General features: G+C 41.8%; 41 protein-coding genes and 1 pseudogene (1 of these 42 only partly in view). 22 read left to right on the forward strand and 20 right to left on the reverse strand.

Features of this window, described 5'->3' with window-relative positions; all coding sequences use genetic code 11:
- From EP57_RS16060 to EP57_RS16070, 3 genes are all read right to left on the reverse strand, one after another.
- A protein-coding gene (locus EP57_RS16060; protein WP_036088394.1) for a carbohydrate ABC transporter permease crosses the window boundary here: on the reverse strand, window positions 1–275 show its 5' portion. 556 nt of this gene lie to the left of the window's left edge; the window shows 275 of its 831 coding nt (coding positions 1–275); the start codon lies at window positions 273–275; the stop codon falls past the left edge of the window.
- A gap of 14 nt (window positions 276–289) precedes the next feature.
- Window positions 290–1,183: a carbohydrate ABC transporter permease gene (locus EP57_RS16065; protein WP_036088395.1), complete on the reverse strand. Its 894-nt coding sequence runs from the start codon at window positions 1,181–1,183 to the stop codon at window positions 290–292.
- 67 nt (window positions 1,184–1,250) lie between these two features.
- On the reverse strand, window positions 1,251–2,489 hold the full coding sequence (locus EP57_RS16070; RefSeq protein WP_036088396.1) for a sugar ABC transporter substrate-binding protein: 1,239 nt from the start codon (window positions 2,487–2,489) through the stop codon (window positions 1,251–1,253).
- Between the two features lie 329 nt (window positions 2,490–2,818).
- On the opposite strand from EP57_RS16070, the gene EP57_RS16075 reads away from it, so the two are divergent.
- The 4 genes from EP57_RS16075 (at window position 2,819) to EP57_RS16085 (ending at window position 8,030) form a co-directional block, all read left to right on the forward strand.
- The gene (locus EP57_RS16075) at window positions 2,819–4,975 is read left to right on the forward strand and encodes a glycoside hydrolase family 3 N-terminal domain-containing protein (protein WP_036088397.1); all 2,157 of its coding nucleotides are present in this window, start codon (window positions 2,819–2,821) and stop codon (window positions 4,973–4,975) included.
- Window positions 4,976–5,048: 73 nt separating this feature from the next.
- Window positions 5,049–6,002 carry a LacI family DNA-binding transcriptional regulator gene (locus EP57_RS16080; RefSeq protein ID WP_036088399.1) on the forward strand — a complete coding sequence of 318 codons (954 nt, stop codon included), beginning with the start codon at window positions 5,049–5,051 and terminating at the stop codon, window positions 6,000–6,002.
- 130 nt (window positions 6,003–6,132) lie between these two features.
- Window positions 6,133–6,291 carry a hypothetical protein gene (locus EP57_RS17040; RefSeq protein WP_159106444.1) on the forward strand — a complete coding sequence of 53 codons (159 nt, stop codon included), beginning with the start codon at window positions 6,133–6,135 and terminating at the stop codon, window positions 6,289–6,291.
- 194 nt (window positions 6,292–6,485) lie between these two features.
- Window positions 6,486–8,030, forward strand: a complete 1,545-nt coding sequence (locus tag EP57_RS16085; protein WP_036088401.1) for a right-handed parallel beta-helix repeat-containing protein — start codon at window positions 6,486–6,488, stop codon at window positions 8,028–8,030.
- Window positions 8,031–8,081: 51 nt separating this feature from the next.
- Here the strand turns inward: EP57_RS16085 and EP57_RS16090 are convergent, their stop codons facing one another.
- The 5 genes from EP57_RS16090 to EP57_RS16110 all read right to left on the reverse strand — a co-directional run bounded on the left by EP57_RS16090 (window position 8,082) and on the right by EP57_RS16110 (window position 15,087).
- Window positions 8,082–9,095 carry a WxLIP family cell surface protein gene (locus EP57_RS16090; RefSeq protein ID WP_036088402.1) on the reverse strand — a complete coding sequence of 338 codons (1,014 nt, stop codon included), beginning with the start codon at window positions 9,093–9,095 and terminating at the stop codon, window positions 8,082–8,084.
- Window positions 9,096–9,274: 179 nt separating this feature from the next.
- A complete protein-coding gene (locus tag EP57_RS16095) occupies window positions 9,275–10,345 on the reverse strand; it encodes an SIS domain-containing protein (protein WP_036088403.1) in 1,071 nt (356 codons plus the stop codon).
- 1 nt (window position 10,346) lies between these two features.
- Entirely contained in the window at window positions 10,347–11,708 is a 1,362-nt protein-coding gene (locus tag EP57_RS16100) for a PTS sugar transporter subunit IIC (protein ID WP_036088404.1), read from the reverse strand.
- A 24-nt stretch (window positions 11,709–11,732) separates the two neighbouring features.
- Window positions 11,733–14,108, reverse strand: coding sequence for a glycoside hydrolase family 9 protein (locus EP57_RS16105; RefSeq protein ID WP_036088405.1), 2,376 nt, complete (start codon window positions 14,106–14,108; stop codon window positions 11,733–11,735).
- A 13-nt stretch (window positions 14,109–14,121) separates the two neighbouring features.
- Entirely contained in the window at window positions 14,122–15,087 is a 966-nt protein-coding gene (locus tag EP57_RS16110; protein ID WP_036088406.1) for an ROK family protein, read from the reverse strand.
- Between the two features lie 188 nt (window positions 15,088–15,275).
- Here EP57_RS16110 and EP57_RS16115 point away from each other — a divergent pair, with 188 nt between their 5' ends.
- The 3 genes from EP57_RS16115 to EP57_RS16770 all read left to right on the forward strand — a co-directional run bounded on the left by EP57_RS16115 (window position 15,276) and on the right by EP57_RS16770 (window position 19,777).
- The gene (locus EP57_RS16115) at window positions 15,276–16,337 is read left to right on the forward strand and encodes a LacI family DNA-binding transcriptional regulator (protein ID WP_036088407.1); all 1,062 of its coding nucleotides are present in this window, start codon (window positions 15,276–15,278) and stop codon (window positions 16,335–16,337) included.
- A 17-nt stretch (window positions 16,338–16,354) separates the two neighbouring features.
- The gene (locus EP57_RS16120; RefSeq protein ID WP_036088408.1) at window positions 16,355–17,161 is read left to right on the forward strand and encodes a Cof-type HAD-IIB family hydrolase; all 807 of its coding nucleotides are present in this window, start codon (window positions 16,355–16,357) and stop codon (window positions 17,159–17,161) included.
- 336 nt (window positions 17,162–17,497) lie between these two features.
- The gene (locus tag EP57_RS16770) at window positions 17,498–19,777 is read left to right on the forward strand and encodes an LPXTG cell wall anchor domain-containing protein (protein ID WP_077916890.1); all 2,280 of its coding nucleotides are present in this window, start codon (window positions 17,498–17,500) and stop codon (window positions 19,775–19,777) included.
- A gap of 474 nt (window positions 19,778–20,251) precedes the next feature.
- On the opposite strand, the gene EP57_RS16130 is transcribed toward EP57_RS16770, so the two are convergent.
- Window positions 20,252–21,742, reverse strand: coding sequence for an SdrD B-like domain-containing protein (locus EP57_RS16130; RefSeq protein WP_036088409.1), 1,491 nt, complete (start codon window positions 21,740–21,742; stop codon window positions 20,252–20,254).
- 518 nt (window positions 21,743–22,260) lie between these two features.
- Between EP57_RS16130 and EP57_RS16135 the strand changes: the two genes are divergently transcribed.
- From EP57_RS16135 to EP57_RS16155, 5 genes are read left to right on the forward strand one after another with little or no spacing between them, the layout of a single operon-like run.
- Window positions 22,261–22,704: a PTS fructose transporter subunit IIA gene (locus EP57_RS16135; protein WP_036088410.1), complete on the forward strand. Its 444-nt coding sequence runs from the start codon at window positions 22,261–22,263 to the stop codon at window positions 22,702–22,704.
- 17 nt (window positions 22,705–22,721) lie between these two features.
- Window positions 22,722–24,194, forward strand: a complete 1,473-nt coding sequence (locus EP57_RS16140; RefSeq protein WP_036088411.1) for a PTS fructose-like transporter subunit IIBC — start codon at window positions 22,722–22,724, stop codon at window positions 24,192–24,194.
- Window positions 24,148–25,206, forward strand: coding sequence for a zinc-binding metallopeptidase family protein (locus EP57_RS16145; RefSeq protein ID WP_036088413.1), 1,059 nt, complete (start codon window positions 24,148–24,150; stop codon window positions 25,204–25,206). The genes EP57_RS16140 and EP57_RS16145 overlap by 47 nt, the downstream gene beginning before the upstream one ends.
- 50 nt (window positions 25,207–25,256) lie before the next feature.
- Complete coding sequence (locus EP57_RS16150; RefSeq protein ID WP_036088415.1) at window positions 25,257–26,432, forward strand: MalY/PatB family protein; 1,176 nt, start codon at window positions 25,257–25,259, stop codon at window positions 26,430–26,432.
- Between the two features lie 5 nt (window positions 26,433–26,437).
- Window positions 26,438–28,165 (forward strand): PTS sugar transporter subunit IIA, encoded by a 1,728-nt coding sequence (locus EP57_RS16155; RefSeq protein WP_036088416.1) that lies wholly within the window; start codon window positions 26,438–26,440, stop codon window positions 28,163–28,165.
- A 62-nt stretch (window positions 28,166–28,227) separates the two neighbouring features.
- On the opposite strand, the gene EP57_RS16160 is transcribed toward EP57_RS16155, so the two are convergent.
- The 4 genes from EP57_RS16160 to EP57_RS16175 form a co-directional block, all read right to left on the reverse strand.
- A complete protein-coding gene (locus EP57_RS16160; protein ID WP_052167731.1) occupies window positions 28,228–30,582 on the reverse strand; it encodes a polysaccharide lyase 8 family protein in 2,355 nt (784 codons plus the stop codon).
- Window positions 30,583–30,810: 228 nt separating this feature from the next.
- The gene (locus tag EP57_RS16165) at window positions 30,811–31,236 is read right to left on the reverse strand and encodes a hypothetical protein (RefSeq protein WP_036088417.1); all 426 of its coding nucleotides are present in this window, start codon (window positions 31,234–31,236) and stop codon (window positions 30,811–30,813) included.
- 52 nt (window positions 31,237–31,288) lie between these two features.
- Window positions 31,289–31,927, reverse strand: coding sequence for a hypothetical protein (locus EP57_RS16170; RefSeq protein WP_036088419.1), 639 nt, complete (start codon window positions 31,925–31,927; stop codon window positions 31,289–31,291).
- Window positions 31,924–32,343: a permease prefix domain 1-containing protein gene (locus EP57_RS16175; protein WP_036088421.1), complete on the reverse strand. Its 420-nt coding sequence runs from the start codon at window positions 32,341–32,343 to the stop codon at window positions 31,924–31,926. The genes EP57_RS16170 and EP57_RS16175 overlap by 4 nt, the downstream gene beginning before the upstream one ends.
- Before the next feature lie 447 nt (window positions 32,344–32,790).
- Here EP57_RS16175 and EP57_RS16180 point away from each other — a divergent pair, with 447 nt between their 5' ends.
- The 3 genes from EP57_RS16180 (at window position 32,791) to EP57_RS16190 (ending at window position 35,870) form a co-directional block, all read left to right on the forward strand.
- Complete coding sequence (locus EP57_RS16180; RefSeq protein ID WP_052167732.1) at window positions 32,791–33,612, forward strand: alpha/beta hydrolase; 822 nt, start codon at window positions 32,791–32,793, stop codon at window positions 33,610–33,612.
- Window positions 33,613–33,733: 121 nt separating this feature from the next.
- Complete coding sequence (gene rlmN, locus EP57_RS16185) at window positions 33,734–34,852, forward strand: dual-specificity RNA methyltransferase RlmN (protein ID WP_036088422.1); 1,119 nt, start codon at window positions 33,734–33,736, stop codon at window positions 34,850–34,852.
- Window positions 34,853–34,919: 67 nt separating this feature from the next.
- Window positions 34,920–35,870 (forward strand): quinone oxidoreductase family protein, encoded by a 951-nt coding sequence (locus EP57_RS16190; protein WP_036088423.1) that lies wholly within the window; start codon window positions 34,920–34,922, stop codon window positions 35,868–35,870.
- Window positions 35,871–35,916: 46 nt separating this feature from the next.
- Here EP57_RS16190 and EP57_RS16195 read toward each other — a convergent pair whose 3' ends face one another.
- The 5 genes from EP57_RS16195 to EP57_RS16215 form a co-directional block, all read right to left on the reverse strand.
- Window positions 35,917–37,374 carry an AcpB/EbpR/MafR family transcriptional regulator gene (locus EP57_RS16195; protein ID WP_036088424.1) on the reverse strand — a complete coding sequence of 486 codons (1,458 nt, stop codon included), beginning with the start codon at window positions 37,372–37,374 and terminating at the stop codon, window positions 35,917–35,919.
- 185 nt (window positions 37,375–37,559) lie between these two features.
- The gene (locus EP57_RS16200) at window positions 37,560–38,462 is read right to left on the reverse strand and encodes an AEC family transporter (RefSeq protein ID WP_036088427.1); all 903 of its coding nucleotides are present in this window, start codon (window positions 38,460–38,462) and stop codon (window positions 37,560–37,562) included.
- Window positions 38,463–38,572: 110 nt separating this feature from the next.
- Window positions 38,573–40,054, reverse strand: coding sequence for a DHA2 family efflux MFS transporter permease subunit (locus EP57_RS16205; protein ID WP_036088430.1), 1,482 nt, complete (start codon window positions 40,052–40,054; stop codon window positions 38,573–38,575).
- Window positions 40,055–40,230: 176 nt separating this feature from the next.
- Window positions 40,231–41,196: a cation diffusion facilitator family transporter gene (locus EP57_RS16210; protein ID WP_036088432.1), complete on the reverse strand. Its 966-nt coding sequence runs from the start codon at window positions 41,194–41,196 to the stop codon at window positions 40,231–40,233.
- Window positions 41,197–41,218: 22 nt separating this feature from the next.
- Complete coding sequence (locus EP57_RS16215) at window positions 41,219–42,643, reverse strand: CapA family protein (protein WP_036088433.1); 1,425 nt, start codon at window positions 42,641–42,643, stop codon at window positions 41,219–41,221.
- Window positions 42,644–43,821: 1,178 nt separating this feature from the next.
- On the opposite strand from EP57_RS16215, the gene EP57_RS16220 reads away from it, so the two are divergent.
- Window positions 43,822–45,252 carry a DEAD/DEAH box helicase gene (locus EP57_RS16220; protein WP_036088434.1) on the forward strand — a complete coding sequence of 477 codons (1,431 nt, stop codon included), beginning with the start codon at window positions 43,822–43,824 and terminating at the stop codon, window positions 45,250–45,252.
- A 24-nt stretch (window positions 45,253–45,276) separates the two neighbouring features.
- Here the strand turns inward: EP57_RS16220 and EP57_RS16225 are convergent, their stop codons facing one another.
- On the reverse strand, window positions 45,277–45,672 hold the full coding sequence (locus EP57_RS16225; protein WP_036088435.1) for a (deoxy)nucleoside triphosphate pyrophosphohydrolase: 396 nt from the start codon (window positions 45,670–45,672) through the stop codon (window positions 45,277–45,279).
- A 148-nt stretch (window positions 45,673–45,820) separates the two neighbouring features.
- Between EP57_RS16225 and EP57_RS16230 the strand changes: the two genes are divergently transcribed.
- On the forward strand, window positions 45,821–48,820 hold the full coding sequence (locus EP57_RS16230) for a DUF3427 domain-containing protein (RefSeq protein ID WP_052167733.1): 3,000 nt from the start codon (window positions 45,821–45,823) through the stop codon (window positions 48,818–48,820).
- 59 nt (window positions 48,821–48,879) lie between these two features.
- On the opposite strand, the gene EP57_RS16235 is transcribed toward EP57_RS16230, so the two are convergent.
- A complete protein-coding gene (locus tag EP57_RS16235; RefSeq protein WP_036088437.1) occupies window positions 48,880–49,284 on the reverse strand; it encodes a (deoxy)nucleoside triphosphate pyrophosphohydrolase in 405 nt (134 codons plus the stop codon).
- A gap of 443 nt (window positions 49,285–49,727) precedes the next feature.
- Here EP57_RS16235 and EP57_RS16240 point away from each other — a divergent pair, with 443 nt between their 5' ends.
- From EP57_RS16240 to EP57_RS17400, 5 genes and pseudogenes are all read left to right on the forward strand, one after another.
- Entirely contained in the window at window positions 49,728–50,015 is a 288-nt protein-coding gene (locus tag EP57_RS16240; protein WP_036088438.1) for a TIGR04197 family type VII secretion effector, read from the forward strand.
- 26 nt (window positions 50,016–50,041) lie between these two features.
- Window positions 50,042–50,344: a hypothetical protein gene (locus tag EP57_RS16245; RefSeq protein ID WP_036088439.1), complete on the forward strand. Its 303-nt coding sequence runs from the start codon at window positions 50,042–50,044 to the stop codon at window positions 50,342–50,344.
- On the forward strand, window positions 50,331–51,800 hold the full coding sequence (locus tag EP57_RS17300) for a T7SS effector LXG polymorphic toxin (protein ID WP_036088440.1): 1,470 nt from the start codon (window positions 50,331–50,333) through the stop codon (window positions 51,798–51,800). Before EP57_RS16245 ends, EP57_RS17300 begins: the two co-directional genes overlap by 14 nt.
- On the forward strand, window positions 51,800–52,228 hold the full coding sequence (locus EP57_RS16255; RefSeq protein ID WP_036088442.1) for an SMI1/KNR4 family protein: 429 nt from the start codon (window positions 51,800–51,802) through the stop codon (window positions 52,226–52,228). The genes EP57_RS17300 and EP57_RS16255 overlap by 1 nt, the downstream gene beginning before the upstream one ends.
- 116 nt (window positions 52,229–52,344) lie before the next feature.
- Window positions 52,345–52,454 (forward strand): annotated as a pseudogene (locus tag EP57_RS17400) (hypothetical protein); the annotation flags it as partial.

Genomic DNA, 52,454 nt, shown 5'->3' on the forward strand with positions numbered 1-52,454 from the left:
GCGTTTAGGAATAAACCGATAAAAGAGAATAACACGATGACTAACGTATTGCGTAAATATACACCGAAATTCATTTCTATAAATAGGTTTTTAAAGTTATCCCAGGTAAACGTTTCGGGCCAGATAGTTGGCGGGATTTGCAAGATTTCAGCATCCGTTTTGACAGAGGAGAGGACCATCCAGATGAACGGTAGAATCATGAAGAATCCGCCGACTGCCAAGATGATGCCGACAAGCCATTTTGCGCCACGCGATTTGTTTGCATATTGGTTCATATTTTTCACTCCTCCTACATTTGGGTATCGTCGTGACGATTTTGAATTTTAAACTGAATAATGGTGATAATGATAATCGCGATGAACAGGATAAACGAGCCGGCAGCGGCGTAACCGAACTTGCTAAGTTGAAAACCGTTTCGATAGATGAAAAGTGCGACCGAAGTTGTGCTATCAAGTGGGCCACCCTGCGTCATGACAAACGGTTCTTCGAAGAATTGTAACCAGCCAATCATCGTTGTAACTGTTACAAAGAAAATCGCAAAACGAAGCAGAGGTACGGTCACATTCGTCAGCTGCTTCCAACGATTCGCGCCATCGAGTTGAGCGGCTTCGTAATATTCACGGGGAATACCTTGAAGCGCTGCTAGGAAAATAATCATATTAACCCCAATCGCGCGCCATAAAGCAAGCAAAATCAAGGACAGTTTCGCAATTGTTGGGTCTTGCAACCAAGGAACGGGCGGCAAGTCAAGTAGCGATAACAGGTAGTTAAACAGACCGAATTGCGGATTGTATAAATAGCTCCAAACAACAGCAACCGCAACGACATTCGTAATCGAAGGTGTATAAAATATCAATCGGAAAAACTGGAAAATCTTCGCTTGGCTAAAATTAATCATAAGCGCGATTCCAAGCGAACAAATAATAACTAGCGGCACACCGATAATAACGTAAAATAGCGTATTGCCTATCGATTTTAGAAATATAGGGTCTGCTAATACGTTTTTATAGTTCTCAAAGCCGACAAAATTGATTTTTGACCAGTCAGCTAGTCCAACTAAGTTAATATCGGTGAAACTAATGACAAATGCAATCACAATGGGGAAAAGTGAAAATAGCAAAAGTAATAATAATGCAGGTGAAATGAATATATACGGTGTTCGTTGATCAAAAAAGCGACGCAATGTTTCAACCTCCTTAGACTATGTAGTTGGGGCAATGACAGCTATGCCATCGTTGCCCCAATCTCAGTTATTGTTTTAGAATCGTTTTTACTTCGTCGTTGAATGTATTCATCTGATCTTGAACATCCGCACCGCCACGGTAAATTTGTTCGAAGTTTTTCAAGTAAGACTGGGCGATTTCTTCAAATTCTGGGATGAGTGGCATTGGTTCTGCGTTATTCATTTGTTCGCCGAAGACTTTGTAGAACTGATCGTCTTTTAATGTTGGGTCGTTCCATGCTTCTTTACCAGTTGGCAAGGAATTCGTCAGCTTCATCCATTTCAGTTGTGTTTCTGGTTTACTCATATATTGCAGGAATTTCCCTGCGTCACCTTTATTTTTACTATGTTTGAAGATGGTAAGGTTTGCGCCTCCGAGGCTTGATAAGTTATTATCTTTAGCAGGAAGTACAGCAGTTGCCCACTTGCCATCGATGTCTTGCACGGTATCTTTCACGGATTTAACCATCCAAGGTCCGCTGATGAACATTGGAATCATGGCGTCCCCACCGAATGTTTGAGAAACATCAAGACCAAGATCGTCTTTAGGCGCAGAACCGTTTTGGAAAAAACTATTTAAGTAAGAAACTGCGTCAACGAATGGCTTTTTATTGAAAACAGGTTTATTAGCATCGTCGAAAAGTGGTGAATCGTTTTGACGACCGAACATGAAACCGAGACTTTGTTCTTTGCCGTCGATGTTAATGCCGTACATATTGTCACCACGTTTTGCTAGTTTTTGCGCTACTTCTGATAGTTCGTCCCATGTTTTTGGTGCATGGTCATAGCCAGCTTTTTTCAACACATCGGTGCGATAGAATAGGACGCGAGTGTCTGCGTACCAAGGAATTGCGTATGTTTTGTCGTTAAATTGCGTTGTTTTTATAGAACCGTCATAGAAGTTTTTTGGATCTAGTTCGGGGTATTTTTCAACATAGGAAGATAGGTCTTCCAAGGCATCTGCGGCTACGAATTCAGGCATCCAGGTTGTTCCCATTTGAATAACATCGGGACCTGATTTGGAAGCAACGGCTGTGAGTAATTTATCGTGCGCGTTCGCCCAAGGAATTGCTTGAATTTTAACTTTAATACCTGTATCTTTCTCGAAATCTTTTGCAAGTGTTGGTAATTGTTTGGCTTCATCTCCCATTGCCCAAACGTTTAGAACCTTTGTATCTGCTGCATCATCTGAGTTTCCGCATCCTGCGAGTGCCGTGCCAAGTACGATTACGAATGTTAACAACAACAAACTCCATTTTTTCTTCATTCTTTGTTCTCCTCCAACTTTTTATTTTGATAGATGGTGTTGCAAAATGACTCTTGTTTATAGAAACGTTTCGATGAAGCTATTATAAAACAATATGTAATCGGTTACAAGTGATAAATATAAAAATATGACGGATTTCAGGGTCATTTTTATTGCTATTTATGGAAGAAGAATTTCGAAAAAAATTTAAATTTCTTTCGAAAAAGCGACTTTTGAATACTTAAATTGCTTTTTTAGTAGAAAATTGTTTGACGGTGAAAAAGAAAACGCTTATACTATTGGTATGATTTGATAGAAACGTTTCGAAATAGTCGATTAGGATGTGTATTATGAAAAGAGCTGGATTAGAGGCCATATTGGCAGATATGACGATTTCTGAGAAAGTAGGTCAACTTTTACAATTGGCGCCAATGTTTTATAAAGGGACGTTGACGGAAGGGGAAATTACGGGGCCGATGGCGGAAATGGGAATTACGCAGGAGGTTTCGGAACGGGCGGGTTCGGTTTTAGGATCTGCGACTGCTGCTGAAATGATGGCGATTCAAGAGGAGTATTTGAAAACAAGTCGGCTTGGGATTCCGCTTATTTTTATGGCGGATGTGGTGCATGGATATAAGACGATTTTTCCGATTCCGCTGGCGATTGGAGCGACTTGGGATGTGGCGCTGGCTGAAAGGATGGCAGATATTTCGGCGAGAGAAGCTACTGCTGCGGGGCTTCAGGTGACGTTTTCGCCGATGGTTGATTTGGTGCGCGACCCGAGATGGGGACGGGTGATGGAATCGACGGGGGAGGATTCGTATTTGAATAGTGAGATGGCGGCGAGCTTTGTGCGTGGGTATCAAGGGGATGCTACGAAATTAGCGGAAAACCATGAGAAAATTGCGGCTTGTGTGAAGCACTTTGCGGCGTATGGTGCGGCGGAGGCTGGACGGGAGTACAATACGGTGGATATGTCGATGCGCGAGTTGTATCAGCATTACTTACCGGCGTATGAGGCGGCGATTCAGGCTGGTTCGAAGTTGGTGATGACGGCGTTTAATGTGGTGGACGGTGTGCCAGCGACGGGAAATGAGTGGTTGATGCGCGATGTCTTGCGGAAGGAGATGCGTTTTGACGGCGTGTTGATTTCGGATTGGGGTGCGGTGAAGGAGATTGTGAACCACGGGACAGCGGGAAATGCTGCGGAGGCGGCGGAACAGTCGTTGCGGGCTAGTGTGGATATTGAAATGATGACGACGTGTTATTTGGAAAACTTGGAGGCGCTCATTGCGGACGGGACGGTTGCTGTGGGGTTGCTGGATGAAGCTGTGATGCGAATTTTGGAATTGAAAAATGATATGGGCTTGTTTGAAGATCCGTATCGTGGTTTGAAAACGAATCCTGAACGGCAAAAAGTGATTTTATCGGCGGAACATCGTGCGGCGGCTCGTGAGATTGCGGCGGATTCGATGGTATTGTTGAAAAATGAGCATGCGGTGTTGCCGCTTGCGACGGAGAAAAGGGTAGCGCTTGTTGGCCCATTAGCGAAGACGCAAGATGTGTTGGGTGCTTGGTCTTGGCTTGGTGATACGCGGGATGCAGTTTCTGTGGAGGACGGTATGTTTGCACAGTTTGATACGGTGGATGTAGCGGGAGCCGCGAGTACGGAACATATAACAGAAGCTGAAATTGCGGAAATGGTGCGTGTGGCGCAAAATGCTGATGTGATTGTTTTAGCGCTAGGCGAGGCGTCCAACCGTAGCGGGGAAGCGAACAGTATTGCGACGATTCGTTTGCCGGAGGCGCAGTATAGCATGATTGATGCTCTTCATAAAATCGGTAAGCCAGTCGTGACGGTACTTTTTAATGGCCGTCCGCTTGATTTACACGGCTTACTAGAGAAAAGTGATGCCTTGCTTGAGGCTTGGTTCCCAGGTACGGAGGCTGGAAACGCGGTGGCGGATATTTTGAGTGGTAAAGTCAACCCAAACGGCAAACTGCCAATGTCTTTCCCATATACGACGGGGCAAATTCCAGTGTACTATAATCATTTGAGTACGGGACGCCCAGCAGATGCAGCGGATGCGCAGGAACACTATGTATCGCATTATCTGGACATTCCAAATCAGCCATTATTCGATTTTGGTTTTGGCCTCAGTTACACGACGTTTGACTATCGTCATTTGACGCTATCCAGCGATACAATTTCTATAAACCAGCCTTTAAATATCTCTGTAACGGTTAAAAATACAGGAAACATAGCAGGAAAAGAAACAGTGATGCTTTATATTCAAGATTTGGTTGGTAAAGTGAGCCGACCACGCAAAGAATTAAAGCGTTTTGAAAAAATAATGTTGGCACCGAATGAGAGCCAGACGGTCACTTTTCAAATTACCGAAGAAGATTTGCGTTATTACAAGCCAAATCTTGATTTTTCAAGTGATCCAGGTGATTTTAAAATAACGATTGGTACGCATTTAGAAGCGAAATTTTGTCTTGTTTAAAATCGAGTAAGAAATAGACATTTGGCTGTAAAATAGTGCATAATAAAGAAAAGCAGACAAGGAGCGGATCGCAGTGGTTGGGATTAAAGATATAGCAAAAAAAGCGGGTGTCTCGATTTCCACTGTTTCTTATGCGTTAAACGGCAGCCCTAAAGTAACAGACGCAACTAGAAAACGAATTGTGGCAATCGCGGATGAACTGAACTACATTCCGAATATGGCAGCACGGACGCTAAAAACAAGGGAAACAAAAATTGTTGGTATTTATTTGGCTAATTATAGCGGTATATTTTACGGACAATTGTTACATGGATTAACAGATACATTGCTTAGTAAAGGATATGAATTAATCGTTTGTAGTGGCAAGAAGGCGCACCGATTTTTACCAGAACGAATGATTGATGGTGCGATTATTTTGGATATGGGCTTTGCAACGGATGAACTGTTGGGCTACGCAGAACGCGGACATAAAATTGTCGTGTTAGATCGCGAAATAGCGCACCCGAACATCAGACAAGTCCTACTGGATAACAAAGCTGGTGCAACGCTTGCTATCGATTATTTAAAAACCGGTTTTTCAGGACGATTTTATTTAGTAACAGGTCCGGAAAATACGTATGATAGCGAAGAACGTTTGAAGGCGGCGCTTTCTGAGCTGGAAAGATTTCGCGACGAGGAAGTTATTGTGATTCCAGGCGATTTTTCTAAAGCTACAGGGGAAAAAGCTGCGCAGCAAATCGAGCAAGAATGGGACGGCAAGCCGGTCGCTGTTTTTGCGCTCAATGATGAAATGGCGATTGGTATGTATAATTATTTTGCCAAAACAAAACTACAAATTGGTCGCGATGTGAAACTGGTCGGGTTTGATAACACAGAAGTTGGTCAATATTTGCAACCACGTTTAGCGACAATTGAGTATTCGAAATATAAATGGGGCGCCGTGGCCGCAGAAAAGCTGTTGAAGTTGCTAGAAGGTGAACAAGTGGCGGATGAGATTATTTATACGTCATTAATACCGAGTAATTAATCTGAGAAAGAGGTATAACCCATATATCGCATTGTTGAGGCTGTTCAAAGGCACTGTATTGCAGCCTCAACATGTTTAAGCGTTTGCGAGTAGATGTTCTATTTTACATGATGCTAGGAGAACAAAAAGAATGACAATTGTAAAGTCTATAATGCTGAATAATGAACTAGTAGCTAGGTTGCCGCAAAGTTTGGATATACTGGAGAATCAGGAGTTTTATGTTTTGAAGGAAGCTAGAATAATTCGTCTGATACCAAGAAGTGTTAATTTGTATAAAGATGCAGAATAAGGGGCATATTATCAAGGAGATGCCTTTGCATAAGCGAATTTAACGGAGGCATTGAACTTTATCGATGTCTTTTTTATTGTGTACTTTTTTCTCCGTTTCATCCCGCTTAGATAGGGGTACATAACTATTATTAACGATCCGCATAAGCCAATTTGCTCGATAAATTCGAATCGAATGCAAGGAGGTTCTTTTTTATGAAAAAGATGATGTTTGTGTTGCTTTTTTTACTGGCGATTACGATATTGCCTGGGAAACCACATGCAGCAAGTCAAATGCAGATCATGAATGAACTTACGAAGCAAACGGAGTCATTTGCCCTGACGAATGACGCGGCGGTTAACAGTAGTAATTTTGGGGAAATATTAAAAATCGCAAATAGCAATAAAGTAGCTGCAAATAAGATTATTACGGTGCCAAAAGGTAATTTTCCGATAAAAGATACGGTTCAGATTCCAGCAGGTGTTACGCTCAAAGGCCAGAGCCAAGCGATGATGCCGCTTTTTTATATGGTGCCGAATCGACTGGTGGCAATGATGACGATGGCGTCGGGTGCTCGGGTTGAAAATGTTATCTTGGATGGTAAAAATCCAGTGAAGACAGTATCGCAGAATCATAACGGTATATCTATCAAGGGTACAAGTCCCGCGAATCGAATTCAGAATGTGGTTATTCGCAATATCCAAATTCGAAATTTTGCGGGTAATGGTATTTATTTGAAATATACGAATAATATTAGTATAACAGGGGCGATGCCTACGCAAATGACAATCGATCGCATTGGTTATGCGGGAATTGCAGGATATTCGGCGAACAATACGACGATTCGGAGCAATCGAATTCAAAATATCGGCGTTCCGGATGAGAAATTAGCCTATAATATTGCATTAACTTCACTATATAATGAAAAATTAGGCCCAGCTACACAAAATACTATCAATCCAGCGAGCAATGGTGCCAAAATAGAGGATAATCTTATTTTGAATAACGCCGTGTGGGAAGGCATCGATACGCATCATGGGTCGAATATGATGATTCAGAGAAATGTTGTTCTAAACGTAAAAAATGCAATATTAGCAATTTCTATTACATTATCCAATAATCAAGGAACAGTTAGCCCGCCTAAAAATATTACAATCCAGTTCAATCGAATTAATAATCAGGCCGACTACACGAGGCTAAAGATTGCCAAGCTACCACAATATAAGACAGTTCGCGGTATCGTCATCGCTGGCGCCAAATTAACGCGCAACCGAGATGCTGTATATGCGACAGGTATAAAAGTAATCGGAAATCATATTGAAAATGTCCAAGCAACTAGCAGTAATAATGGCGCTATCACAATCCAAGAAACACAAGGGGCCCAAGTTACAAGCAATCAAATCCAGCTCGAATACACGAACCCAAACGAAAAAATCTACAGCAAAATTAGCAAAACAAACAACAATGCCATCGCTATTATTCGTAATAATAAACAGTTCCAAGTCAAATATAATCTAATCGGAAAAGTCTACACAGGAAATCGCACCACAGTAGCAATTTCATTCCGCGGCCCGCAAAATAATGGCGAACCGAACAACGCAAAAACACAAAATGTCACTGCGAATAAAGTCGTTTTCTATCGCAACTATCAAAATATTACCTTGCAAAATATCAAATCAGGCGGTAAAATTGGCTGGCTACTAGTTAAAACAATCTCAGATAATAACGGTATTCATGTAAGAAAAACCAATAAATATTAAAAACAAGGATGCGCATTGATTTTCGACCAATGCGCATCCTTGTTTTCGTGATTATTCTTCGTCTTTTTTAGATTTCCTGCCTAGCAAGAATACAAAGAGAAGTATCAATAGAGCCAGTAGTGAGCCTAGCAGAATGTAAAGCCACGTATAATCTTTCTCGATTTCTACTGCTTTATCATTGAAGCTATCTGCATCTTTCCCTGAAATGGTGAAATACTCTGTCCAACGCCACACTTGCTCGCCGGATCTCGCGACCATTTCCATTCTGTACGTTCCAGCTTTAAACGCTTGGTTATTCCAACTAACTGGGAAATTAAAATTAGAATTTGGCGCCATCCGCAGGTTGTCTTCGAAATTTTCATGTAAAACGGATGTTCCATCTTTCTTAAAAACTTTTGCATCTACTTCTAAGTCTTTTAAAATAGTGGCTTCCGTGTTTTGTAAATTGGCGGTTACGACATTTCTGTAATTGATTTGCGTTGGAGTAATGTCGTTTAATTGAAGATCAGCTTTTACACCTGTATCATTTTGTCTTAGCATCAGGCCGATAATGTAGGCATATTTATTTTCGATTTGGATTGTTTTTGCGTCATCTGTATTTGTTTTCTCGGTTTTTTCTTGGAAGTGAATGCCGCCTAGAATGGTGTCGTCGAACGTTTCATTAGGCATTTTGATGGTGATGGGGTATTCTTTGCTGCTATTTGGAGCGAGCACGACTTCGGAAGCAGAGTCTGTGAGATTGGAAATCGGATGTATCAATGTTTTGTCCAGCTTAGGGTCGGTTTGGCTATAGTCGATAATGCCATTATCATTCGTGACAGCAGTGTTTACAGACGCCAAAACGGTGATTTCATCGTCGGTCTGATTCGTCATCGTGACCGTAATTGTTTGCTCCATCCCAGGTGACATTTTTAAGTCAAAATAGGTTTTTGTTTTATCCATTTGGTTCTCTGGCAAGTTAGCACTTACTGAGAAATTCATTTCCGAAGCATCGGTTGTTACGGGGAAAATAAATGCGGAAGCAAGCAGGGGTATGATTAAAAGTAAAGCGATGAGTTTTTTCATATAGAAATTCCTCCTAAGTAATGGGGTTTGTTAAAAGGTTTACAATCTAATTGTAGCGCATCACAACGCGGATTTAGACTTATTATCATAAACTCTTTGTATGTAGAAAAAAATGATTGCATAAAAAAATCGTGTTCTAGAAAATCCAAATGCAGATTTTAGAACACGATTTCTCTATTTTAGGCGTAATCGCCAGGTTTGGTTTTACTTTTTACAGAGACGCCGAAATCTGTGTAGATGCGTTCTGTCAGTTTGTTACCTTTTGCTTCGGCGATATGATGGGCGAGGATTTGGAATGGGATAGCGAGCAAGTATGGTGCTTTCCATTCGTCAATCACGTCTGGTAGTGCTAATGTTCGTGGGTTGGTGCTGTCGCCAAATTTTACTGTGTACGTGTACGCGGTATGTTTTTCTTCGTAGGCTCTTAGGAGTTCGAGTCGTTCTTTGACGATGCTTTCGGTTTCCAAGAAGAAAATGCGGTGCTCAGGGTTCACTTCTAAGTAAGGACCGTGCATGAACGCTTCTAGGTCAAGGCCTTGTGATGGGACGCGGATCGTTTCTTGAAATTTCGTTTCGATTTCTTTGCAAGTGCCGACTGCTGGGCCATAGCCAATTGCTGTAAAACGTGGTGCGGCGATGAATTCTCTTTCGAATTGTTCAAAAAAGGTTTCGGTCTGTGCAATGACTGTTGGAATCGCCTTTGTTGCAGCGCGGAACATTGCTAACTCAGCGGTTTCTTGTTCGGCGGAAATGTAGCCGGTTTGTTTGCCGTAATGAAGTGCTGTGAGCATCAATGTTAAAACGGTTGCTGTGAAGCCTTTTGTCACGTAACCGACGCGTTCCTGCCCGCAGCCAATATCGACTGTGTCATCGGCTAATTGTGCGAGTTCGCTTTCCATTTTGCCAGTGAAGCTGAGTGTTGGAATGTCGTTAGTTTTGCGAATATGGTCGATAGCTTCGATGGTGCTGGTGCTTTCACCGCTTTGTGATACGCCGATAACTAAATCAGTATGTGGTGATATTTTTTCGTAATAGCGGTAGTTGAACGGTTCTTCTACTGTGATGCGCAAGTCCGCGACGTGTTCCATATAGTATTTGGCGCTTTTAATGGCGTTGAGGCTTGAGCCAGTTGCTAATACGAGCCATTCTTTACCGGTTAATTTTGCTGGTAAATTGGTTGGGTACTGCTCTAGAATCGCATTTGCCATGCTTTCTTGTTCTAAAATATAGGTCATCATCGTTGGTTTCAAATTAATTTCCTCCTTCAAGGTTTAGCGCTTCTGCTGGTTGTTCTTTTTGCGCCTTCTGCTCCATGGCGTAAACGCGGTTAGAAGCGATGACGAACGGTAGATAAATCAATGTTCCGACCACAATAATGACTAATTGTAAAATGGAACCGCGAATGTCGCCGCCTGTTGCTAAGTAGCCAGAAATAAGTGGTGGCGTTACCCAAGGCGTCAGGATATACGTATGCGAAACCCATCCGATTGATGTTGCAAAATAAGCCAATGTTGTTGAGAATAGTGGTGCAATAACTAACGGAATACCGTAAATCGGGTTGAAAACTACTGGTAAACCGAACATTAATGGTTCACTAACGTTGAAAATACTTGGAATCAAGCCAAATTTTGTTACCATTCGGTGGTCTGGTCGTTTGGAAGCGATGAAGATTGCAATAACCAAGCAGATAATAGTTCCGCCGCCGCCCATGTATACGTATGCATCTAGGAATGGCTGTGTCACGATGTTTGGCAGTTCTTTTCCAGCGTTAAGTGCATCGATATTTTGTTGTAGGGAAGTTAGTAAGACAGGTCCAGAGATTGCGCCAAGTACGAAGGCACCGTGGATACCGAATACCCATAAGAATCCAGCAAGGAAAACGTACAGCAGAATCCCAGGTAGTGTTTGGAAACCGCCGACTAATGGTGTTTGTAGTACTTTTACGATAATGTCTGGAATGCTCATATTAACAATGGATACGACACTGAATTCGATAATTGCTAAAATAGTCAGAACTAAGAACGAAGGAATCAAGATGTTAAATGACTTCGCAATAGCTGGCGGAACACTTTCAGGCATTGAAATTTTTAACCGCTTACTTTGTGAAAATTTGCAAAGTAATGTTGTGCTTATTAATGCGGCGATGATGGCTAAGAACATCCCAGTTGGGCTTGTCATGCTTTGCGTTAGGACACCGCTTGCTTCAAAGGATTTACCGGCTGTGCTAGTCACGGGTACGCTTGCTGGAATTAAAACAACGTAAGCAGCCACCGCGATGACACCTTCCACGCGACCTTCCATCCCATAAGATTTTGCTAAAAAGTTACCGATAAGAAAAGCGGCCATTAATGCCATAATACCGAGCGTACCGTTGTAAATCTGCGTTCCGATACCTAGAAAATGCTCTACATTCGGAATACCTTTAAATAAACCGCTTTTTGGGTCGAGCAATACATTGTTGACGAGTAAGAAGAAGGCCGCGATAATCGTGATTGGAATCATGGCGGCAAAAGCATCGCGGATTGCCATAATGTGTTTCTGGTTAGAGATTTTCTGGGCAAAGATGGATAGACTTTCGATAAAACGACTGGACAAACTTGTTTCTGAACTCATGTTTTTTCCTCCTCAATAATGGGTTTATTTCAATAGATCGGCGACAATAGCTAGCCATTTCCCGGCATTGCCGACCCAAACTTCCTTATATGTTGCGTTGTTGAACTGTGGCCAATATGGCTGGTCTTCGTTGCGGAATGTTTGGACACCGACAGGAATTTCGCCAACCATTTCCCCATTTAAAACACTGTATTGTTGCGCATAATTATCACCTTCACCATACATCATCGACTGGCCGAACGGGTTTTTACCGACAATCCATTCTAGTTGGCCTTCTGCAATTTTAAGAAGTTTTTCATCATTCAAAATTGTTCCTGCGATCGAACAGGCTTTTCCTGCAGAGAGGAGAATCGCGTTATTGCCGCGGAATGAGAACCAAATCGGGAATTTGCGAAGCGCGATGTCTTGGTTGATTGGAATGCCTTCTTTGTATTGCAGTTGGTATTCTTCACGCGCGCGTTCGTCTACTAACAAATGCTGTAACTCAAAACTGGCGTCGTCTAAATACTCGTCTTTATGATAAAATCCTGCTGGAATTAGCGGATATGGCGCAACGAAAGGCATGATTTGTTTTATATAATTGCCGTAAAGTTCGACTGCTTGGTACCATTTGGCGTAAGATTCGTGATTTGGCAAGGCAATCATAGCTTGTTCTAGCGCTAATAAATAGAGATGTTCGCGCGCTTGATGATTGAAATGCTGGATGATTTTGCGTTCTTTATTACGATAGAAAAATCCTGCGTAAGTCGTGCCGTTATCGCCAGTAATACCGTCTTGCTCTTGGCAGGCAAGCATGTTCTCAAGGAACGTTGTGAGATGTGCTTCGTATTTGCTGTCTTGCGTGATTTGATAAAGCATAGCCGCTGAAAACGCCGCTGTGGCATAATACAAACTTTCCGATGTTTGATACGTATGCTCCCAGAAAATCGGTTTTTGGTGAATGCCATGTTTAGTCATTTCGGCAAGTGCAAAATCGAAATCTTCCACTGCGATTTGTTTTAACGTGCGCTTCAAAGCATCATTCGTCGTGATTCGGGCGTGAATATAAGCTTCGATACCGGCACAATAAAAATTCTCATAAGCTTGGTTGTGAACGCGGGCTTCTGCATCATCCATGCCGCCAATAAGTCCATCCGTCCAGCGTGACATACCAGCGCTCGTTGCACGATAACCATCACCAAAACGGGTTTTTAAAAGGAAATCTGCGCCCCATTCGCCTTCTTCAACCAAACGACCGTATAGGAGAGGATTGTTTTTTTGTGTAGCTGCCGCTTCATAAAGGGCCATCGTCACTTCTGCCGTTTGAATAAGCTGTTGCGAAACATCTCCTGCATCATGCCATCCGCCGTTGAAAGAAAGTATTTTCCCATCATGCTCGGCAACAATATCCGCATGACAAGTCGCATGTTTGCCAGGAATCGGATACCCGCAACGCTCACAAAAGATGAAATTTAGCGACTTCCAAATCGAAGTGGTCCATTGCACATCCATATCACCAATCGGAAAAGCACGCGTCTTTATATCACCAATTTGCAAATAATAAGATCCAACTTCTTTAAAATTCGAAAAGTCCAATACCGCAAAAACGCCAAGTTCTGTTTCCAAACGAGAAGCAACTCCTGCAAAAACGGGCGACTTTGTTTTCGCATCTAATAATTCAAAGGGCATCTCGATAAACGCTTCATCGGCAAAAGCCGTTTTTGCTGTTTCTTCGCCATATCCGTTGTGCGCATAGCTCAAAACATTTTTGTTCGGGAGCCAACCTTTCGTGTTTTCAGGCGTTTCAATCGCTTCTAGATGTATCGAACGAACGCGTAGGGCGATGTTGTCTTTGGAAAGCTTTTCAGGGCCTTGTAAATAATAGCTGATTGATAACTCGGTAATCGCGTCGCGCGGCAGATCTGCGATTTCAATGATAACATCGTTCCATTCATCGCTGATCAAGTTCACACCATGCACGCCTTCTCGATTATAAATATCCGGAACTTTCAACAAACCATCGTTCTTAAACTGAATCGTGATATACGCATTACTCAACCCTTCAAACTCTGGAAAAACTTCTAGGCGTACGCGGTTAAACGTCGTCCAATCTTGGCGATCCATCGTTTGCACCGCATAGACACTTCCAAAATTACAATAATCACCGTCATCAGGCGCGCCTTCTGGCCAATGAGGCATAGTGACGGGAGACGAGAGGCGAAGCTGGTTGTCCGCGGTACGCTCCAACTTACCAACACCGCGATGATGAAATTCACTTGGCGTATCGGCATCCATCAAGGTTTTAGAAGTGAAGACTTCTTTTTGCTTTAGGCGGGTTTCTAGTGCTTTGTCTGTCGGAACTTCAAGTGGTCGGTGGAGATAAGAAGAAGCGAGTAACTTCTCTTCGAATGATTTTGGCATTATTTTTTCCTCCTTAAGTGATTGGAATGGCAAGGGCGGTCTGTCCGATGAACGAAGCACCGATTAGGCCGACTTCTTTGCTGGAAACGCTAGTTCGAACGATTCCTTTAGTGACAAAACGGACGGTGTTTGGCTGCATGTGGCTTTGAACGAGTTGCCAAAAATAATCGTTTTGTGTCACGCCACCACCGAAAACAACGCATTCAGGATCTGTTGTGCGGACTAGATTCATAGTCATCGCAGCGAGACTTTTTGCGGCATAGTGGGTAATGGTTTCAGCTAACTGGTCGCGCTGTATTGCTGCTTCGAAAATTGTGTCGGCAGGGATGCGTTCGCCTGTTTGCACGGGAAGCGTGGTTTCTGGATGGTCGGCGGCTTTTGCATACGCTTGTTCGCTAAGCCCGAGTCCTGAAGCCACCCGTTCGACGCAACCGGTACGTCCGCAACCGCATGGGACCTCACTTTCGAGATCTACTACCATATGACCAATCTCGCCAGCATTAAAATGTCCGCCCGTAATGAGCTTGCCGTCTGTCATTGTTCCAGCTGCAATTCCTGTGCCAACATTGATATAGATAAAGTCGCTAGTCTCTTTGCCCACACCGAGCTTTGCTTCCGCGGTCGTAGCGGCTGCAACATCGTTTTCAATTGCAACAGGAACATGAAGAACATCTGCTAAAATACTGGCAAGTGGGGTAGGATCAGATTTTCCAGGTTCAATCTCCAGCCAAATGCCATTTTTTGCGTCCACTCGACCGACAACACCGACGCCAGCTGCGGTAATAGTTTGTAGATCAATACCGACCGTTTCTTGATAGTCGCGCAGAGCTTCTAGTAATGTTGCGACCACGGCTTGTTGGTCCGTGGTATCGCTAGCGTAGCTTTTAGCGTGCAAAACTCGACCTGCCATATCTACTTCACCAATTAAAATCTTTGTACCGCCGATGTCGATACCGAGAATAGATGTTTTGGTTGTCATTATTGTTCACCTCGTCTTAATTTGGTAACGTTACCAAATTTATTTCTAGTTTGTTATCGCTTTCAACAATAGAATATCCCATTAAATAAAAAAAGTCAACATTTATTTGGGAACGTTACCAAAAAAAACTTGTATCGTGTATCGAAATAATGTAGACTAGAGTTATCAATCCAAAAGGATGGAGATTTATGAAAGAGAAAATAACAATTCAAGAAATTGCAAAGCTTAGCGGGGTCTCTGTTTCTACGGTATCACGAGTGCTAAACAATAGTCCATCTGTTTCTAAAGAAAAAAGGAAACGCATTCAAGATGTGATTGATAAGCACCAGTATACGCCTAGTGTGTTTGCACGCGGCATGATTCATCGACAAACTAAAAATATTGGTGTTATTTTGCCGGATATTTCGAATCCGTATTTCGTGTCATTAGTTGCGGAAATTCAAAAATGTGCCTTGGAGCAATTTTATTCTACGATTGTTTTTAACACATTGCTTGCCGGGCCAGAAAGTGACAAGACGAAACATCATTTGACGGAAGAGGATTATTTGCGGATTGTTTTAGAGAAGCAAGTGGACGGTGTTCTTGTTCTTGGTGGCGAGATCGATAAGGAAGTTTTGTCCGAGTCTTACGTTACCGCTTTGAACCAACTGCATAAACAAGTTCCTGTGCTCGTTATCGGGAGCAAACGCGAAGAACTGGACTGTCTCTTTGTAGAACGCGACCTGAAAAAAGGAGTCACGACGCTAGTTACGCATTTGACGGCTTTAGGACATCGCGATATCGGTTTTATCGGCGGGGAACAAGGGGTCAAAATTACAACATCGCGTGTGGACGCTTTTCGCAGTGCGTTAAGTAATTTCTCGCATCCGGTTCGAAATGAGTGGATCGAGTTGACGGATTATTATGTGCCTGCGGGTTATGAAGCGTTGATGCGGCTTGTTGAGCGCTCACCAGAAGATTTGCCGACAGCTCTGGTTGCGATTAATGATAGTGTTGCGATTGGCGCGATTCGGGCGATGAAAGACAAGGGAATTCGCTGCCCAGAAGATATCGCGATTGTGAGCTGCGATCAGTTTTTAAATAGTGATTTTCAGATTCCGCGGTTGACGACGATCGATCAGCACAATGAATACTTGGGCAAAATCGCTGTCCTGCAATTAATTACCGCGATGAATGGCGAATATGAACCAACTGTTATCAAGCATCAGCCGGAGCTTATAGTTCGAGAATCTTGCGGTGCTACTAAATAAAAGAGGAGTTTATGATAGTGGAAAAATACTTAATTTGCACAGATATAGATGGAACGCTCATAACGAAAGACCAACAAGTGCCTCCAAAAACGTTGGCATTACTGCAAGAACTCATCGCACAAGGACATCATTTCGCTGTTTCTACGGGAAGAATGTTTCAAAGCGCGAACAAATTCGCAAAAATGGTCGATGAAAAAGGTAGCGTCATTTGTTCGAATGGCTCGATTGTGAATGTGGAAGGAGAAGTCTTGTTTCGAGATGGCTTAAGCCCAGCTAGTATTCTTGCCGTTTTTGAAATATGTGTGGCTCATGAAATGCCATTGTTCTTTTTCTCGGAGAATACGGTTTTTTACACGATGAGACCGCCTGCGTATATTGCCGATGAGGCGGAACAAGGCCGAGTGAACGGCACAACATTGGTTCATTTAGAGTCTAAAGAAGATGTGATATGCCATCAGGCTGCTATTATTAACGCGATTACGATTGAAGAAGAAGTTCCAGAGAAGTTGGAAACGGTTCGGAAGGCGCTTCAAGAGGTGGAAGGCGTTAGAACATTGTCTTCCCATTTCAATAATATTGAAATTTTGCCAGCAGGTGTGGATAAAGAGCATGCTGTGGAGCGGTTGCGGCAACATTTAGATGTGAAGCTTGAGCATGTCATTACATTTGGAGACGGCGAAAACGATTTGCAAATGCTTCGTTATGCGGGCATGGGAGTTGCGATGGGAAATGCTGCTGATTTTGTGAAGGAGCACGCTTCTTATGTTACAGCCTCGAATGAAGAAGAAGGCATTTATGAATTTTTAAAAGCACATATTTGTTAAATGAGAAATAGATTTCCTGATAGCGACGGGAAGTCTGTTTTTTTTATGTAGAAGGGTATTACGTGTGGCTCGCATAGGGAAGGGGGTTCGCGACTATCGAGCCACAACTGTAAGGGGGATTTTGAGAAAGTGGAAATGTTAAGGTGTTTACGAATTTATTGTATCGCATGAAAGGGCGAAACTATGAATATTATCATAAAATTTTTCTGGGTGGAAAATAATGATTGTGAGATTTAATATGTGTTAAGAATTTTTTAATATCCAGCTTATTTGGAATTTATATCTAGAAGATATGATTGGGTTAGTAATAATTTCGAATGAAAAGGAGATTTTAAAATGACACAATCAAAAAAAGTTTTATCTACGTTGCTAGTTGCGACAACGATTATTGCGGGGGTGGCTCCACAGGTTGCGCCAGTTGGTGTAGTGGCGGCGGAACAAGGTGTGAATGCCGTGGCAGAAATTACGGAAGTGCGGGTTTTGAACGCAATGACTTTGCAAATTAAGTTTGACGGGACATTGCCGGCAGCGGATGTTGCGGATGCGAATTTGGATGCGATTAAAGGACATTTCCAGTTCAGTAATGGATTGCAAATTGTGAATGTGCCGCGTTTGAAGTCGGGGTCGACGAATACGTATATTGTGCCTGTGACGGTGCAAACGCCGGGGACGCCTTACACGTTAAGTTATAAAGGTGGCGCGACGCAAAATTTCACTGGTAGTGGGGATAAGTTAACGATTCGTGATACGAGACAGGTTGAGGCGGATACGTTTGAATTAGAGTCGTTCCAAGCGGACGGCGTGGTGGATTATGCGAATATTATTGCGGCTTATGCTGGCGGACGTGGGGACCAAGCGTTTGTGGTGGACGATGAGAATCGTGATGCGAATGGGACGCAGTTTCAAGTGATTTCGTCATTGCGGGATCGGAGCGTGACGGTGACTGGTAGTAATGGTGACACGTATACGGCGAACTATGTACCATTTACGCAAGCATCGGATCGTCGTCAAGCGCCAAAATTCCGACTGCCTGCTGGAAAGACGCTCGTTCCGGGTGTGACGTATACGGTGTCGTCGAATTGGACGGATATTCGGAATGCAACTTTTACAGCGCGTGCGATGGAGCGTTTGAACATTGCTTCGGCGGAATTTGTGGATGCGACGTCGTTTAAATTAACGCTAGATGCTGATCCTGGAATGGACTTGTTGGCTGGACGCAGTGTCGTTTTGAAAGGATCGGATGGTAGTGAGTTGACGGCGAATTATCGTTATTCTTCACGCCAAGGTGCGACGGGAACGTTTGATGTGACTGGTGGGACTTTGAATGAGAACATTTCCTACGAGATTTTACCGCAAAATAGTTGGGCGAAACCGACGAGCGTGACGCTTGGTGATGCAAAACAAGCAGCGTACAAAATTGAATCATTAAATGCGATGACACTACAAATTACTTTCCCTGAAGCATTGCCTGCTAATGAAGTTGCAGATAGCAATTTAGATGCCATTAAATCTAATTTTGTTTTTAGTAACGGTTTGAGTATCGTGAATGTGCCGCGTTTAAAATCGGGATCTAAGAGCACGTATATTGTGCCTGTGACGGTGCAAAAACCTGGGCAGACGTATACGCTAAGCTATAAAGGTGCAGCTGCCGAAACATTTGTAGGAAGCGATAAGAAAATCAATATTCGTGATTCTAAGCAAGTGACGAACGACACGTTTGAATTAGAGTCATTCCAAGCGGATGGCGTAGTGGATTATGCGAATATTATCGCTGCTTATGCTGGCGGGCGTGGGGATCAGGCTTTCATTATAGATGATGAGAATCGCGATGCGAATGGGAAACAATATCAAGTTATTTCTTCTTTACGCGACCGCAGTGTGACATTGACAGGTAGCAACGGCGATGTCATCAAGGCGAATTATGTGCCATTCACACAAGCTTCCGACCGTCGCCAAGCACCGAAATTCCGCCTCCCTGTGGGTGAAAAACTACAACCTGGCGTAACATATACTGTAACATCAGATTGGGCAACTGTTGCCAATGCTAGTTTTACAGCTAAAGAAATAGCACCGTTAGTCATTTCTAAGGCAACACCAGTAGACGCGAAATCTTTCGAGTTAACATTAGATGCTGATCCGACAATGGACTTGTTTGCTGGGCGCCAAGTCGAACTTCAAGGTTCAGATGGGACGAAACTTACAGCGCAATATCGTTATTCTTCACGACAAGGCGCGACAGGCATTTTTGACCTTGTAAGTGGCGAGATTAATGCCGATGTTGTATACACGATTGTGCCGCTAAACGACTGGGCTACAGCAAATAAAATTATGTTAGGTGAAGCTAAAACAGCACCAACCCCAGAAGAAAAGCCAGATGGTGAAAAAGCACCGAGCGTAACTCCAGAAAAACCAAGTGTGTCAGATACAAATACTAATAAGGCCAAACCAAGCGTTTCAGTTAAAACATCGACAGACAAACCAAAAGCTAGCCAATCAACCAGTCAAAAAGATTTGCCGAAAACAGGAGATAAGACACCTATCGTTCCAGTGGCCGCAGGATTAGGTGCGATTATTGCAGGAACATATCTGCTAATGAAACGTAAATTATTCAAATAAATGAAGTATATAGTGAGGTTGAAATCCAACTAATTATTTGCTATAATGAATACGAAAAGAAGGTCGTGTTGACGCACGACCTTCCAGTCAGAGCCGTCTGGGACGGTAGCTGAATAATAACAAGTTAAGAGATAACCGTTACTTTGGGCTAAAGTAGGAACGGTTATCTCTTTTTGTCTTTGTCTCGATCAATATAAAGAACTAGCATTGCAAAAGAAATTGCTAATGTCAGTGCTTCGTATATGCTCATCTGCTGTTCCTTTCTAGGAGCGACAAAAAGAAGATACATTGGCATCACCCCTTCGTAATGGATTAGCCTCCGTCCCAAAACTTCTCTTCATCCATTATAACAAATAAAATCATTGATGTGTATATATTTTACAAAAAAGTCTAATATCCTCCAAAATGAGCAATTAAGGGGTTAAAAAGAGCCGCTAGCTGATATAACAATCAAATAGCGGCTTATATTATTTATTATGGTAGTAAAGGAATGTTTTGCGTGATTTGTTGAATTGGACTGTTAGAGTCGAATGTGTATGCGCCAACTAAGCGAAGTCCTTGCAATGCTGGTGGAACAACGCCTGTATAAACTGGGCTGTATCCGTTTGTTCCATCGATACCAATGTAAATTGTTTTATTAAATGCTAACTTATCTAATGTAAATTTAGTAGTTAATGAAGATGTTGTTACCGATTGAATGACATTACCAAAAGCGTCATATGCTGTAACCGTTGTTGCTTTACCAAACTCTAGTAAGTCTTTTTTACCGTTCTTATTCTTATCTACAAACAAGTCACCAGTAATTACTGGAAGTTTGCGGATACCGAATTGGAAGTCGTTTGTTTTTGTGAATTTCAAAGCTGTTAAGTCATAGGAGTTACCCCAGATATCTACTTTTGCGAAGCGCATAGATGGGATGTTATTTAGTACGTTAACGATTGATTTTGCTTGTCCTAGTGCTGTGTTTACGGATGTTCCCGTTTCTTCACCAAGATATTTGTCTACGTCTACTTGTTCTACCGCATTAATTGCTTTTGGTAGGAATGCTGCTAGTGCTTTGATGTAGTCGTTATTCGGTGTTGTTGAGATATCGCCAGTGTTTAGCAATTCAGGATTATCTAAAATTCCTTGAATGTCACCGCCAGAGATGATGTCGATAAGCGCTGTTACTTTGTTTAAGTTACCAAGTAAGTCGCCGATTGTTAGGTTAAATGGTGAACGAATCATAACGTATAGGCCTGGATCGACATTAGGCATTGTAATTGCCGCGTTACTAGCACTTGTTCTGAACAAAATAGCATCTTCAATGTCTAAACTTCCGCCAAGTGCGCCAAGAATTTTAGAATTTAAGTCAAGATTAGCCAGACGGCCACTTGAAATTAGTTCTTGTGTTTTCTCTAAGTTGATGAAAATCATTGTTTTGCCGTTTATGATGGACTCGTTGCTGTCTTTAACGCCATTACCATTCAAATCTTCAAAAGTTGTCATCGTTAGGTTTGTGGTTTTCTTTGTTGCTAAATCAGCCCAAGTGACGATGTTTACAGTATTAATAGAAACAGCGACAATCCCAGGAATTTGTTTTCCGGCTGCATCTTTAGCAGAGTTAGCTTGGACAACTGGTTTTGTGGTTGTTTCTGTTCCGTATTTCAGGAAGTAGTTTCCTTTTACTAGTTTCGTGAAATTGTAAACACCTACTGCATTTGTTTTTGCTGTTGCGACAACGTTTGTACCTGCTTGTGCATCAGCTAAAGTTTTGTGAAGTGTTACTGTCATGTTGCTAAGTGGTAAATCTAGGTTGTGTAATTCCATAATGCCGTTACCATTTGTGTCTGCGTAAACTGTTCCAGAAACCGTGTAGATAGCTGGATTCAGAATACTTGCGTTTGCTGCTGGTGCGAAAGATGCGAAAAGAATAGCAAAAATCATCGCAAAAACAGCGACTTGCTTGTTAAAAAAACGTTTCATTGTATTTCCCCCTTTTATTAAGTTATACATTTAGTCTATAGCCGTGGTTGATAAAAGGCAATGGGGGTAGAAAAGCGGACTTTTTCTTGAGCTAACGTATATGAATTTGTTGTAAAAAGTGTTTTTGATAACTTTTTGGAGTTAATTTGTTTTTAAATAAGCCGATTATGAAATATAAAACGTTTAATGTTAATTTAACAGATAATTTTGAGTGGAATAATAATACGTACTTTCACTTCTTCAATTACGAGAATGAGGAAAACGGATGCAATCTATCATGCAATTTAAAGTAAAAGATTCATAAATATTTCACATCTTGCCTTTGTGGTGAGATATTATACGAAATTAGCTTTCCTTACCTCAATAAAAGTTACAATTGATAATTTATTTTAATTCCTATCAAATATGTCATCGCTCCTGTGACATTTCATTTGTTTTTTTAGAAAGCGTTCTCATCTATAATGAAATTTGTACAGGAAAAGGCTAGCGCTAACAAAATAGAGCTTGGAGTGAATAGAATGGAAATTATGACTATGAATAGTATTAATGTGAATGTAAAAGGAACAACGAAACCAGAAGTTTTGCGAGAGTTTGCGGATATGGCATTTGCGAATGGGAAGGTGTCGGATGCTGCTGGATTTTATCAGGATCTTTGTTTGCGGGAAGAGGAGTCAACAACGGGATTTGGTGGCGGTATTGCGATTCCACATGCAAAATCGGCTTTTGTAAATGAAGTTGGTGTTTTTGTGGGACGTGGGGAAAATGAAGTGGAGTGGGACGCGTTAGATGGCGCGCCAGTGCATTGCTGGATTTGCTTGCTTGTGCCTGAAACTGGTGGACAAGAGCATTTGCGTTTGTTATCGCAATTAAGCCGTAAGTTGATGGACCCAGAGTTCGTCGCGAAGTTAAAAGAGGGATCAGAGCAAGACATTTTAACATTAGTTCAAGGCGTTATTTCATAAAAAGGGAGCGAAAAAAATTGGCAGGTTTAAATATTGTTGCAATTACAAACTGTCCAGCGGGGATTGCCCACACGTATATGGTTGCAGAAGCACTAGAACGAAAAGCAGTTTCGCTTGGATACACGATTAAAGTAGAAACACAGGGCGCGAGTGGTGTTGAAAATCATTTAACACCAGCGGAAATTAAAGCGGCAGATTACGTTATTTTAGCGTTAGGACGGACAATTAGTGAGGAAGATCGGTTCCGTTTTGCCAATAAAAAAGTGGTGGAACTTAAGGTTTCCGAGGCTTTGAAGCAAATTGAAACGATTTATGATGATTTAGAAGGAAAAGCGACTGTTTTTACAGCGGAAAACAATATTAAAATGGGAAAACAAGAAGTACCAACTGGTAGCGTCATGAGTCATTTGATGGCGGGAGTTTCTGCGGCATTGCCATTCGTTATTGGTGGTGGGTTGCTAGTTGCTATCGCGAATATGTTAGTGCAATTCGGTATGCCGTACGTGGATATGGCGAATGGTGACCCTTCATTTACCTGGGTTGTAGAAACGATCGGTTATCTAGGATTCAAGTTTATGATTCCGATTATGGGTGCCTATATTGCGAGCTCGATAGGGGATAAACCTGCGTTTGCTCCGGCCTTTTTAGTGACGTATTTAGCGAATGATAATACGATGCTCGGCACAGAGTCGGGCGCTGGTTTCCTAGGCGCTGTTGTACTTGGTTTAGCGATCGGTTATTTCGTGAAATACTTCCGAAAAGTCAAACTGGGCAAGGCGTTACAACCGTTACTTGGTTCAATGTTAATTCCGTTTGTGACGTTGTTTGTGTTTGGTATTTTGACATATTACGTGCTTGGTCCTGTGATGGGCGGCATGATGGACGGCATGTTGCATTTCTTGAACACGATTCCAACAGAAATGAAATTAGCAGCGGCGTTCTTAGTTGGCGCAATGTTGGCATTTGACATGGGCGGACCGGTGAATAAAACGGCTTGGTTCTTCTGTTTCTCACTGCTCGACAAAGGAATTTATGATTGGTACGCGATCGTTGGGGTTGTAGCGTTAATGCCTCCAATGGCAGCGGGAATTTCGACATTTATTGCTCCAAAATTATTTACAAAACAAGAAAAAGGCGCGGCAATCAGTTCGATTATCGTTGGTTCGACAGTAGCAACAGAGCCTGCGATTCCATATGCGCTTGCGGCACCATTCCCAATGATTACGGCGAACACGCTTAGTGGTGGTATTGCAGGGATGTTGACAATTATGTTTGGCGTGCAGCGACTAGCACCGGGGATTGGTATTTTTGATCCGTTGATTGGTTTAATGTCGCCGTGGTACTGGTTCTATCTCGTATTAGCATTTGGCTTGGCGCTTAATATTTTCTTGATTATCGTTTTGAAAACTTGGTGGATAAAACGGAAAGAGGCGAAACAAAAAAATGGAAACGAATTTACTGAAACAACTGGTGATGGCATCGGGGACTAGTGGTGACGAGCAAGAAATCCGCGAAATCCTATATAAAGAATTAGTAAGTCATGCGGATGAAATTACGTTCGATGGTTTGGGTAGTTTCATTGCGCGTAAAGGCTCGCGTGGCCCGAAAGTCGCGATTATTGGGCATATGGATGAGGTTGGTTTTATTGTGAAACACATTTCGCAAGACGGCTTTATTTCGTTTGATACGGTCGGTTCGTGGTGGAATCAGAGCATGTTGAACCATCGTGTGGAAATTAGGACGCAGACTGGAAAAGTGGCTGGGATTATTGGCTCTATTGCGCCTCATGCGCTGAGTGAAGCGGATAAGGCGCGTCCGATGGAACATGATGCGATGTTTATTGATATTGGTGCGGACTCTGCGGAAATGGTGGCGGAGATGGGAGTTGCGGTTGGTGACTTTGTTTGTCCAGAGCCGAATTTCACGAATTTGACGCCAGATCGTATTCTTGGCAAGGCGCTGGATAATCGTGCGGGCTGTGCGCTTGTTGCCGAGCTTTTCAAACGCTGTGACAATGACGAAATCACGCTGTACGCCGTGGCTACTGTGCAAGAGGAAGTCGGACTTCGCGGTGCGCAAACGTCAGCCGAGGCAATTAAACCGGATATCGCGATTGTTGTCGACACGATGGTGGCTGGGGATACGCCGGGATTCGATACGATAAAATTTCCGCTAAAACTCGGTGCCGGCGCGGCTCTTGCCATTTTTGACAAACGCTACATTCCGCATCAAAAGTTAAAACAAAGTCTGGTTGATACGGCAAAATTGATTGGCGAACCGCTTCAATTTTGCACGATGAAGACGGGGGCTACGGATGGTGGTCGTTATAATGTGATGGGAGGCGGGCGTCCGGTTGTGGCGTTCTGCTTGCCGACACGGTATTTACACGCCAATTCTTCGATGATTTCCAAAGCCGATTATGATAGTTTGGCAACATTGATTGGGCAGTTTTTGACGGAATATAATGCACAGAAACATGAAACGATTTGTAAGTATATCTAATGGAAGGCTCGGCGGACGCGCTGGGCTTTTTCAAGAAGAGGGTGCACAGGATGGGAAATTATGATTTTAATAAAGTAATCGATCGCAAAAATACATATTGTACGCAGTGGGACTATATTCAGGACCGTTTCGGTGTGGCGGATTTATTGCCGTTCTCGATTTCAGATACGGAGTTCCAAGCGCCGACGCCGGTTCTTACGGCGGTTCAAGAACGGGTAGCACACGGGGTTTTTGGCTATTCGCGCTGGAACCATGATGCTTTTAAAAGTAGTGTGACGAACTGGTATGCCAAACGTTTTCAAGCGGATTTTGATTCGGAGTGGGTGCTGTATAGCCCGACGGTTTGCTATTCGATTTCGGTATTATTGCGTCTGAAAAGTGCCGAACAAGATAAGGTTGTTGTTTTTTCACCGATGTACGATGCTTTTTATGACTTGATTCGGGAAAATAACCGAGAGCTAGTCGAAAATGAGCTTTTATGGGATAATGGGGAGTATTGCATTGATTTTGAACGCTTGGAAGAGCAGTTGCGGGATGCGAGCATTTTCTTGTTAACAAATCCGCATAATCCGACGGGGCGGGTCTTTAAAAAATGGGAATTAGAGCGTATTATTGCTATTTGTGCGCAGTATCATGTTTTTCTAATTTCTGACGATATTCATATGGACATTGTGTATGGCGATGCGAAATATTTGCCGATTCTGGATGTTGCGACAGATCCACAAAACATGTGTATTTGTAGTTCTGCGAGTAAGACGATGAACACGCCGGGGCTTATTGGCTCATATTTGCTTGTTCCCGATGCAACGTTACGGGCGGCGTTTTTGAAACAATTGAAACAGCGCGATGCCTTATCTTCTGTTAGTATTTTAGGCATGTACGCAACAATGGCTGGCTACAACGAAAGCGCGGATTACGTCGACGAACTCGTAGCCCATTTAGAAGGAAATATGCACTATATCAAAACCTATTTTGACGAAAAAATTCCTGAAATTAAGTTTCGCATCCCGGAAGGAACGTACTTGGCATGGCTGGATATTTCCGCGCTCGGCGTGAGCAAAGAGGCTCTGCAAGAAGCCCTTATACATGTCGGAAAAGTAGCAGTGATGCCAGGTGAAACTTACGGCGGCAAAGGATTTTTGCGTTTAAATATCGCCTGTTCGCGAACGAAACTTATAGACGGCTTAGAACGGATGGACAAAGCAATCCAAACATTGAGGAGGTAAAAGTGATGCTAAATCAGCGGCAAGTACAAATCATGGAACATCTAGAACATAGCAAAGCAAGCGGTTTGGAACTCGCAAAAATCACGGGGACCTCTAAAAGAACTGTTTTGCGCGATATTTCTCAAATAAATTACCTTCTTGGTGAAACGGGTGAGGTGATATCGAATCCATTAGGCGGCTATCAGCTTCATATTCGCGACAAGCAAGCCTATATGAATTTGTTGCATCAGTCTATGTATGATGACGAACTTATTTTGCTTGAACTATTATGTCATGATTTCAGAACACTGGATGATTTAGCAGCCACTTTATACGTATCCAAACCAACATTATCTGAAAAAATCGTGTTTTTACGTAGTCACTACGCCAATCGTCTGGCGATTAAATCCAAGCCGAACTACGGTCATTACTTAGACGAAACAATTATGCGAAAATTAATTTTGTTAGCGAACTTAATTGATAAAAATCCAGCCTTCTTTTGCAATCGCTTGGGCATCGAGATGGCGGATTACAACGCGCTTTTACAAACCGTGCGGGCAAGCGAGATTAGCGAGTATTATCCCAACATTCATTCGGCGCATTTTGTGAGTTTACTTTTGGCTGCGCAAGTGTTGGGGGATGAAACAGGAGAAGTCGCGTCATTTTTCCGTGTATTTGAGATCGGCGAGGAAGCTTGCGCGTTATTGACGGCATTCACTTCTACGCAAAAACAAAAAGATGCACTGGTGACGTTAGAACAAGTACAGCAAATGCTACAACAGCTCGCGGAACATTATAATGCTTCTGTGTACGATTTGGAATTAGTGGAGCAATTGACCGCACATTTGAAGCGAAGCATCGCGTACCCCATTATTTTACACGACCGGAAACTGCATAATATCGCGAACATTAAAGCGGTCTATCCGCTAGCTTTTGATTTGAGCATTGCTTTTGTAGCACGTGCCAACGAACAATTTGGCATGGAACTTTATGATATTGACTTGATTGGGCTTTATTTTTCGTGTGCGATGGAACGGATGAAACAGCCAGCTTCGAAGGTGTTACTTTTCTCCGACCAGTACGCGGTGGCTAGTATCAACAAGCAGATGATCGAAAAAGAACTGCCGGCAATCGAACTTATTTTAGTCATGCACCGTCAAGAATTGAAGTCCGCGCTAGAACAACACGACATCAAGCTCATCCTAAACAACGCGCCATTCCAAGAAGTAAATAGCGATGTCACGCAAATCTCAATCAAACAAGTGATTACCAAGGCCGAACTCCAAACAATCCAAGACACGCTAGAAAAAATCGACGTGCATAAAAATATTAAAACGTATTTCCCTGAAGCGCTGGCAATGAGTTATCAAAATAAGCCAACCGATAATTGGGATGCGGTTATTGCGGGGATTTGCATACAGCTTGAGGCGAATGGGACGCTCAGTGAGGAAGAAGCAGTCAAAATTAAAGAACGGGAGCAAAAAGGCGATAATCTTGTCATTAACCACCTCGCCGTTCCGCATTGTACGACCCAGCGAAACCAAGCATTTTTTGCGGTATTTGTGCATTTGATTCATCCAGTAGAAGTGGATGGCACGTTGGTGCAGAACGTTTTAGTAGCTTGTGTGAATCCGAATGTTAGCACGGAATTGAAAGTTTTTAGTTATTTGTATTATGTGTTGAATGAGCATGAGGAAGAAGTGATTCTTGGCATCGAAGACTACGCGTCGTTTATTGCATGTATTGAGAAATAGCGTGAAGAGATGAAAAGGCTTGAAAAGCAAAGGGATACTTTGTTTTCAAGCCTTTATTTATGCTATTTGCCGAATAGGACAGTAAATGATTTACCGTTTTTGGCGGAGGTGTTGACTTGGATTCGCCAGTTCTTTCCGGATGTTGTGACGGTAGCTTCTGCAGGTTTGCTTTTTAGTTTATGACCGGCGAGTTTTGGTACGAGGAAGATGGTGCTTTTTTGTTCCATGGTTGGATCGGATAGGGTTACTTTTTCTGTTTTAGCTGTTTTGCGAACCATGATAGCGCCACGGGTTTGGCCGATGTAGCCATTGACGGTGCCGGGATTGCGGAATGTGCCGATCCAAAGGTTCTGGGTTTTGTCGAAGACGGCTTGTTGGTTTAGGTTGTTCGCGCGAATTTCGATGTCGATTTTTTTGCTGTAGGCTTCGGTTGCTTTTTGATTTTTGCCTGGTAGGATGATGTAGCTATAACTTTTATTGGTTGGCTTTTTGCCGTGTGAAATGGTGATACCTGCGTAATTGGCGCTTGTTAATGCTGATTTATTACGTGTGTTGATCGTATTCCAATCGCCAGTTCGGGTCTTTTTGTAGGCGGTTATCGTTGTGGCATTTGGGAAGACGTAGCCGATATTTTGCACAAGTGTGAGACCGTTTAGGTGTGCCCATTTTGTTTTTGCAATCGTTTTTGTTTGGCCAAGATTTAAGGTTTGACCATTAACGACGAAGGTGTTGCGGGCTGTATTTGTTAGTTGGCGGTTTTCCACGATGGTCTCGGTGTTTAGATTTTCTTTGGAAGAAATACCAGCGCCTAACGCGACAATTCGGTTATTTAGGAAAAACCATGATTTGCGGGCTTCTAAACTGCTTCCAGTGACGTTTTTCATGCTGTAGTGCATTGTTGCCGCGCCGTTTGTGCCATCCGAAACACCACCAGACCAAGCTTGTGGGTTGAGGTATTTGGCGTTGTCTACAGTGATAGGTCGTGTTTTATGATCGGTTGTTGTGCCTGCGAGACTTGTCATATCAACAGTTCCGTAGTATTCGCCTTCGAATGCGTTGTCGCCGTTGTATAAGTAAAGAGCGCCAGTTCCGGTGTAAAAGCCTAGTTTATTCGCACCAGTAATGCTTTCAAAGGCAGAGGCTTTCTTCGAGAACATGCTAATTCCTGCTACATAGCTTGGCTTTCTATCAATCATTTGACTAGCGTAACTCATCATTTTGTTTTGTGTGGGGCTTGGATAGGCGTTACTGATATTTTTGTTTTGTAGTAAGGTTTGGAAGGTTTGAGCTTGTGCTACGGTTAATGATTTATAGAAGTCAGCGCGCAATGAGGCGTTAGCAATGGATGATTTTGTTAAGATGGCGTATTTTTTACGATAGGCTGGATTTGAATTTTTTTGGCTGACAGTGAACATGTCGTAGAGAAGACCATTGCCAACTTGTTCGCTAGTAGTAGCTTTTAAGGTAACGCCACGACCACGAGTCATATCTAATGGCTCGTTTTTGTAAAGCACTGGGGAGTAGGTTGTATCAAGGTATTTAAACATCATTGGAAGCGAGCGAAAAGTTCCTAATGTCGATGTGCCGTTAAATATTTGATAAAAATCGGCGCTTCTGGCCAGAATATCAGCACCGTATCCAGTTGTGTACGGCGTATTTGTATGCTGAATAAAGGTACCATCTTCATAAAAACCATCACCGCTCGTAACGGGTACATAGACTCTTTTCAAAATATCATTGCCGAGCGTGATTTTGCTTTGATTGTTACCCAAAACACCGCTCATAATAATGACAAAGGCTTTGTTCACCCGATTTGCACCAGTTCCTAAATAACGATCTGTAGCGGCTTTTGCAGGATTGAAGCGGTTCACGCCTTTTAAGTAATTTTGTAGCTGGGCATCGGTTAGATCTGTTTTCATTAAAGTTAGTGTATTGACTAGGGAGCCTGGAGTAGCAATTTGCCAGTCATACCAGTTTCCGTAATTGTCAACGGTTTTTTCATTGTAGGCTTTGGTGTAAAACCAATTCAATGCGTACAAAATATTTTGTTTAATAGTCGGACTATGGTAATATATAGAATTCGGTGTTTGGTATAATGTCGCCATTTTTTCGATATTGAGAGCTGTCATTGTAAGTTGTGTGGAGTTTGTTTTCCAAGAAGTAATGTTAGAGAAAATATAGTTTTTACTAGGGTTTGTATTTAGTCTACTGAGCACATTTTGTTTTAAATCGTTTTCTTTTTCGGTAAGCGTTAGTTTTAAAGCGGTATTCGATTTTGGAAAGGCTTTTCCTGTCAATGCTGTTTTCCAATTATTAATCGACGTATTTCGCTCTGCAATGGTTTGCGCAGATACATGGCCAAGGCTAACAACGACAAGCAAAAAGGACAGTAAAAGGGCAACCAGATATTTTTTCAAAATTTTCACACTCCATTCGTCACATTTTAGACACATTTATGTATTTTAAAGTCGTATATTTTACATATTACCTCAAAATTTGTGTGAAAAACGGCACGATATGGTAAAAATAATTTTTTTAAACGCGAAAAAAAGATGAAACATCGCAATCTAATGCGACATTCCATCCATATTTTAGAAAGTTAATGTTTTACATAAAAACCCTGTTTGTATCTCCGATTAGTTCATTTATTTTACTTTACCGAGATCCATTATTATTTTGATTGCAAACAATAGAATAATGAGTGGTAAGAAAACGCCAGATATATTGCTAGTAGCAAGACTGTTTGCTGCGGATAAGAGCATGAAAACACTTAGCGCGAAGTACAGCATTTTAGGCACGACAATATTTTTGCGTAGTTTCGAATAGTTATTAAATAGTAACAATGAGAAGATGGCGAACAATACGAAGGACGCAGACATGACGATTTTGGCAGTGAGCATTGCTTGGGTAGCAACGTCCGAGAGTCCTTTTGTCGATAATTGGAATAGGTAGAACACGCCAAGCACTGTAAACAATGCGTATAGCGCGCAAATAATGGCGATTGTCAAAGTCATCCAACGCGGGTTTGCGAGTTGTTTATCGACCGTTTTTTCATCCAGTTGATTTTCCATATTTATAGTAGCTCCTTCAAAAAAGATTTGCTTCTATAAATGTAACATAAATTTATAAAGAATGCATGTGATGCTTCGCACGAAAGAAGTACATCGATAAAGGCCACCAAACCACCGCGAAAATCGGATAAATCGCCCAAATCACACTCGGTGAAAACGCCCAGTTCATGCCAATCATAAAAGCACTAACCCAAATGCTAGCCTGAACGGAGTAGGCAAAAAAGCTTCCTTTACGCGCATGGTACAGCGACAAAGGCCACCAACCAACCGCAAAAATAATCGCGATAACCCAAGGCGCATCCGGTGAAAAAGCAATATTTAGCAAGGCATAATAAAGACTTGTCACAACAGCACCAATAATAGCAACCGTCATCGTATACGCTCTTTTTCCAAGCATTGTGAAGACAGGCCAGAACACAAGCGGATACGCCGCATAAAGCACCCAGAGCACATCAGGCGTTTCCCGCAAATTAATAACCGTGAGCAAAATAAGAAAAACAAGACTTGTAAACCATGCAAACTGTTTCAAATTTTGGCGATATACGAAATACATGGATAACGGCCATAATAACAAGGCAATACAAGGATAAATGCTCCAATCAAGCGTTGGCGTTAAAAAGAAATTGAGTGCCACTAAGAAAAACATGCAGATGGCGCTCCCGACGATTGAAAAACTGACTAAACCTCTCAATTCATAGCCCTCCCTTGCAAGCGAAGGCATCTAAAGTACATAGCAAGCGGCCACCAAACGACACCAAAAGCAGGGAAGATGACCCAAAGCACGTTAGGCGTGTAGTAAACATTGATAAAAAGTAGCAGGCCAATGATGAGCGCTGCGCCGATTAAAGAAAATTGGAAATGCGTCCAAGCAAGATAAGATTTCGGTATTTTCACCCGATATTCGGACAATTCCTCACGCAAATCCGTTAAGTCACCAAGCTCGACAATAGCCTTATTGATAGCATCTTCTTCGGATTTCCCTTGTGCCATCAGTACATCGACCTTATCTTCCAAGCTCTGCAAAATTTCTTCTTTCATAAGTAAACTTTCTTCGGTGACCGGAATATCATTAAAAAGTTGGTCGATATGTTTTTTTATAGTTATCATTTTCAAAACCTCCAAAATATTCAAAATGTAACTGCGCGCACAGTGTTCTATCTGATAGAGTAATAATAACATGGATTACTCTATGTGTCAAAGTAATGTTTGAATTTGTGGATGTATGTGATAAATCGGCGGCAAGCGTTCGCATTCCAAGAGTTTGGCGGACTTCCGGTTCTCACATACACAAGTATGCTCCGCTTCCGGCTTCCACCAAACTCTTGGAATACAAACGCTTTCGCTCGATTTGAGTAAAGCCAAATGTACATCTCACCCAATATAGAATTAAATAGATTTAGAGATGAATTCTTAAGGAAGGTAAGTATAAAAAAGTAATCTGATTTCCCATGTCACAAAACTTCTTAAAACTCTAATATTTTGGTAATAGTTTGTTCATTTTTTAGGGGTAAAGTAAGTCTATAAGATATCAGTTCGGGGAAAGAGGTTATGATTATGTGGCGGAGAATTGCTTTATTTGGAGGATGTTTATTTTTAGCGGTTGCGGTTTTTGGATCTATCAAGGCATATTCGGCGAAGGTCAAAGATGCTGATCTATCTAAAACAACGCCGATTTTATTAGTGCATGGGACGCACGGCACGGCAAATTCATTTAACGGCATGATTTCACGAATTATTGCTACATACGGCCAATCTTCTGACAAAGTTATCATTACTGTCAAAAAAGATGGCACGCTAGTGTACGACGGGACGCTGAGCGATAAATCCAAGAATCCATTTATCCAAGTCGTGTTTGAAAACAATGATGCGCCGATAGCTCAAGAGGCAAAATGGGTTGATGCGGTGATTAAGGACATTCAGAACAAATACAACGTGACGCAATTCGATGCGATTGGTCACTCCAACGGTGGTTTGGCACTCACAACCTATGCGGAAAAATTAGCGGATGACGCAGCGCCAGTGATGGAGAAATTAGTCGTGATTGGGACGCCGTTTAATGATTTGGATGAGGAAGATAACGCGGCGACGGCTGATTTTATTGATGTGGCGAATCGGACGGAAGCACTGCAAGATTACATTGCCAACAACGGAAATTTAGATTCCAAATTGCAAGTCCTTTCGATTGCGGGAGACTTGGATGATAATCAGGTTTCAGACGGTGTCGTTCCCGTTCAGAGCGCCTTGTCCTCACGACTTATTTTTGCAAATCAAGTGGCATCATATAGTGAAAAAATTGTGACAGGAAGTAATGCGCAACATAGTGATTTACATGAAAATACGACGGTAGACGCGATTGTCGCTAGTTTTATTTATTAAACGATCATTTATGGTCGTTTTTTAATGCATTGTGATACTAAACCAAACCTTGCGAATACACGCGAAAACAGCTATAATTTGGATAAGACGTAATGAAATTTTGAAAAGAGGTTTTTGAAGAATGGACAAAAGCTCGATTTACGGGTTGACGTTGGCGCAGCTTGGCGATTGGTTTGAAGAGAAGGGCGAGAAGAAATTCCGCGCAACGCAAGTGTGGGACTGGCTCTACGTGAAGCGTGTCACTGAATTTTCGCAAATGACGAATTTAAACAAAGCATGTGTGGATATGCTGGATGAACATTTCACGATGCACACATTGAATGAACAAATTAAACAAGAATCGAAAGATGGAACGACGAAATATTTATTCCAACTTTCGGATGGCAACTTAATTGAGACAGTTATGATGACGCATTCTTACGGGCTTAGTGTTTGTGTAACGACACAGGTCGGCTGCAACATCGGCTGTACTTTTTGTGCGAGTGGGCTTTTGAAGAAGCAACGTGATTTGAATGCTGGCGAAATTGTCGAGCAAATTATGAACGTGCAACATCATTTGGATTCGAAAGGAAATGGCGATCGTGTAAGTCATATCGTGGTGATGGGAATCGGCGAGCCGTTTGACAACTATGATAATGTGATTGATTTCCTTCATGTGGTGAACGATCAGAAAGGTCTAGGCATTGGTGCACGCCATATCACGGTTTCAACAAGTGGTCTTGCACCGCGCATTATTGATTTTGCAAATGAAGATATTCGCGTCAATTTGGCGGTATCGTTACATGCGCCGAACAACGATTTACGTACGCGTATCATGCGCATTAATAAGACATATCCACTTGAGAAATTGATGGAAGCGGTCGAATATTACTTGGAGAAAACGAATCGCCGTATCACATACGAGTACATCATGCTAAAAGACGTCAACGATCACAAACAAGAAGCGTTGGAGCTGGCGGCTTTAATCGGTGAGAAACGCCACCTTGCATGGGTGAACTTGATTCCGTATAATCCAGTAGATGAGCATGACCAATACCAACGTAGCGACACGGCAGTCATTGACGCGTTCTACGAAACATTGAAACGCAAAGGCATTAACTGCGTGGTACGTCGCGAGCATGGAACAGACATCGACGCAGCATGTGGTCAATTACGTAGTAAACAAATCAAGAAGAAGGGCGTTCGTGAAAGAATGCGTGAAAAAGCAGAAGCGGAAGCAAAACAAGCAGCCGCTGAGTGAGAGTGAAATATGGGAAGGGTTCGCATCTGATTGCGGACTTTTTCTACATAGATGAGGGGTCGAGAAGATGAAGGCATTGGTTTTTAATGAGTTTGGCAGTTCAGATGTGTTGCAGTATGCAGAAATTGCGGATGCTGTTGCAGGACCAGGAGAAATTTTGCTTAGTACGACGGCAATTGGACTTAATTTTGCGGATATTTATCGACGGAAAGGGAACTATCATTTAGTGGGGGACGCGCCGTATGTACTTGGGTATGAAGGTGCGGGAGTCGTTGTTGGGCTTGGCGAAGGCGTGACGGATTTTGTACTCGGTGAGCGTGTGGCGTTTGTGGACGTTCCGCTTGCGAATGCTGAACTTGTGGCAGTTCCTGTGAACAAGGCGATTCCGATTCCAGACGGCATTCACGACGAGATTGCGGCTTCGGTGCTATTACAAGGACTGACGGCGAGCTATTTGGCGAAAGATAGTTACGCGATTCGTTATGGCGATGTGGCGCTAGTTCACGCCGTTGCTGGTGGCGTCGGTCAAATGTTGACGCAAATTATTACGTCACTTGGCGGCACTGTCATCGGCCTCACATCTACAGAAGAGAAAGCTGAAGTAGCGCGGAAACTCGGCGCGGAAGAAGTTTTGCTATACAGTGACAATTGGGCTGAAAAACTAGCTGGAAAAATCGATGTGGCTTATGACTCGGTCGGCTCCACATTGATGGAAAGTTTTCAAGCTGTTCGTGATAAGGGCGCTGTCGTGTTTTACGGCATGTCAGGTGGAGATCCAGTGTCGGTAGACCCACGCATGCTAATGGACACTTCCAAAACGTTGACAGGCGGCGATTTATGGAGCTTCCTAACAAGCAAAGAAGAACGCATCAAACGCTCTAAAGCTTTATTCGACATGATTATCGCAGGCAAAATCACCGTAAACCAACCACGCAAATTCCCATTATCTAAAGGGAAAGAAGCACACGATTTATTAGAAAGCAGAAAAAGTACCGGCAAAATATTGTTAATACCATAAGAAAAAGCGAGCACAAATCCAGTTGGTGATTTGTACTCGCTTTTTCTTATGCTCGGCGTTCTAAAATCATGTCCAGCTGAGCAAAATCGGTCGATGAAGGCGGAATATTCCAAAGTAAGCCATCTGCCTCAATATCTGGCTGCTCATAAAACGGAAAGTCACTAATAATCAAATCAATATGTGACTTTGGAGCATGCACTTCCTTCTCCTCACAAATAACGAGCTGGTCTTCCGAATATTTTCTACGAATTTCGCCACGCAAATATTCTTCCCACAAATACCCGTTTTCAGAAATGACTTTCACATGAAGCGCATCGAAATCCGCTTTTTGTTTAATAAAGATACTATAAATTTCAACAAGCCGATTCACAATCAAAGGAAGGTTTGGACGAATAAATCGATAATCAGGATGGTTTGCATATTTACTTAACGTTTTACGAATCTGGTCACGTAGTGTGACTTCTTCTGCTGACATTTTTTGAGGGGGAAGTTCGGGTAAAATATTAGCTTTATCAATGAATGAAAAGCGAGCGAGGAAATCGACAGTCTCACGAACAGCAAGATCCGTATCGTCAATATGAAAATCATTTAAAAGTTCTACCAACTCCTGGGCAAGCTTGTACTTTGGTAAAAAAGCTTCAGGATTAGTTTTAGCGCGGATGCTCAAAAATAGCCCACTCGTATGTGTGAAATGACTCCAAAACATAGTAATAGCAATAAAATAACGCTCACAAGAACTTAACGTATTACCAAAAATATTTTCTAAAAGCGTGTAATCTATCGTGCGTCCTTCTGGCTGAGAATGAAGAATTTCTGTCCAAATAGCGATATCTTTAGCTGGAAGCGAGAAGTCATGCCCTTGCTTAGCTCGAGTCAATGAAACAGCAATAGAAATCGCATATTTAATTCTTGATGATAACGAAAAATGAATATGATAAAAAGCCTCCGCTTGCGAAATAAAAGTATCAATAATTTCATAAGGTATATCTGGAAATGGCCATTCCGTGTAGGGGTAAGATTTACTGTAGATTTGGTAGTAGAAAAAGCGAAGATTGATTTCAGGTCCTTTAATGGTTAAAGGGCTAGTTTCTAAAACAAGATTACTTTCGGCCAGATAGGTATCGATTTTGCGAACACGACGATAAATTGTAGGGAGGCTAACAAAATGTTCTTTTGCCCAATCTGCTAAATGTATGGCTTTCTCCTCAAAAGCATCTTTTGCTAGCGAATAAAGATACGAATTACTCACGACAAGCGCGTAAAGATAAGCAAAATTTACATGTTCACCAACATCAAGGCGGATATTTTTAGTATCATCCTCATAAACGTGGGCGACGTTCTTATCAAACAGTTCTTGGAGAGAAATAATATCAGTTTCTAGCGTTCTTGTAGAGCAATGAAGTAGATTTGCAAGTTCTTTCTTTTGATAGTTTTGGTCAGTTTTAAATAAAGTGTGTAGTAATCTTAGTTTGCGATACTCCGATGCGACGATCAAATTTTTCAAACGGACACGCTCCTAACTCTTTATTTACAATGGCACAGGGACAACGCTTGGAAACACAAAGTAACGCCATGCCTATTGTAGGCCCGGCGTTATCGTGGTGTAAAAAAACATTGTGATTAACCAAACAAAAAATATTAACTTTGTAAACTATACCACAAAGTTAGCATCTTGTCATTAATTTCTAATCAAAAAATAAATAATAAGACAATAGGTAGCGTAATAATGCTCAGGACGGTGCTAATAAATGTTGTGCTGGAAACAAGGTCGGGTTTCGTATTGAATTGAACCGCCAGAAGTGTTGTATTCGCAGCAGTTGGCATGGCCGCAAGCAAAATCATAATTTGTTTTGTCATTGTATCGACAGGAAGAATCAGCGTAAACAAAACCGCGATAAGAGGTGAAATCGCAAGTCGTAAAATAAGGGACATCGACACTTTCGGAATATCAATGCGGCGAAACGAAATCACCGCGAGCTGCATCCCAAGCACGATCATAATCGTCGGAATCGCCGCATCTCCAACGAGTTTCACACAGGTCATCACGCCAGCTGGAATCGGCATATGTACAAGTTGTAGCAAAATCCCAAGCAACGCCCCGTAAGCAACAGGCATTCGCACAACGCGTTGCCATACGATTTTCATACTCGCATTCTGTGCACTTCCCCTAGCCGCAAAAAAGACCCCAATGGTACTCATCGCAAGCTGTTGCAACACCATCAAAATAACCGCAATATCAAGCCCTGCCGCACCAAAAATCAGCAAAACAACAGGTGTCCCATAATTCCCATTATTCATAAAAGCAGAAGCTAGAATCATCGCGCACGCATCTTGAATATCATAATTCATCACTTTCGCAATCACATAAACAATCGCAATAATCGACAAACAAAGCCCGACTACAAAAATAAATAAGTATAAATAGTCCATCGTCAACGCATTCGTATAAAACGTGTTAAACGCCAAAAACGGTGACATCAAGTAAAGCGTCAACTTCGATAAATTCGGAATATCGAACTTCAACGTTTTCTGCCCAATAAATCCAATCGCAAAAATACCGAAAATCGGCAACAAAATCAAAACAAACTCCATCCAAATTCCTCTTTTCCATAGTAGAAAAACCTTTTTTACTATCTTAGCATAAAACGTCAAATAAAAAAGCAACACATCGCAAGTTTTTCACCGGATGTGTTGCTCGAATCTTATTTAGCTACTGTTTTCTTCCCTTTAGGACGAATATCTTTCACGAATAGGCTTAGAATCAAGCCGACAACCGCGAAGGCTACGGCAACGATGAACGCTGCTTTCATACCGTCAAGGTTTGCTGTTAATGCTTGGCTTTGGAATGCTTGTGGATCAGTCATCGCCAAAGCTTTTCCAGGCATGTTGTTTTTCGTTACGTTACTTAGGACTGTAATTAGGATCGCTGTACCGATTGAACCGGCAACTTGGCGAATCGTGTTGTTGACCGCAGTACCGTGACTCATCATGTTCAGTGGCAACGAGTTCATACCAGCTGTTGACATCGGCATCATAACCATTGAAATACCGAAGAAACGCACAGCGTAGAAGACGATAATGTACATAGTCGACGTGTCCTTCGTTAAGAACATGAACGGAATTGTACCGGCCACAAGTAAAGTCATACCTACAATCGCAAGTAATTTCGGACCAATTCTATCAAAAATAATACCGGTAATCGGGCTCATAACACCCATCACGATGGCACCTGGCAGTAGTAACAGACCAGAATGTAGCGCCGAATCGCCGAGAATATTTTGAATGTAAAGTGGTAACACGATTTCTGCACCAATCATTGACATCATCACGATTGCACTAATAATAGTGGAAAGCGTGAAAACTGGTGATTTGAAAACGCGAAGTTCGAGCATTGGTTTTTCCATTTTAAGTTGGCGCCAAATGAATAGGATTAAGCCAACAACGCCGACTGCGAACATCGTAAGCACAAGGCCGTCTGTCCAACCGTCTGTACCCGCACTACTAAAGCCGTAAAGCAAGGCACCAAAGCCGATTGTCGAAAGCGCGATAGAAAGAATATCGATTTTCGGATTCGTCAGTTCGACTACTTTTCTCATTGCGAAAAGGGCGAAGATAATATCAATAACGGCGATTGGAAGCAAAATGATGAAAAGCATGTGCCAATCATAGCTATCAACAATCCATCCTGATAAAGTTGGCCCAATAGCTGGCGCAAAAGCGATAACTAACCCGACCATACCCATTGCCGCACCACGTCGATCTGGCGGGAAGATAAGTAAGAAAATGGTTTGCATAAGAGGCATCAAAATTCCGGCCCCAGCGGCTTGGACAATACGCCCAATAAGTAACCAAGTAAAGCTATCAGAAAAAGCTGAAATAGCAGTACCGATTGTGAAGACAATCATTGCGGTTAAGAATAATGTTTTAGAGTTGATTTTGCCAATAAGCATGGCGGTGATCGGAATCATAATCCCGTTCATAAGTAGGAACGCGGTCGTTAACCATTGTCCTGTAGATGCTGTAATATCTAGATCTTTCATGATGTGAGGCAAAGCTGTTGATAAAATGGTTTGGTTTAAGATAGCGACGAATGCCCCCACAAGCATCACTGTCATTAATAGCATTCGATTGTACGGCTTACCGTGGATATCCACCGGCTTTTCCGCATGAGTCGTTTGTGTCATGTGTTTAGTCTCCTTTTGCTTTAAGTAATTAGTTAACTTAATTAACTATTTGATTATATGGCAAATGGAAGGAAGAGTCAATCAAAAACTTTGCAAAATGAAGAAAAAATTTTTAAGATATCTGGAAATAAAAAAATACGGCCAAATCAGGGGAGATTTGAAACCGCATTCGTATTCTAACGACCATCGCCATATTGCCAATTACGAATCGCGTCATCTTCGTCAAAGGAAACGAGAACATCGACGACATGAGGGACTTGGAGGATACTTTCTTCGAGACGATCTTTAATATCATCGACTTCGGCAAGTGTGAGCGCTGGATTAAGCTCGACCTCCACATCGACATGGTAAAAGTCGCCTTCTTTTAAAACTTTAATGACTTGAATATCTTGCACATCAGGATCACTCATAACAAGCTGACCAATCTGAACTTGCATACCTTCATCAGATTCGCCAATCGCGCCGGCCGCATTATCAAGAAATACTTTTCCGACGACGATAAACATCATAATCCCGATAAGCGCCGAGGCAATACCTTCTGCTTGGTGATATGGCGTGTAATGCGAAATAATAATTGCAATCATCGCTAACAATCCGCCACCTGTAGCCACCGAATCTTCGAGGAAAACGAGGCGAGTTGCCGCTTTTGCTTTTCCAAAATTCGCGATACTATCTTTGAAAAGGTTCAAACCATGCGATTCAAGGCCAACATCGTGTGTGATTTCGCGCATTGCTTTGACAAGAACGAAGCTTTCCAGAATCGTACAGACCGCAAGCACCACTAAGTTAATCACAAAACCAGTAGATTCCGTCGGATGGAAAATGTGTGAAATACCTTCCTTGATCGTCTCAAAAGCCATGATACCAACGACCAGAACAGCGCCGAGAAGTACGAGATTAACAACACGGCCAAAACCATTCGGAAAGCGCTTTGTCGGGCGTTTTTTACTAAGTGCCGAACCAACGAAAACGAAAAATTGGTTGGCTGCATCACCGAGACTGTGTAGCGTTTCAGCAAACATCGCGACATTTCCGGTAAAAATGTAGGTCGCGCCTTTAATGACGGAAACGAGAACGTTCACGATTGCCGCGGTGAGTGCGGATTTGTTACCTTCTTTAAGTAGTTGAAATAGTTCTTTCAAATTCGGGTTCCTTCTTTCTTAATTAAAATGGATCAAAATAGTCATACGTTGTGACGCCGCCATTAATTGGTTTACTAATGCGGGTTAACTCATTGACAATTTTTTTAGCATCGGCACCGAAAACTGGGAGTGGCTGGTAGTTATTTTCGTTCAGACTACCATCAGAATTCTCGTAAGTTGGCACGATGGAGATGCTTTTCAATGTGATTTGATTATTTTCTTCGGTAAAACGTAAACGGAACATCGATGTCATGCGTGAAAGCAATGTCGGATCAGCACCGAACGCGAAGTCTCCCATGCTGTAAACGATGTATTTACCATTGTATTTTTCAACGCTTTCTAGGCGATGCGGATGGGAACCCATAATGATATCAGCGCCTGCATCAATGATTGCATGACCGAACTGGGTTTGGTAATCCACTGGTGTTTCATGGTATTCGACGCCCCAGTGCATATTTACAATGACTAGCGTATCATCTTTTTTATACTTTTTGACATCGGCTTCGATTTGGGCGAGATAGCTTGGTGACTGCTGGCTCGAACGGCAATCGTAGCCTAGGAAAACGGTTTTGATACCACCGATTTTAGTGATGAGCGGCATATCTTTATTGAAAACAGGAATATCATTATCTTTAAAAGCTTTCAACGTATCGTCATAGCCAACTTGGAAGTAGTCCATCGTGTGATTATTCGCGAGATTTGCGGCTTCGACGCCACTTGCCGGTAGGAAGGCCACATGCGCTGGATCACTCTTAATCCGCCACATTTTCACCTCGGCTTTTGTCGCTGTTGTAAAAGCACTTTCGGCATTGATAACAGTGTAGTCATCAGATTTGAACCACGGCAGGCAGTTTTGATAGACGTAGGTGTCCGTGCCGTTGTTCTTCTTGAAAACATTGTCAAATTTAAGATGTTCGGGTGTTTCAGGATAGGTGCCAAAAGAATTATCGCCAACCATCGTGAGGGTGATGACGCCTTTTTGTTTTAAGCCTTGTTCATAATTGGCAGCTGCCGCGTAGAACCATTGATATTGCGTGGTTTTCGTGATGTCGGGTAATTGCTTTTCGGTCGCGATGAATGCAGGGTACACTTTGCCGAGCGCTTTCTTGTCGGCTTTGCCTGATTTGTAGTCTTGGAGCGTTTGAAGGCAGGCGGTGACTTGTTGGATGTAGTCGCTGTTTTTATTTTTGGTGTGTTTGAATTGTTTTGTAGCGCTTAGAAGTTGGGTTAATTGCTTTTGTGATTTGGTATCTCCGCCGGAATTTGCGATGGCTTGTAGTGTTTTTTGCGTTTGGGCTGAGATTTGTTTGACGTCAGCGGTTGTCGGATTTTTCTGGGATGGGGGTTGTGATTGTGTTTGTTTTTCCATAGTGTGGACGGTGAAAAGAATGCCAATTGCGAAAATTAGGATGATGCTGCTTGCGATAATGAGTTTGGACTTTTTCATGGGGTTTATTCCTTTCTGATGCAGATGTGTTTGCTATAGATATTATAATATAAAATGGGTGGGATGACTATATGGGAGTGATGGTGGTGGGTGATGTTTGGGCTGGTCGATTGTGGCATCTAGCTTTGAGAGGTTGAACGGGCTCTTTTGTTGTGGTTCTTATGAAGCGTAGTTTGCTGAGTTAGAACCTCAATATGCAGTCGAATGAAATGAGACTGCCTTCCTTTGTGGGTTATGGCGGTGGGCGATGTTTGGGCATGGCGGGTTTGGCGTCGCGCGTGGTGGCTAGCTTCAAGAGCCAGCTCCTCGAAGTTTTCACAGCCTCCATAAAAATCAAGGGAGGATTTTTACTACGCCTGCTCCAAACTTTTTCGGAGCTAAGCGGGCTCTTTTGTTGTGGTTCTTATGAAGCGTAGTGTGCTGAGTTAGAACCTCAATATGCAGTCGAATGAAATGAGACTGCCTTCCTTTGTGGGTTATGGCGGTGGGCGATGTTTGGGCATGGCGGGTTTGGCGTCGCGCGTGGTGGCTAGCTTCAAGAGCCAGCTCCTCGAAGTTTTCACAGCCTCCATAAAAATCAAGGGAGGATTTTTACTACGCCTGCTCCAAACTTTTTCGGAGCTAAGCGGGCTCTTTTGTTGTGGTTCTTATGAAGCGTAGTGTGCTGAGTTAGAACCTCAATATGCAGTCGAATGAAATGAGACTGCCTTCCTTTGTGGGTTATGGCGGTGGGCGATGTTTGGGCATGGCGAGTTTGGCGTCGCGCGTGGTGTCTAGCTTCGAGAGCCAGCTCCTCGAAGTTTTCACAGCCTCCATAAAAATCAAGAGAGGATTTTTATTGCGCCTGCTCCAAACTTTTTCGGAGCTAGACGGGCTCTCTCAGCTTTTCGTTTTTGTCTAGCTTCAAGAGCCAGCTCCTCGAAGTTTTCACAGCCTCCATAAAAATCAAGAGAGGATTTTTATTGCGCCTGCTCCAAACTTTTTCGGAGCTAGACGGGCTCTCTCAGCTTTTCGTTTTTGTCTAGCTTCGAGAGCCAGCTCCTCGAAGTTTTCACAGCCTCCATAAAAATCAAGGGAGGATTTTTATTGCGCCTGCTCCAAACTTTTTCGGAGCTGAACGGGCTCTCTCAGCTTTTCGTGTTATACTTAAAATAAAACAATAGTTATGAGGTTGAGTTATGAAATTTGGTAATATTAGTTCGGATATTGAGAAGGCGTTGGCTGGGTTGGGGTATAAGGAGGCGACGGAGGTGCAGCGGGAGGTTGTGCCGCTGGTTTTGCAGGAGCGGGATGTGGTTGTGAAGGCGCAGACGGGTAGCGGGAAGACTGCGTCGTTTGCGATTCCGATTTGTGAGCTTGTGGAGTGGGGCGAGAATAAGCCGCAAGCTTTGGTTTTGGAGCCGACGCGGGAATTGGCGGCGCAGGTGAAGGCTGATTTTACGAATATTGGGCGTTTTAAGCGGATTAAGGCTACGGCGATTTTCGGGAAGTCTCCTTTTGCGAAACAGAAGTTGGAGCTGAAGCAGAAGAGCCACGTGGTTGTTGGCACGCCTGGGCGGACGCTCGATCATATCGAAAAAGGAACGCTAAGCCTTGAAAAAGTGCGGTATTTGGTCATTGATGAGGCGGATGAAATGCTGAACATGGGCTTTATCGAACAAGTGGAGGCGATTATTCAAGCCTTACCGAAAAACCGCGTGACGATGTTGTTCTCAGCGACATTACCGACAGACATTGCCGTGCTTAGTGAAAAATATATGAAAACACCGCAACACGTTGAAATCACGGCAACTGGCCTGACTACGGCGGACATTTCGCACGAAAAAGTAATTGTCAAAGAAGATGCAAAAATGTTGGCGTTACGCAATACATTGATTGTGCAAAATCCTGATAGTGCGATTATTTTTTGCAGAACACAAGAACGCGTGGACGATGCGTATACACAATTGCGCAGAATGGGCTATCCAGCTGAGAAAATCCACGGTGGCTTGACACAAGAAGATCGTTTTGGCGTGATGAATGATTTTAAACGCGGACAATTCCGCTTCTTAGTAGCAACAGATGTGGCGGCGCGCGGGATTGATATTGAAAATATTTCGCTGGTGGTAAATTACGATGTGCCGCTAGAAAAAGAGAGCTATGTGCACCGGACTGGGCGGACAGGAAGAGCTGGTCGCAGTGGAAAGGCGATTACGTTTGTGACGCCGAATGAAGACCGTTTTATAGCCGAAATCGAGGCATATATTGGATTTGAAATCCCGCAAGTTGATCTGCCGAGTGAGGCGATTGTTGCCGCACGAAAACCTGCGTTTGATGAGAAAATGGATGAGGCGCCAGTCGTGAAGAAGGATAAGAGCGCGGCGCTTAGTAAAGATATTATGAAATTGTATTTTAACGGCGGGAAAAAGAAGAAGTTACGCGCTGTGGATTTCGTAGGGACAATTGCGAAATTAGATGGCGTGAGCGCAGATGATATTGGGATTATTACAATTGAGGATAATGTGTCATTTGTGGAGATTTTGAATGGAAAAGGCACGCTTGTGTTGAAGGCGATGCAGGAGACGACGGTGAAAGGGAAGAAGTTGAAGGTGAGCAAAGCAAGGAGATAACAAAAAGATGCCTAGTCAGCGCGATTAGGCATCTTTTTTCTGAAGTTTGTGAACGGCTGGGAGGTTCGCTGGTGACCAAGTTAGGTCGGACAATTCACCAAGTGGCAGCCATTTCATTGCTTGATGAACATGTAGCGCAGGTGTACCATGAACTAAATCACAAAGAAAACAAGTGAGGTGGACATTGGCAAAATCGTACGCATAGGTGGTTTGGCTAAATTCTTTCCTCACATAAATGAGACAGCCAATTTCCTCCTGAACCTCTCGAATAAGCGCATTTTCGGGTGTTTCGCCAGGCTCTATTTTACCACCAGGAAATTCCCAATCTGAGCCATTAATCGCCGAATCGAGGCGTTGGACACAGAGTATTTTATTTTCGTTTTGAATAATAGCTGCGACGACGTGGAGTGTTGTTGGCATTTGGAGCCTCCTTTTTTATTTTAATCATATCATACTATTCTCAGAACAGAATAAAAATGACAAAATGACATAGTTAGAGGTAAAAAATAGCCAAATAAGCTATAATAAGAATAGTAGAAATTTACTAACAAGGTGGATTGAGATAGAGATGGACGAATATTATTCAGAGAAAAATAGTGAGAATGCGGATGAAGTTCGTGAACCTGTTGCTGAATACGTTGTTGACAAGCAGCCGCAGCAACTAAGTTTGGAATTTCCAGAAGAAAAAATGGGCGAGTATTGGGATGATACAGCATTAAATAAGACAGGCTTTGAGGAAACTAAATTAATTTATAATGAGGCGGAACAGCTTTTAGACGTTTTGAAAAAAGAATTGTCAACCTGTTCTAGTTTTGATATCGTTGTTAGTTTCATACGAACTTCTGGATTAAGTTTGCTTGTGAGTACGTTAGATCAGTTACAACAAGCAGGAATTAAAGGTAGGGTTATAACAACTACATACTTAAATATTACAGAGCCGAGTGCCATGGAGACACTTTTGCAGTACCCTAATATTGAGACAAGAATTTATCAGCCTCAAAGTAGTCTAGACAGCTTTCATGCTAAATCATATATGTTTTACCGAAATAATGGAGCCGATTCAATCATTTTAGGTTCTTCTAACATTTCAAAAGCAGCACTGAAAAACGGAGAAGAGTGGAATTTGCGCACATACGAGAAAGATTCGGACAGTGTTGTGAAAACGGGGCAATCGAGATTTGAGCACCTTTGGAATCATGATAATATTGCTTACTTAGACGAAACTTATGTGAGTGATTACAAGGAGTATTGCCGAATCAAAGATGGGAAGTCAACATTTAAAGCGAGCTTCACTAATTCTCAAACACTGGATTCAACAGAGTTAAAACCGAATTCAATGCAAGATGAGGCATTAATCAATATACAAGAATCGATGAGAAATGGTCACACTAGAGCACTTGCGATTGCGGCAACAGGAACCGGAAAAACTTATCTGGCTGCGTTTGCTGCTAAAGATATTGGCGCGAGTTCCGTGCTTTTTATCGCTCACCGAATAGAACTTTTAGAAAGTGCTCATAGGACATTCCGCAATGTGTTTGATGATAATCTCAATTCATTTTCTTATTATAAATCAGGAAAAAAAGAATTGGCTAAGTTTACATTTGCATCGATGCAAACACTTGCTAAAGATTTAGAAGATATTCCAATGGATCACTTTGATTTTATTATCATTGATGAGTTTCATCGCGCAGCGGCCCCGCAGTACGAAGGATTGATTGCTCATTTTCAGCCTAGATTTCTATTAGGATTAACTGCGACGCCTGAACGAACTGATAAAGTGAACATATATGAAATAGCAGAGAATAACGTGGTCTCTAACATACGTTTAGAAGAAGCGCTAGAAAGAGAGTTATTAGCACCTTTCCATTACTTTGGTATTTCAGATCATACGCTGTCAGAACTAAACATGGCTTTTAATAGCGAGCGCGAATTAGTTATACAACTAAACACGAATAGACGGGTAGACCTGATTTTAAAAAATATGAAGAAATATCAATATAGTGGCGATACGCTACACGGTTTAGGTTTTTGCGTCAACAAAGAGCATGCAAAATTTATGAGCGAACAGTTTAATCGAGAAGGTATAAAAAGTGTCTGCCTCACGGATGAAGACAAGGGTGAAAAAAGAGTAGAGATGATAAAACGACTTCGCGATGTAAATGATGATTTGCAGTTTATTTTTACTGTGGATATTTTTAATGAAGGCATCGATATTCCTGAATTGAATCTGATTTTATTTTTACGGCCTACTGAATCGGCTATTGTTTTTACACAACAACTTGGGCGTGGATTACGAAAATCAGCGAACAAAGAATATGTAACGGTACTCGATTTTGTTGCTAATCACAGGAAGAGTTATCTAATTCCAGTAGCTTTAATGGGTGATAGGGAACAAGGATATATCGATAAAAATAAAATACGGTATATGGTGCATAGTAACTTTAAGGAGTTAAATGCTAATTTGCATATAGATTTGTCACCGATTGTAAAAGAAGAGATATTGCGAACATTAGATACGACAAAGTTTAATACGGCGGATAATATTAGGGCGATGTTCCAGGATTTTGATAAAGTAGTAAAGCAAAGTACAGGAAGTAATCGGACAGTACAGATACTTGATTTTGTTAAATTTGAGAACGCACCAAAAATTAGACAATTATTATCTGGAACAACGTATAAAAATATTCATACCATCAAACAAAAAACGGAACTAGCTGATACTATCGATACAGTGATTTTTGAAAACAAAGAATTAACAAAGCTATTTAATAGTATTTCAAGCCTTATTCCAATTCGTAAATTTTATGATTATATAGCCTTAGTTCTGCTTTTAAAAGATGGTAAAGTGAATTTAGAGAGCGTGCAAAAGTATGTTGAATATGTATTTTCGATAACAATGCCAGAGCAGGAAATGGCCTCGATCGGATTTGCAATTACAAGATTAACCAACAATAAAGCGTTAAATCAGAGTTCTCAAGATGATGAAGGAACTATTCATTTAGATCCAAAACTAGCTGCATTATTAGCTGGTGATGCTTTCAAGAGTTTATTAAACGGTTATCTGGACTACGGTATACGCAGCTATGAGCAAGAATTTGGTAAAGAAATTTTTCTTCATGATGAAAAGTTACATCTTTATAAAAAATATAGAAAGGAAGATGTGGCAGTTTTTGAGGGATTTGGTGGCGATTTATCAACATGGAATCGAGAAGGTGTGCAATTTTATAATAATTGTTTTTACCTGTTTGTTAATATGGAGAAAGAGGATATTGCGGAGCATTTAGAGTATAACGATTTCTTTATTGACCACAACAAATTCCATTGGCAATCACAAAATAATACAAACCATACATCATCTCGCGGAGAAAAATTTATTAATCATCAAGAACTAGGAATTCGAGTGAAATTATTTGTTAGAAAAAAGGCCAAGGAAGATGGTGTAACAGAGCCGTTTATCTATTTGGGAGAAGTGGATTATGTTAGTAGTCATGGTGACTCTCCTATGAATGTAACTTGGCGCTTTCATAAAACGATACCACAACAATTATATGGTGAGTTGACATACTAAAAGCTTGAATCATATTTTGATGAGTAAACACACTCTGAAAAGATATGATTCAAGCTTCTTTATTTTTGTGAGAAGGTCATTTGTTGCAACTTCTGTACAGCTGGAATATCAGCCGGAGCCCATGTTAGGGAATCTAATTCAGAAGGTAGTAACCATTGGATAGCATGATGTTCTAACAGTTTTGGTTCACCGTGGATTAGGTGGCATAGGAATGTCGTAAGATGAACGATACCAAAGTCGTATTCATAAACAGTATGTTCTACTTGCTCACCGATAGATACTTCGCAATCCATTTCTTCTTGAATTTCTCGTATCAAAGCATTTTGAGGGGTCTCATTAGCTTCGATTTTTCCACCTGGAAATTCCCATTGCAAAGCTAAAGAGGAGCTTGAAGACCTTTGTGCACACAGGATTTTTTCGTTTTGAACGATAACAGCACCAACAACATGAATATCTTTTTTCATTTAACAGCCTCCTAAATTTCGCAGTTCTTCTAATCATAATATAAAAGGTGTGATTTTTCAAAGGAGGCATTACAAACTAAATACAGTTAACTTGTTAGGTCATGATTTAGTGATGCAGAAACTGAAATAATTTTAACAATTCACTGTGCTGTGACGCCAGATATAATGACACATAATTCATGTAATCCAAAATTTATATTTTCAGTTGTTCTAATATCTGAAAATGATTCGGCTATATACATTGGTTTTTCACGAGTGCAACTGTTTTAAATGACTTAGCATGATTACACAATCTCACCATAAAGCAAATATTAACCAAGCCAATAGACGTAGTACCATTTGCCAGCGAATCACACATAGGTTAAAATGGTATAATCAAGGAGATATACGAAATTATGATCCAATGATTACACAGAAAATCCAACTAGAAAGGAAGCAACGCCATGTCAAAGAAAATTCAATTACCAAGCGGGCGTCTATCAGAACATGCCAAAGAAATCGGCAGTAGTGCCAATAACATATCGTTTGATTTGCGGCCTAATATGTCTTATTCGACGAGTTCTGCACGTCAACTAGTACAAAGCAGTATGGACGCGGGAAATATGATTAAAGCGATGCCAGAAGCCTTTAATAAGGATGTGCAAAATCTAAAAAATGTCGAGCAGGCATTTGTTGCCTCAGAGAAAAAGATGGCGGACATGTGGAGTAAAGCGCTTCATTTAGACAAATAAAATAACTTTAGGAGTGAAAAGAAGGGATGAAACAGCAGGAAGATGCCGTAAGAAAGAGTATAGAGAAACAACGGGAGTTAGAAGAAGTAGAACGCGAGTTTAGGCAATTAAAACGCCAACAAGAAGATTTGCTCATACGAATTGGGAGTGCATGGCGAGGCAACCTTTCGGAGAACAAATTAGGCGTGATCGCATTAGATTTAAATCAAGAACAACGCATGACCCAAAAGCGCCTGTATAACTTAGATGACCAACTACAAGCCGAACACAAACAGGCAAAAGCCGACGTCGAACGAGTGAAAGAGGCGAAAGCAGATGCCACGCATTGATATTAGCGAAGTACGTTATTTTGTCGACCAATTTTTAAGCGAGTCTCAAAAATTGAAGGAAGCTCTGTCAAACTATCGAAAAGCAGTTGCAAAAATTGTAGCAGATAATGAAATCAAAGGTGACATCGCAGACAGTGCGAAAGACTACTACCAAACGGTTCACTATCCCATTGTGGACACAACAAAAGCATGTATGACGGATGCCGAAGAAATTTTAAAAAAGTATATCACGGATTTTCATAATCAAGTGGACCCATCGATGAATGCGAGAATCGATTCCGATGAATTACAAGCGCTACAAGGCGAGATAAGAAAGTGCCAAAACCGTTATGAAGACTTGTTAGTAAAAATGAAATCAATGGCGGGTGGTTCTTCGTTAGGACAACAAATCGGGATGCAGTTAGGCATGCAAACAGCAATGGGACAATTACAACATGAAATGCAGATTATAGAACGTTATTTAGATTTTGATATGAGCCACCAAAATGTGATGGAGGATGTGCTGACGAAGCTGTATCAAGTAAAGCAAGGGTTAGCAGAAATTCAAAGCAGTAAAGCATTTAATACTGTCAGTCATACCTTCCACACAAAAGCGCTACATATGGGCTGGCTAGATGGTTTGGTGGCAGAGAAAAAGCCGAAGCAATATAACTTTGATGACTATACAAAAACATTGGAAGGAAACTATTGGATACTGAGTAAGAATGGCATAACCGATGAAGAAAGTGCGAACGCCACCATTGCCTATAACGATGCGTTAAAAGATGGTACAATTAAAATGGCAGACGAAGAGTCTGGTGACTTCATGACCGATTATATGGTTGCTGCTGCCAAAGGTGTCAATTTGCTGAATCCAGAAGAACCATTAACCAAAATGCAAAGCTTCTCTATTATTGCAGGAGTCATGACAGGCATGGTTGCCTTCAAAGGTCGTGGCATGGTATATAAAAAAAGTAATATCAGCAAAGTAGAGTCTGAGCTGAAAATTAAAGAATATGGCGAACCAATTGTTATTAAAAAATCCATTAATTCTGGGTTAGTTAGAAGTTATATTAAGGATGTAGAACAGAGAACGAGCCGTAAGTTGGCTAAAATTCAAATAGATGCTCTAAAGGATGCATTGCGAACAAAAGAGTATACAAAGTTGAATCCAGCGGAAACAAATAAACACAGATTGGCTTTCAAACAAGTAAAAAATAAACTTATCGTAGAGTGGGAGCAGAAAACTAATCAAACATGGCCACGATATTCTGAAGAAATATTATCTGCTAAATCTGGTAGAGTTATACGTAAAACAGGAGAGCCATACGACGCGCATCATCTTATCGAAAATACATTTGGTGGCGAACATGAGTGGTGGAATATGCATCCAGCAAAATTCCCAGACGAGCATCAAGCGGGTATTCATGGAACTGGTTCACCTGCAAAAGAGTTATTTAAAGGAGTGAAAAAATAATGCAATTTAAATTTGTGACTAATAATCCTGAAAACAGTTTTTATCCATTGAATCTACAAGATATTGAACAAGTAGAAAAGGAATTAGGCTTAACTTTCCCAAATGAATTAAGACAGTTCTATTTAGAAATAGGCTATGGTTTTTTCAAAGGTTCAGAGTATCAAATAAATAGATTAATGGACCCAGAGTCAGTGAGAGATTTTAGGTTGAGAATAGACGATTATGAGTTTTATCCAGACATAGAAATTTTTGATGAGGTAGAAGAAGATAAATTAGTCTTTTTTGAAGGCGATGAGAGTACAACAATTTTAATAGGCCTCGGAGAAGGGGAAACAAGTCCGATTTATTTGTTTGATACGTTGATAGCCAATTCTCTTAAAGAGTTTTTGGAAAAAATAATGGAAGACGACCTGTACTATATGAAATGAATCACTAGGATTTTCTGATGATGAATCGTAAAAATAAGTTTTAGGGTGTTTCCTCGAGCGCTGCTAAAAAGGAGTAGATTTAATCGAAAAAAATAAATGATGATTTATTTGGCGAAATCGAATTTGATATGTATTGGAGTGGAAAAACCTCAATCACAATGTTTGGAAAAAAACGTGAAGTTATTCTAAGTATCGATGGGGAAGAAGATGCTAATTTTTCACCAAT

The sequence above is a fragment of the Listeria booriae genome, assembly GCF_000766865.1.
In the GTDB taxonomy this organism is placed as follows: Bacteria; Bacillota; Bacilli; order Lactobacillales; family Listeriaceae; genus Listeria_A; species Listeria_A booriae.

What these genes read in the sequence shown, in the direction of transcription:
- EP57_RS16230 (WP_052167733.1), top strand. Translation starts at nt 45,821, where the DNA reads ATGGACGAATATTATTCAGAGAAAAATAGTGAGAATGCGGATGAAGTT.
- EP57_RS16220 (WP_036088434.1), top strand. Translation starts at nt 43,822, where the DNA reads ATGAAATTTGGTAATATTAGTTCGGATATTGAGAAGGCGTTGGCTGGG.
- EP57_RS16135 (WP_036088410.1), top strand. Translation starts at nt 22,261, where the DNA reads ATGGAAATTATGACTATGAATAGTATTAATGTGAATGTAAAAGGAACA.
- EP57_RS16105 (WP_036088405.1), bottom strand. Translation starts at nt 14,108, where the DNA reads ATGCCAAAATCATTCGAAGAGAAGTTACTCGCTTCTTCTTATCTCCAC.
- EP57_RS16070 (WP_036088396.1), bottom strand. Translation starts at nt 2,489, where the DNA reads ATGAAGAAAAAATGGAGTTTGTTGTTGTTAACATTCGTAATCGTACTT.
- EP57_RS16240 (WP_036088438.1), top strand. Translation starts at nt 49,728, where the DNA reads ATGTCAAAGAAAATTCAATTACCAAGCGGGCGTCTATCAGAACATGCC.
- EP57_RS16770 (WP_077916890.1), top strand. Translation starts at nt 17,498, where the DNA reads ATGACACAATCAAAAAAAGTTTTATCTACGTTGCTAGTTGCGACAACG.
- EP57_RS17300 (WP_036088440.1), top strand. Translation starts at nt 50,331, where the DNA reads ATGCCACGCATTGATATTAGCGAAGTACGTTATTTTGTCGACCAATTT.
- EP57_RS16175 (WP_036088421.1), bottom strand. Translation starts at nt 32,343, where the DNA reads ATGATAACTATAAAAAAACATATCGACCAACTTTTTAATGATATTCCG.
- EP57_RS16180 (WP_052167732.1), top strand. Translation starts at nt 32,791, where the DNA reads ATGTGGCGGAGAATTGCTTTATTTGGAGGATGTTTATTTTTAGCGGTT.
- EP57_RS16150 (WP_036088415.1), top strand. Translation starts at nt 25,257, where the DNA reads ATGGGAAATTATGATTTTAATAAAGTAATCGATCGCAAAAATACATAT.
- EP57_RS16255 (WP_036088442.1), top strand. Translation starts at nt 51,800, where the DNA reads ATGCAATTTAAATTTGTGACTAATAATCCTGAAAACAGTTTTTATCCA.
- EP57_RS16190 (WP_036088423.1), top strand. Translation starts at nt 34,920, where the DNA reads ATGAAGGCATTGGTTTTTAATGAGTTTGGCAGTTCAGATGTGTTGCAG.
- EP57_RS17040 (WP_159106444.1), top strand. Translation starts at nt 6,133, where the DNA reads ATGACAATTGTAAAGTCTATAATGCTGAATAATGAACTAGTAGCTAGG.
- EP57_RS16200 (WP_036088427.1), bottom strand. Translation starts at nt 38,462, where the DNA reads ATGGAGTTTGTTTTGATTTTGTTGCCGATTTTCGGTATTTTTGCGATT.
- EP57_RS16145 (WP_036088413.1), top strand. Translation starts at nt 24,148, where the DNA reads ATGGAAACGAATTTACTGAAACAACTGGTGATGGCATCGGGGACTAGT.
- EP57_RS16110 (WP_036088406.1), bottom strand. Translation starts at nt 15,087, where the DNA reads ATGACAACCAAAACATCTATTCTCGGTATCGACATCGGCGGTACAAAG.
- EP57_RS16245 (WP_036088439.1), top strand. Translation starts at nt 50,042, where the DNA reads ATGAAACAGCAGGAAGATGCCGTAAGAAAGAGTATAGAGAAACAACGG.
- EP57_RS16225 (WP_036088435.1), bottom strand. Translation starts at nt 45,672, where the DNA reads ATGCCAACAACACTCCACGTCGTCGCAGCTATTATTCAAAACGAAAAT.
- EP57_RS16205 (WP_036088430.1), bottom strand. Translation starts at nt 40,054, where the DNA reads ATGACACAAACGACTCATGCGGAAAAGCCGGTGGATATCCACGGTAAG.
- EP57_RS16115 (WP_036088407.1), top strand. Translation starts at nt 15,276, where the DNA reads ATGAAAGAGAAAATAACAATTCAAGAAATTGCAAAGCTTAGCGGGGTC.
- EP57_RS16215 (WP_036088433.1), bottom strand. Translation starts at nt 42,643, where the DNA reads ATGAAAAAGTCCAAACTCATTATCGCAAGCAGCATCATCCTAATTTTC.
- EP57_RS16100 (WP_036088404.1), bottom strand. Translation starts at nt 11,708, where the DNA reads ATGAGTTCAGAAACAAGTTTGTCCAGTCGTTTTATCGAAAGTCTATCC.
- EP57_RS16155 (WP_036088416.1), top strand. Translation starts at nt 26,438, where the DNA reads ATGCTAAATCAGCGGCAAGTACAAATCATGGAACATCTAGAACATAGC.
- rlmN (WP_036088422.1), top strand. Translation starts at nt 33,734, where the DNA reads ATGGACAAAAGCTCGATTTACGGGTTGACGTTGGCGCAGCTTGGCGAT.
- EP57_RS16165 (WP_036088417.1), bottom strand. Translation starts at nt 31,236, where the DNA reads ATGGAAAATCAACTGGATGAAAAAACGGTCGATAAACAACTCGCAAAC.
- EP57_RS16090 (WP_036088402.1), bottom strand. Translation starts at nt 9,095, where the DNA reads ATGAAAAAACTCATCGCTTTACTTTTAATCATACCCCTGCTTGCTTCC.
- EP57_RS16075 (WP_036088397.1), top strand. Translation starts at nt 2,819, where the DNA reads ATGAAAAGAGCTGGATTAGAGGCCATATTGGCAGATATGACGATTTCT.
- EP57_RS16085 (WP_036088401.1), top strand. Translation starts at nt 6,486, where the DNA reads ATGAAAAAGATGATGTTTGTGTTGCTTTTTTTACTGGCGATTACGATA.
- EP57_RS16130 (WP_036088409.1), bottom strand. Translation starts at nt 21,742, where the DNA reads ATGAAACGTTTTTTTAACAAGCAAGTCGCTGTTTTTGCGATGATTTTT.
- EP57_RS16235 (WP_036088437.1), bottom strand. Translation starts at nt 49,284, where the DNA reads ATGAAAAAAGATATTCATGTTGTTGGTGCTGTTATCGTTCAAAACGAA.